Source organism: Shewanella fidelis ATCC BAA-318, assembly GCF_000518605.1.
Taxonomy (GTDB): Bacteria; Pseudomonadota; Gammaproteobacteria; order Enterobacterales; family Shewanellaceae; genus Shewanella; species Shewanella fidelis.
The window spans coordinates 57,672-115,342 of record NZ_KI912461.1 but is presented as its reverse complement, the minus strand read 5'-3'; the positions used below and the strand labels follow the sequence as shown (position 1 = coordinate 115,342).

The following is a 57,671-nucleotide window of genomic DNA, read 5'->3' as shown; positions in this document are numbered from 1 at the left end:
TCCTATTTCAACTGAGTACACATTAGAAGTTTCTTCTCCTGGTGTAGATAGACCTTTGTTTACTGCAGAGCAGTACCAAGCTTACATCGGTGAGACTGTAAAAGTACAACTAACGATGCCTGTTGCAGGTAGTCGTAATTTAAAAGGCACCGTTACCGGACTAGATGGGCAAATGCTTAATCTATCGGTAGATGGAAATGAACTTACCGTTGCACTGGATAATATCCGTAAAGGCAACTTAATCGCTAAGTTTTGATGAATTCAAGGTGAACGAGGCAAGACAATGAATAAAGAGATTCTGCTAGTCGCTGAGGCGGTTTCAAATGAAAAAGGTGTGCCGCGCGAAAAGATTTTCGAAGCGCTGGAAATCGCACTAGCCACAGCAACCAAGAAAAAATACGAAGGTGACATCGAAGTTCGTGTTGCTATTGATCGTAAGACTGGTGCTTATGAAACTTTCCGTCGTTGGATGGTAGTTGAAGATCAAGGCGTACCATTGGAAAACCCTTTCCGTGAGATCACGCTTGAAGCAGCAAAGTTTGAAGATCCTGAAGTTGAGTTAGGCGGATTTATTGAAGATCAGATCGAATCAGTAGCATTCGACCGCATCACTACTCAAACAGCTAAGCAAGTTATTGTACAAAAAGTACGTGAAGCTGAACGCGCGCAAATCGTTGACCAGTTCCGTGATCGTGAAGGCGAGTTGATTGTTGGTGTTGTTAAGAAGAGCAACCGTGAAAGCGTAGTTGTTGATCTTGGCAATAACGCTGATGGCGTACTTTACAAAGAAGATTTGATTTCACGTGAATCTTTCCGCCCAGGCGATCGTGTACGTGCGCTACTTTACTCTGTACGCCCTGAAGCACGTGGCGCACAGCTGTTCTTAACTCGTACTAAACCAGACATGCTAATCGAATTATTCCGTGTTGAAGTTCCTGAAATTCAAGACGAAATGATCGAGATCGTTGGTGCTGCTCGTGATCCAGGTTCACGCGCTAAGATTGCGGTTAAGTCTAACGACCGTCGTATCGATCCTATCGGTGCATGTGTTGGTATGCGTGGTGCTCGTGTTCAAGCTGTTTCTAACGAGCTTGGTGGCGAGCGCGTAGATATCGTACTTTGGGACGATAACCCAGCTCAATATGTTATCAACTGTATGGCACCTGCTGACGTTGCTTCAATCATTGTTGATGAAGATAACCACTCAATGGACATCGCTGTTGAAGCTGATAGCCTAGCGCAAGCGATTGGCCGTAACGGTCAAAACATTCGTTTAGCGACTCAACTTTCTGGTTGGGAACTAAATGTAATGACAGTTGACGACATGAAGGCTAAGCATCAGGCAGAGAGCGCTAAAGTGGTGAATCTATTCATCCAAGCACTTGATGTTGATGAAGAGTTTGCCCAAGTACTTTCTGATGAAGGCTTCACTTCATTAGAAGAAGTAGCTTACGTTCCTGAGTCAGAGCTACTAGAAATCGATGGATTCGACGAGGAAATCGTTGAGTCATTAAGAGAGCGCGCAAAAGCGGCGATCTCTACTCGTGCTCTTGCGACAGAAGAAGCCTTAGATGGTGCTGAACCAAGTGAAGACCTTCTTGCTTTAGAAGGTTTAGATAGACACTTGGCTTTCGTAATGGCAAGTAAAGGCGTAATTACGCTTGAAGATTTGGCCGAACAAGGCATTGATGATCTGATCGAAATTGAAGAATTGACAGAAGAAAAAGCAGGTGAGCTTATTATGGCTGCCCGTAATATCTGTTGGTTTGGCGAAGAAGCATAAGTCGATCAGCAGAGGGGAGTTTTAAATATGGCGGATACTACAGTAGAAAAACTAGCCACAGAAGTTGGGAAAAGTACTGAACGTTTAGTTGAGCAGTTTTCTCAGGCTGGTATTAAGAAGTCAGCAAGCGATACAGTTTCAGAAACTGAAAAGCAACAGTTGTTAGACTTCCTTAAGAAGCAACATGGTGGCGACGCAGCCCCACAAAAAATGACTCTTCAACGCAAATCAGTTTCAACATTGAGTGTTGCTGGAAGCGGTGGTCAGTCAAAAGACGTTAAGGTAGAAGTTCGTAAAAAGCGTACTTTTGTTAAGCGTGACGAGGCTGCTGAAGCAGAATTAGCTGCAGCTAAAGCTGCAGAAGAAGCAAAAGCAAAAGCGGAAGCTCAAGCCAAAGCTGAGGCAGAAGCAAAGGCGAAAGCTGAAGCAGAAGCAAAGGCAAAAGCTGAAGCAGAAGCAAAGGCAAAAGCTAAGGCAGAAGCCGAAGCTAAGGCAAAAGCAAAAGTGCATACAGAAAAAGCAGCTGAAACGGCTGAAGAAAAAGCAGCGAAAGCTGAAGAAGCTAAGTTATTAGCAGCGCAAGAAGCTGCTGCAAAAGCAAAAGCAGATGAAGAAGCAAAAGCGGCAGCTGAAGAAGCACGTCGTTTAGCTGAAGAAAATGAAAAGCGTTGGGCTGAAGAAGAGCAAGCGCGTAAAGAAGCTGAAAAGTCAGTTGACCATCATGTTACGACTTCATCTGAAGCGCGTGCAGCTGAAGACACTGCAGATGCTAACGCTGAAAAGCGCGGTCGCCGTTCTCGTAAACCTGCTGCAAAAGCGGGTAACGAAGCTAATACAGGTAATGTTGGTAAGGGTAAAGGTAAGCGTGCAGGTAAAGATAACCGCCGTGATAACCGTAACTCACGCAATGGCCGTAACAACCGTAGCGTAGCACCTGAGTCAATGGATCACGCTTTCACTAAGCCTGCTGCAGTTGTTAAAGCTGACGTAAGCATTGGTGAAACGGTTTCTGTAGCAGAACTTGCTTCTAAGATGTCTATCAAAGCGACTGAAATCATCAAGCAAATGATGAAGATGGGCTCTATGGTTACTATTAACCAAGTATTAGACCAAGAGACTGCACAGCTAGTTGCTGAAGAGATGGGTCATAAAGTGATCCTGACTCGTGAAAACGAGCTTGAGCATCAAGTACTTTCAGACCGTAACGGCGACGTTAAAGTGGAGCCTCGTGCACCAGTTGTTACTATTATGGGTCACGTTGACCACGGTAAGACATCGTTACTAGATTACATTCGTCGTGCAAAAGTTGCATCAGGCGAAGCGGGTGGTATTACCCAGCACATTGGTGCATATCACGTTGAAACTGAAAACGGTATGATCACCTTCTTAGATACTCCTGGTCACGCAGCGTTTACTGCAATGCGTGCTCGTGGTGCTAAGGCAACCGATATCGTTATTCTAGTTGTTGCGGCAGACGACGGTGTGATGCCACAAACAATCGAAGCTATCCAGCACGCTAAAGCGGGTGGTGTGCCTCTGATTGTTGCTGTTAACAAGATTGATAAGCCAGAAGCTGATCCTGACCGCGTTAAGTCTGAGCTTTCTCAGCATGGCGTAATGTCTGAAGATTGGGGCGGAAGCAACATGTTTGTTCACGTTTCAGCTAAGACAGGCCAAGGCATTGATGAATTACTAGAAGGCATTCTTCTAGAAGCAGAAGTTCTTGAGCTTCAAGCTGTTCGCGAAGGTATGGCTGCTGGTGTTGTAGTTGAATCTAAGCTAGATAAAGGCCGTGGTCCAGTTGCAACAGTACTTGTACAAGAAGGTACCTTAAAGCAGGGTGACATCGTTCTATGTGGTCTTGAGTACGGTAAAGTTCGTGCGATGAAAGATGAGAACGGTAAGTCAATCACTGAAGCGGGTCCATCTATCCCTGTTGAGATTTTAGGTCTATCAGGTGTACCTTCTGCTGGTGACGAAGCAACTGTTGTACGTGATGAGCGTAAAGCACGTGAAGTTGCACTTTACCGTCAAGGTAAGTTCCGTGATGTTAAGCTTGCACGTCAGCAGAAGTCTAAGCTTGAAAACATGTTCGCCAACATGGTTGAAGGTGAAGTTCAAGAGCTTAACTTGGTACTTAAAGCGGACGTTCAAGGTTCACTTGAAGCCATCGCAGACTCTTTAGATAAGCTATCTACAGACGAAGTTAAAGTTAATATTATTGCTCGCGGTGTGGGTGGATTAACTGAAACTGATGCGAGCCTAGCTGCTGCATCTAACGCTATCATGATCGGCTTTAACGTTCGTGCTGACGCACAGGCGCGTAAAGTGATTGAGAGCGAAAGCGTAGATCTACGTTACTACAGCATCATTTATCAATTAATTGATGAAGTACGTGATGCGATGGGCGGTATGCTTGCTCCTGAGTTTAAGCAAGAAATTATTGGTCTTGCAGAAGTTCGTGATGTGTTTAAGTCGCCTAAGATTGGTGCTATTGCAGGTTGTATGGTAACTGAAGGTACCATCAAGCGTAGCGCTCCAATCCGCGTACTACGTGATAACGTTGTTATTTACGAAGGTGAGCTAGAATCACTACGTCGCTTTAAAGATGACGTAAACGAAGTTCGTAATGGCATGGAATGTGGTATCGGTGTGAAGAACTATAATGACGTCAGAGTTGGCGATCAGATTGAAGTCTTCGAAACGGTAGAAATTGCACGTACCTTGTAATTTTCGATGATTTATAAGGGCGGCGTTAGCCGCCCTTAATATTTATGGCAAATATATTATGGCAAAAGAATTTAGTCGTACCCGCCGTATTGCACAGCAGCTTCAACAAGAACTAGCCGTTGTTTTACAGCGTGATATGAAAGACCCGCGTATCGGTTTTGTGACGGTTAACGACGTTGATGTTTCTCGCGATCTTAGTTATGCGAAAGTGTTCGTCACTTTCTTCGAAGAAGACCCAAAACTTGTTGAACAAAAAGTGGCAGCATTAGAATCTGCTGCTGGTTACATTCGTTCACTGGTTGCAGGCCGCATGAAGTTACGTGTAATGCCTGAACTACGTTTTATCTACGATAGTTCACTCGTTGAAGGTATGCGTATGTCTAACCTAGTTAGCCGCGTAATCAGCAATGATGAAGCAAAGCAAAAGCAGCATGGCGTAAACTCTGACGCTGCACAAGACGATACTAAGGAAGAGGGCGATAAGTAATGGCACGTCGTTCTCGCGGTCGTTTTATCGATGGTATTGTACTGTTAGATAAAGACACAGGTATGAGCTCAAACTTTGCATTGCAAAGAGTTAAACGCTTTTTTAATGCAAATAAGGCTGGTCATACCGGTGCTTTAGATCCGCTAGCTACGGGTATGTTACCTATTTGTCTAGGTGAGGCGACCAAGTTTTCTCAACACTTACTTGATGCTGATAAGCGTTATTTAGTGACGGCAAAGCTTGGCCAACGCACTGATACGAGTGATTCGGATGGTGAGATTGTTCAAACGAGAGAAATCAATTTCACTCAAGAACAATTGGAGCAAGCATTGGAGCACTTTCGTGGTGAAACCATGCAAGTCCCTTCTATGTACTCGGCGTTAAAGTATCAAGGTCAGCCTTTATATAAGTACGCTCGTGAAGGTATTGAGGTACCTCGTGAAGCGCGTCCTATCAATGTGTTTGAGCTTAACTTTATCAGCTTAGAAGGTGATGAGTTAACCCTTGATATTCATTGTTCAAAGGGGACTTATATCCGCACTATCACTGATGATTTAGGTGAAATGCTAGGTTGTGGCGCACATGTGATCATGTTACGTCGTACACAAGTTGCAGGCTACCCATACGATAGGATGGTGTCACTTGAGCAACTCGAGGAGCTAGTCGCTAAGGCTGAAGAAGCGTCTTTGCCTTTATCTGAAGTGTTAGACCCATTGTTGTTGCCGATGGATACAGCTGTTAGCGGCTTTAAAGAGGTTAACGTCTCTGATGAACTCGCAACCTATCTAATGAATGGTAACCCGGTACAAGTATCTAATTTACCTGTCGATGAGCTGGTGCGGATCACTATTGGTGAATCACGTCAGTTTGTTGGTATTGGCCAGATGAATGATGATGGCCAACTTGCACCTAAGCGTCTTATTGTTATTCGAGACACTCAAGATAAATAGCGGTTTTATTCCGACATTGATCTTGCTACCTAAAAGGTAAATAGGTAGAATGGCGCGCCTACTTTGGCTGAGTTAGTGATCGGCTGAAGATTTATTAATGTAATTTTGGAGATAGAAATGTCACTAAGTGTTGAAGCTAAGGCTCAAATCCTTGCTGAATTTGGTCGTTGTGAAAACGATACTGGTTCTACTGAAGTTCAAGTTGCTCTGTTAACTGCACAGATCAACCACCTACAAGGTCACTTCAAAGAGCACATCCACGATCACCACTCACGTCGTGGTCTACTACGTATGGTTAACACACGTCGTAAGCTTCTTGCATACCTTAAGCGTACTGAAGTTGTTCGCTACCAAGAGCTAATCAAGAAGTTAGGTCTACGTCGTTAATTTTAACGTCTGATCTATTAAAAGGAGGCCTAGCCTCCTTTTTTTGTATTTAAATTTTAACTATTTATCATTGACGGCAGCGTTGGCTGGCTCAAAGTACTTGTTTTCAAACTCTTGTTTCGCTAGCGGCTGGCTAAAATAGAAGCCTTGGCCTATCTGGCAGTCCTGATCCTGTAACCACTTCAATTGTTCTTGGGTTTCAATTCCTTCTGCGACAATACTTAGATTTAGCTGTTTGCCTAGCATTAAAATCGTCGATGCAATTGCACTATCGTCTGGCAGATCTGAGACAAAGCCGCGATCAATTTTCATTGTGGTGATGGGTAGCCTACGTAAATATGATAATGAGGAGTAGCCTGTACCAAAATCATCAACAGCGATACCAAAGCCCGCTGTTTTTAGTTGCTGCAGTTTTACTATTGCCGATTCAATATCGTCCATTAGCGATGTTTCGGTGATCTCTATTTCTAACAGTTTAGGATCGATTTGATAGCGAAGCGCCGCTTGCTTGATATCTGGTATTAAGCTTTGATCTTGAAATTGCTGACTGGAGACATTAATGGCGATGGGGAGTGCCTGGTTATAGTTGGCTTGCCAGTCGCGGATGGTTTTGCAACTTTGTTCTATCACCCAGCGTCCAATAGGAATGATGATCCCTGTTTCTTCAGCAATCGGAATAAAAGATACAGGGCTAACTAGTTGGCCATCTTTTTGCCAGCGGATCAGCGCTTCACAGCCAACAATTTCACTGGTATGGATATCGAGTTTTGGTTGAAAAAACAAAACAAACTCTTTATTGAGTAATGCTTCATGCAGTGAGGCTTCGGTCCTTAGTCTGACAGCTGCACGCTCAGTCATTTGTGATTTGAAAAATGCCCACTGGTTTGAACCTGCCGCTTTTGCGCTATACATCGCTATGTCAGCATGGCGGATCAAATCTTCCGCTCTTAATCCATCGTCGGGGTAGATAGCGATCCCAACTGAGGCTGCTGGGCGTACAGTATGTTCGTTGAGCTTCATTGGCGCATTGAGCTGCTTAAAGAGCTTATCGACAAACTCAGCTGCCATGGTTGGCGAATGTAGACCGTCAGCAAGTACAACAAACTCATCCCCTCCAAGCCTTGCTACCGTGCCAATAGAGCCTGCGGTTAATTCAAGTGAGCGGGAAACACGAATTAAAAACTGATCTCCCATCTCATGACCTAGCGAGTCATTTACGGTTTTAAATCTATCTAAATCGATAAACAACAAAACAAATTGCCTTTGTTGCTGTTTGGCACGCTGAATAGTGACGGCTATCGTTTCTAATAATAGGGCGCGGTTAGGTAGTCCGGTTAAAGGATCTCTGGTTGCCATTTTTCTTAATTTATTCTGCGTTCGCTCAAACTGAATAAGAATTTGATTGAGTTTGCTTGTCACTAATCCTAGTTCATCATTGCTATGGGCCGCATCAACAGGCAATCTATTTTTAGATGGAAACTCCGGATCAATGTTGTCGATAGCAGCGCTAATTCTGGCTATGGGTTGGGTTAAGAATCGGTGGAAAATGATAGACAGGAGTAAGGTGAGTAAAAATGCCCTAGCAAGGGTTGCCCACAAATTAAAACGCAAAGTAGAAAGTAGGGAATTGGTTAGTCCTAGGGTGTCGTAAGACACTATAAGCGTGCCGATCATCTCCTCATTGCCACTGTTATCAATATAAAAAGGCCGATAAAGCTCTCTCGAGATAAGTTTCAAATCACCGAATAATTGAGTACTTATATTTTGAAATATTTGTGCTTGTATAGGGAATGCGCCGTTATTGACTGAAACAAAGGGGGTGGAATCATCTAATTCCAAAATGGCTGATTGAACATGTTCAACTTTTAATAGTCCTTGAATAGTTTGTGCTGCAAGGATATCGTCTAGTGCCCAAATAGCATTGGTAGCTGGTTGTTCAACAGAATCAAGTAATTCGTGCTGATTAACTTTCAACTCATCTCTAGCTTCGCGAACAAGCAATAAAATCTCAACAATAAAGATAGCAACAGCAAAAAATAACGTTGCTGAGACGACTAAAATAGTCTGTTTCCATGTGAGGGATTTGAAACGCTCCTTCATCGAACCTTGTCCTTTATATCAATAGCTTAAGCTAAGCACCTCGAGTGCTAAAGACTTATAATTTGAATGCAATTAGGTTGATAGAATCACTTTAGAGAAAAGATTCCTGTTTGTCATCAATCATTCTCTTTAACTATTGAATAAACTTGCAGTATACTTACGCGCGTAATTAAGGTAATTAAATATTAAGGAATGGTTCACGTGAATCCAATCGTAAAGAGTTTTGAATATGGTCAACACACGGTCACATTAGAGACTGGTGTTATTGCGCGTCAAGCAGATGCAGCTGTTTTGGCAAGTATGGGTGATACAACAGTACTGGTTACTGTTGTTGGCAAGAAAGCTGAAGAGCCAGGCCGTGACTTTTTCCCGCTAACCGTTAATTACCAGGAAAAAACATACGCTGCAGGTAAAATCCCAGGTGGATTTTTCAAGCGTGAAGGTCGTCCATCTGAAGGCGAAACACTAACTGCACGTCTTATCGACCGTCCAATCCGTCCATTATTCCCGAATGGTTTCAAAAACGAAGTTCAGGTTATCATCACTGTAGTTTCTGTTGATCCAGAGATCAGCCCAGAAGTTATCTCTATGATCGGTACTTCTGCTGCACTATCTATTTCAGGTATTCCGTTCAATGGTCCACTAGGTTCAGCACGTGTTGGTTACGTTAATGGTGAATACATCCTTAACCCAACAGTGACTCAACTAGTTGATAGCCAACTTGAGCTTTCTGTTGCAGGTACTGAAAGTGCAGTACTAATGGTTGAGTCAGAAGCAAATGCACTTCCTGAAGAAGTGATGCTAGGCGCAGTTGTTTATGGTCATGAGCAACAGCAAGTTGTGATTGAAGCAATTAAAGAGCTTAAAGCTGAAGTTAACAAGCCTGAATGGGAGTGGACTGCACCAGTTCAAGACCAAGAACTTGTAGCAAAAGTTAAAGAGCTAGCTGAAGCAGGCCTAACTGAAGCTTACCAAATTGAAGTAAAACAAGACCGTTATGCACAAGTCGGTGTTGTTAAAGCTGCTGCGAAAGAAGCAATTTTAGCTGAAAATGCAGATGCTGATCTACGTGAAATCGACGGTCTACTAGGTAGCCTAGAGAAGAAAGTAGTTCGTAGCCGTATCATCGCTGGTAACCCACGTATCGATGGTCGTGAGCCAGATATGGTTCGTGCACTAAACGTGATGGCAGGTGTTCTTCCACGTACTCACGGTAGCTCGCTATTCACTCGTGGTGAAACTCAGGCACTAGTAACTTGTACTCTTGGTACAGAGCGTGATGCACAGAAGATTGATAGCATTATGGGCGAGCAAACTAGCCGCTTTATGCTTCATTACAACTTCCCTCCATACTCAGTTGGTGAAACTGGCATGGTTGGCTCACCAAAGCGTCGTGAAATTGGTCACGGTAAGCTAGCATGGCGTGGTATTAACGCTGTTATGCCTACAGCTGAAGAGTTCCCATACAGCGTTCGTGTTGTATCTGAAATCACTGAATCAAACGGTTCAAGCTCTATGGCGTCAGTGTGTGGTACTTCTCTAGCTCTTATGGACGCTGGTGTACCAATTAAGACTTCAGTTGCTGGTATTGCTATGGGTCTAGTTAAAGAAGGCGATGATTTCGTTGTTCTTTCTGACATTCTAGGTGATGAAGATCACTTAGGTGACATGGACTTTAAAGTTGCTGGTACTCGCGATGGTATTACTGCACTGCAGATGGATATCAAGATCGAAGGTATCACTAAAGAGATCATGCAGATTGCACTACAGCAAGCATACGGCGCTCGTGTTCATATTCTAAACGTAATGGATCAGGCTATCTCTGGTCACCGTGAAGAGATCTCTGACCACGCTCCACGTATTACTACGCTGAAGATCAACCCTGAAAAAATTCGTGATGTTATCGGTAAAGGTGGTGCAACTATTCGTGCACTTACTGAAGAAACAGGCACAACGATTGAACTTGAAGATGATGGTACTGTTAAGATTGCTTCTGCAAATGGTGAAGCAACTAAAGAAGCTATCCGTCGTATTGAAGAGATCACTGCAGAAGTTGAAGTGGGCTCAGTATACAACGGTAAAGTTGTACGTATCGTTGACTTCGGTGCATTCGTAACGATTCTTCCTGGTAAAGATGGTTTAGTACATATTTCGCAAATCGCTGAAGAGCGCGTAGCGAACGTGTCTGACTACCTAGAAGTGGGTCAAGAAGTTAAAGTTAAGGTAATGGAAGTTGACCGCCAAGGCCGTGTACGTCTTTCTATGAAAGAAGCTGCACCTAAAGCTGAAGCACCAGCTGCTGAGTAATTACTCGCACTTTAAATGAAAAGGAGGCCTTAGGCCTCCTTTTTTGTGCCTATAGTTTGCTAGTGTGCTGAATTAATCTACATTAAGTGGATTATTTTCAATTCCTTGATAGCAGTCGTGATTAGGGGTTGCTATGATTGGAGCTATTGGCGAACTCAAAAGGTTAAATGGATGAATCAAAAGATGCGAGCTGTCGTAGCTGTGGCTATGACGAGTGTAAGTATGCTGCTAACAGGATGTGTATCCACTCAGGCCGAAAGTGACAAACAAGCGTCGATAAAAGTTGCGCCTGTTTCGACCGATTATAAGCTAGAGATCACCTTAGCAAAGTTAAATGAAATTTTAGCGTCAGTTGAGTTAACGCCAGAGCAAAGAGCGCGTTTTCATTACGACCGAGGCGTGATTTATGACCGTGTTGGATTACGGATCCTTGGACGCATTGATTTTCATCAAGCCCTCAAGCTACAGCCCACCTTAGCAGATGCTTATAATTTTCTCGGTATTTATTACACCCAAGAGAGCGAGTTTGAGAGTGCTTATGAAGCATTTGATGCCGTTTTGGAGTTGTCTCCTGATTATGATTATGCGTTTTTAAATCGAGGTATCGCACTTTATTACGGTGAACGCATCGAGCTTGCTGTTAATGATATGAGCGATTTCTATATGCGTGATCCATCAGATGGTTATCGTGCATTATGGTTATACCTAGCTGAAAGCGAAGTCGATGAACTTGCAGCTAAAGCAGAGTTGACAAAGCATAAAGCGAATTTGCCCGCTAATGCATGGGCGACAACCTTAGTTGATTATTATTTAGGTAATACAACTAAGGAACAAGTTTTCTCGCTTGCTAAAGAGGGCTTAAAGCACCCAGAAGAATATGCGGAACGTTTATGTGAAGCCTATTTTTATATGGCTAAAGTTGCCCAGAAGAATGGTGAAAACGCCCAAGCTGCAAATTACTTCAGACTGGCGCTAGCAACCAACATTTACGATTTTGTTGAGCATCGCTATGCAAGGTTAGAGCTTGCAAGAACTAACGAGTTATTGCAGCAGCCAAGCGTAAACTGAGCTTGAGACGACTGAATACCCATTAAAGCCCCATATCGGGGCTTTTTTATTGCCTAATTGGCACAAATAACTTTTACTGCCTAGTTTGGTAGCCAAAATTTAGGTGAGCGGCTATAATTGCGGCCTTTGTAAACTCCCAGAATTACAGGTAAACATGTCAGGCTATAAAGTTGAGGTCGACAAACGTCGCACTTTCGCCATCATCTCTCACCCAGATGCGGGTAAAACCACCATTACTGAAAAAGTACTTTTGTTCGGCAACGCTTTGCAAAAAGCGGGTACGGTAAAAGGCAAAAAGTCAGGTCAGCATGCCAAGTCTGACTGGATGGAGATGGAAAAAGACCGCGGGATCTCAATCACTACGTCTGTAATGCAGTTTCCTTATAACGATGCATTAGTTAACCTTCTCGATACGCCAGGCCACGAAGACTTCTCTGAAGATACTTATCGTACACTGACGGCGGTAGATTCGTGCTTGATGGTGATTGACTCAGCAAAAGGTGTTGAGCAACGTACTATCAAACTTATGGAAGTTACCCGCTTACGTGATACGCCAATCGTTACTTTCATGAACAAACTTGACCGTGATATTCGCGATCCAATCGAGTTAATGGATGAAGTAGAAGAAGTACTTAACATTGCCTGTGCGCCGATAACTTGGCCTATTGGTGCTGGTAAAGAATTTAAGGGTGTTTATCACATTTTACGTGATGAAGTGATTCTGTATCAAAGTGGTATGGGCCACACGATCCAAGATTCACGCATCATTAAAGGCTTAGATAATCCTGAGCTTGATGATGCTATTGGTAGCTATGCTGCTGATATTCGCGACGAGATGGAGCTAGTATTAGGTGCTTCTCACGAGTTTGATCACGCAGCATTCTTAAAAGGTGAGTTGACGCCTGTTTATTTTGGTACTGCATTGGGTAACTTTGGTGTTGACCATATCCTTGATGGTATTGTTGAGTGGGCACCAACACCGCAACCACGTGAAACTGAAGCGCGTGATGTTCAGCCTGAAGAAGAGAAGTTCAGTGGTTTTGTGTTCAAAATCCAAGCTAACATGGATCCTAAACACCGTGACCGCGTTGCATTTATGCGAATTTGTTCTGGTCGATATGAGCAGGGCATGAAGATGCACCATGTGCGCTTAGGTAAAGATGTTAACGTCAGTGATGCGCTAACCTTTATGGCGGGTGACCGTAACCGTGCTGAAGCTGCATATCCTGGCGACATTATTGGTTTGCATAACCACGGCACGATCAGAATTGGTGACACCTTCACTCAAGGTGAAAAAATCCGCTTTACCGGTGTGCCAAACTTTGCGCCTGAAATGTTCCGTCGCATTCGTCTAAAAGATCCATTAAAGCAAAAGCAACTGCTTAAAGGCTTAGTACAGTTATCTGAAGAAGGTGCTGTTCAGGTATTTAGACCACTAGACAGTAATGACTTAATTGTTGGTGCTGTTGGTGTGCTGCAGTTTGAAGTGGTTGTTGGACGCTTAAAGACTGAATATAAGGTTGAAGCAATTTACGAAGCGATTAGTGTTGCAACTGCACGTTGGGTTTATTGTGATGATCATAAGAAACTTGATGAGTTTACTCGTAAGTGCAGCCAAAACTTAGCACTAGATGGTGGTGATAACCTAACTTATATCGCACCAACTATGGTTAACCTAAACCTGTCGATGGAACGTTATCCAGATATTGAGTTTGCTAAGACTCGCGAAAACTAATTTGTAGCCGTAATAGGTCAATATTGACGACGATGACATCTGTAAAAATCCCAAGCTTTTGCTTGGGATTTTTTGTTTTACGCCCAGATTATCAATTTCTATAGGATGTAATAGGTAGAGTCGTTCAACTATGCTCTTCGCTCGTTGTGAGCTGCATGACCTTGTATGTTCCAGACGTACATAAGACATCCCCCTAGAGGGATGCCTCTAAAGCGTAAGGAACGCTTAATGGCATGGAAGTAAGATGCAGTGAATGTCATTAAAAATGATCTTGCCTTAGAGTCGCTATATTCTCGCTGAGTGACTAAATGTTTATATTGATTGGTATAACATCATATACTCAAGCATTCCGATTTCAGAAATACAGACAGTTAATAAAAAATGGTAAATGTCATCCAATTGATTAAATACTGCTGGCAACAATACATAGACTGGTGTGATCGCATGGGGCTTACACCTGATAATCGCCGAAGTTGTATGCCACGGTTAGCTGACCCAGAGTTGATTAAGCAAACTAAACTTGCTGACAAACGAGAGTCTACAGAGCGGTAAGCTAAAATGTCGAGTCTATGTCAAATAGTAGGTAGATAGTATGGATAGCAGGTTACAGTTGATAGATAGTCATGCCCATCTCGACTTCCCTGAGTTTGATACTGATAGGGCTGAGCTTATTGTAGAAATGCAGCAGGCGGGGATAAGCAACTTTATCGTGCCAGGTGTTTCTGCAACCCACTGGCAAAATCAACTTAAGGTTGTCGAGCAATTTAGTTGTTTTTTCGGATTGGGGATCCACCCTTGGTACAGTGATGCGCTAAATATAGTCAATCAGCTAGATTCTTTGCATGCGTTATTAGCGAGTCATAAAAAAAATAAGCAATCTCATTTAGTTGCAGTGGGTGAATGTGGCTTAGATAAATTACATAACAGTTATTTCGATACACAATTGAAAGTTTTTACCGCTCAAATTGAGTTTGCAATTGAATTTGATCTACCTCTCATTATTCACGCAGTAAAAGCTCACGAAGAAGTGTTAAAGCTATTAAAAGTATTGAATCCACAAAAGAAAGGGGTGATCCATGGCTTTTATGGTGGCCCTGAACTTGCCTCTAGATATGTTAATTTAGGGTATAAATTAGGGATTGGCGGCCTGTTACTCAATGATAATGCACCTAAATTGCAACAAACGGTTGCGCAATTGCCGTTAGATGCTTTCGTTTTGGAGACGGATTCACCTGCCATGGCACCGAAAAATAGTCAAAATTATCGTAATACACCGCTAATTTTGCCTAACATTCTTCAAAAAATAGCAAATTTACAAAAAAAATCTGCCGTTCTAATTTCAGAACAGATGTTCTCAAACGTAACGCAACTCTTTGACCTTTAATTTTTTTCTGGTTAAACAGATGTTTGTCGCATCATTTTTGTCAACAAAATCATCGAAATAAATCAGTAAAAACTTGATCAATACGACGCTTTTAGCGGGCTTGTCGGGTATAATCTGCTTCGTACAAAAATGTTGGTTAACAACAAAATTAAAAAGTATTAACAATAGGGTGATGGTTAATGGATATTTTAATGAGTTTAGTAGGGGTGGTCACCTTACTAGCGATAGCTTTCGGGTTATCGAATAACAGAAATGCAATTAACAAGCGTACAGTTTTTGGTGCCTTGGCAATTCAAGCCGCTTTTGGTGGATTTGTATTGTATGTACCAGTTGGTAAAGACATTCTAAAAAGTGTGTCTGACGCAGTATCTAGCGTTATTGGATACGCGCAAAATGGTATTAGTTTCTTATTCGGTGATTTAGCTAACTTCAAGGTTGGCTTTATTTTTGCCGTAAACGTACTGCCTGTTATTGTTTTCTTCTCTTCTTTAATTGCAGTTCTTTACTACTTAGGCATTATGCAGTGGATCATCCGCATTATTGGTGGTGGTTTACAAAAGGCACTTGGCACAAGTCGTACAGAGTCAATGTCTGCAACAGCAAACATCTTCGTTGGTCAAACTGAAGCACCATTAGTTGTTCGTCCATTTATTGCGACTATGACTAACTCTGAGCTATTTGCCATCATGGTAGGTGGTCTTGCATCTATCGCGGGTTCTGTATTAGCGGGTTACGCGCAGATGGGCGTACCAATTGAGTACTTAGTTGCGGCATCGTTCATGGCAGCACCTGGTGGTCTATTAATGGCTAAACTGATGCACCCTGAAACTGAAGAAGCTAAGAACGACATGAGCGACTTACCAGAAGATCCTGATAAGCCTGCTAACGTTCTAGACGCGGCGGCTGCAGGTGCATCGTCTGGTATGCACTTAGCACTAAACGTTGGTGCAATGCTATTAGCCTTCGTAGGTTTAATCGCTATGATCAACGGTATCATCGGTGGTGTAGGTGGTTGGTTCGGTATGGAAAATTTAACACTAGAATTGATTCTAGGTTATATCTTCATGCCACTTGCGTTCCTTATCGGTGTGCCTTGGAATGAAGCTTTGGTTGCTGGTTCTTTCATCGGTCAGAAGATTGTTGTTAACGAATTTGTTGCTTACTTAAACTTTGCTCCTTACCTAAAAGATCTTGCTGATGGCGGTATGGTTGTAGCAGAAACTGGCGTTGCGATGACAGATCGTACTAAAGCGATTATCTCATTTGCGCTATGTGGTTTCGCTAACCTATCTTCAATCGCGATTCTACTTGGTGGCCTTGGTGCTATGGCACCTACTCGTCGCCATGACTTAGCTAAGCTTGGTGTTCGTGCGGTAATCGCCGGCTCTTTAGCCAACCTAATGAGTGCGACATTAGCAGGTTTATTCCTAGCATTGTAATACTTAAAGAGATTGAGCCTTTTTAGGCTCAATCTCAGCTCTATTCAATACCTTTGACAGAGCTAACAGATTTAAGCAAACACACTCCTAGCTCACAGTATTTTGAGATGATCAATCACTATGATTAGGGATCTGTTTGACTAAAAAACAACAAAAAAGAAGGTTAGACAGTATATTCTGTCACAAAATCAGAAAGTTGTTTTAATGTTAAAATTGAGTGTTCGCATTTTTACATTAATCATGTTGAAGTTTGACGTAAATTAAGTAAAATGCGCGCCATAAAAAAGAAACGCTGACTCTTCATAAAGAAGGGCGCAAACCATAAATAAAATGGGGTTGATGATGAAAAACGTTAAAACTTTAGCACTAGCTGCTACTGCTGTTGCTGCAACAATGTCTGCACCTACATTCGCTGCTGACCGTTCTGATCTACGTGCTGGCGATTACGGCTGGATGCAGTTCAACGCAATGTACGCTGTTAACGAACTTCCACGTGATGGTTCTACTGACAATGGTCATGATTACTTAGAAATGGAATTCGGTGGCCGCGCTGGTATCGTTGACCTATACGGTTACGTTGATGTGTTCAACGTTACTAACCGTGACTACGGTGATAAGAACAACGGCGCGAGCAAAATGTTCATGAAGTTTGCTCCTCGTTTCTCTATCGATGCAATGACTGGTTGGGATCTGTCTGCTGGTCCTATCCAAGAAGTTTACATCTCAACTCTATTTAACTGGGGTGGCGGAGCTATCCGTGGTACTGACGTTAATGGCAACGAGACTAACGACGTAAACAATGCTTCAATCGGTATTGGTGCTGACGTAATGGTTCCATGGTTAGGTAAAACTGGCATGAACCTTTATTCTTACTATGACATGAATGCTAAAGAGTGGAACGGCTACCAATTCTCTATGAACTGGTTCAAGCCTGTTGTTAACTTTGACAATGGTTCATTCATCTCTTTCCAAGGTTATGTTGACTACCAGTTTGGTGCGGATGAAGTTAATGCATACGACGAGAACGGTGACTATGTAAACACTACAAACACTTCTCACGGTGGTGCTGCATACTTCGGTCTACACTGGCACTCAGAGAACTACGCACTTGGTTACGGCCTAAAAGCGTACAACGATGTTTACCTTCTTAAAGATGACGGTACATTCGGCCTAGAAACTACCGGTGTTGCACACTACTTCACAGCTACTTACAAGTTCTAAGCATCGCTTAAAACAGTGTAATTAGACGACAGAGCCGCGATATTCGCGGCTCTATCTTAAGCTGCAACTGCAATCATTTAATAATCAATTTAAGCGTTAAATTTTATTAATAATGTAACGTAAATAGGTTAGTTTTTACCTAAGCATCAGCTATATTAACTATGCAACTTTTAATACGCATATAAACGGCAACTTGCTTAGGTAAGCATTGACTGAACACCTGTTATAGGTGAACGAGTAACGCTAGTTACCAAGAATTTATTACGCGCTAAAATGGATTTTTCGCGGAAAGGTAGATTGAAATTGACAGTACTCTCCCTTCCCGGTCTTCATGGATTCAAGTCGTGACACTAGTGTCAGGATAGTTGGACTGTTTTAGTCCATAATGTTGGATACCTGAATAAGTATTTTTGTGTTTGGCGCTATTGGCGTCTTAAACATGTATTTCGGATATGTTCGAAGACCCGGCCCATAAATATAATCAAAAAAACAGCCAGTTCTAGGCATCGCCGTGCGACAAATTTCTGTTTTAAATTAATTGAATCTTTCTCGGAGAGCTATTATGAGCGATTTAAAAAAAGCAGCACAACAAGCCATTAACCTAATGGATCTGACTACGCTTAATGATGATGACACTGATCAAAAGGTGATCGACCTATGTCATAAAGCTAAGACTCCAGCAGGCGACACTGCTGCTATCTGCATTTACCCACGCTTTATCCCGATTGCACGTAAAACACTAAATGAAATTGGTGGCGATGATATTAAAATCGCAACTGTAACTAACTTCCCACACGGTAATGATGACATCGCTATTGCAGTGTTAGAAACCCGTGCTGCAGTGGCTTATGGTGCTGACGAAGTTGACGTTGTATTCCCATACCGCGCACTAATGGAAGGCAACGAAACAGTAGGTTTCGAGTTAGTAAAAGCCTGTAAAGAAGCATGTGGCGAAGATACTCTGCTTAAAGTGATTATTGAATCAGGTGTGTTAGCTGATCCTGCTCTTATCCGTAAAGCATCAGAGCTATCTATTGATGCTGGTGCAGATTTCATCAAGACTTCAACGGGTAAAGTTGCAGTAAATGCAACACTGGAAGCTGCTGAAATCATGATGACTGTGATTAGCGAAAAGAACCCTAAAGTTGGCTTTAAGCCAGCTGGCGGCGTAAAAGATGCAGAAGCTGCGGCTGAATTCTTAGGTGTTGCTGCTCGTTTATTAGGTGATGATTGGGCTACACCAGCAACATTCCGCTTTGGTGCATCAAGCTTATTAAATAACCTACTTCATACCTTAGAGCTAGCGGAAGCACCACAAGGTGCACAAGGTTACTAACCTTAACGCTTTAAGCTAGTTATTAAGTGTGATCTAAATCTAATTAGGTGTATCAAAAGTCCGTTAGTATGTAACAATATTACGGCTTTTGATTCCTTTTAGTGGAATGCTAACTGAAATCACTGATAAGTAGAAACTCAGTTACACTCTTGGAGGTAGTACATGTTTTTAGCTCAAGAAATTATTCGTAAAAAACGTAATGCAGAAGTGCTTTCAACAGAGGAGATCCAGTTCTTTGTTAAAGGCATTACCAACAATACGGTTTCAGAAGGTCAGATCGCAGCTTTAGGCATGGCGGTCTATTTCAACGACATGAACATGGATGAGCGTATTGCACTGACTACCGCAATGCGTGACTCTGGCACTGTGCTTAATTGGCAGTCATTGGATCTTGGTGGTCCAATCATTGATAAGCACTCAACTGGCGGTGTAGGGGATGTCATTAGCTTGATGTTAGGCCCAATGGCCGCAGCATGTGGTGGTTACGTACCTATGATCTCAGGCCGTGGTCTAGGTCATACTGGTGGTACACTGGATAAATTTGACGCCATCCCAGGTTACAACACCGAGCCAGATAGCGAACTTTTCCGTAAAGTGGTTAAAGAAGCCGGTGTGGCGATTATTGGTCAAACTGGCGACTTAGTTCCTGCCGATAAACGCTTTTATTCTATTCGCGATAATACCGCAACGGTTGAATCAATCTCTCTTATTACCGCTTCTATTCTTTCTAAAAAACTTGCAGCTGGACTCGATGCTTTAGCGATGGATGTCAAAGTAGGTACAGGTGCATTTATGCCTACTTATGAAGCATCTGAAGAGTTAGCCCGCAGTATTACAGCCGTAGCTAATGGGGCTGGTACCAAAACCACTGCATTACTCACTGATATGAACCAAGTTCTGGCATCCTGTGCCGGTAACGCTTTAGAAGTAAAAGAAGCGGTAGATTTCATGACCGGCGCTTACCGTAACCCTCGTCTTTATGAAGTCACTATGGGCTTATGTGCTGAGATGTTGGTGCTTGGTGGTCTGGCTGCCAATGAAGCTGACGCTCGCGCCAAACTTAATACCGTACTTGATAACGGTAAAGCCGCAGAAATATTTGGTCGTATGGTTGCAGGTCTAGGCGGTCCAGTAGACTTCGTCGAAAATTACAGTAAGTACCTGCCTGAAGCTCAAATTATTCGTCCAGTTTATGCTGATCAAACTGGCTTTGCATCAGCAATGGATACCCGTGAACTCGGCCTTGCGGTTGTCACTCTAGGTGGTGGACGTCGTAAACCTGGAGACGCACTGGATTACAGCGTAGGTTTATCTCAAGTTTGCGCACTTGGCGATGAAATCAATGGCGACAAACCAATTGCATTTATTCATGCCCAATCTGAAAGCGCCTTTGCTGAAGCGGAAGCAGCAGTGAAAAAAGCGATTCAAATTGGCAATACCAAACCAGAGCAAACTCCGGAAATATATCGTTATATCCGTGAGTCAGATCTGTAACGGAGCACAGTTAATGAAACGTACTATAATCATGATGCTAGACTCATTCGGCGTAGGTGCAGCGCACGACGCTGAAGCGTTTGGCGATACGGGTTCTAACACTTTTGGCCACATTGCTAAAGCATGTGCTGAAGGTAAAGCGAATGATGGCCGTGAAGGTCTGCTGAAGTTGCCAAACCTTGCGCGTTTGGGGCTTGGTCATGCTGCTAAAGAGAGCACTGGCGAGTTTCCAGCAGGCTTTGCTGATGATGTCGAAATCATCGGTGCTTATGGTTATGCTGATGAGTTAAGTTCAGGTAAAGATACACCGAGTGGACATTGGGAAATGGCGGGGGTGCCAGTGCTTTATGAGTGGGGTTATTTCAGTGATCTGACTAACTCATTCCCACAGGAACTTACCGATAAGATCTTGGCTCGTGCAGGATTAACAGAGTTTTTGGGTAACTGCCATTCATCAGGTACGGTTATTTTAGAAGAGCTTGGCGAGGAGCATATGCGCACCGGTAAGCCAATTTTCTATACCTCAGCAGATTCAGTGTTCCAGATTGCTTGTCATGAAGAGACTTTTGGTCTTGAGAAGCTATATGAGCTTTGCATCATTGCTCGTGAAGAGCTTGCTGATTATAACATTGGTCGCGTTATCGCTCGTCCGTTTGTTGGTACTTGTGCAACTGATTTTGAGCGTACGGGTAACCGTCGTGATTATGCGGTCGAGCCGCCAGCACCTACGGTACTTGATAAACTTAAAGCTGCCGGCGGTGAAGTAGTAAGTGTTGGTAAGATCGCTGACATTTATGCAAACTGCGGTATCACTAAAAAAGTGAAAGCGACTGGGCTAGAAGCATTATTTGATGCGACTTTAGAACAGGTAAAACAAGCTGGTGATAACACGATTGTGTTCACTAACTTTGTTGATTTTGACTCCCATTACGGCCACCGTCGTGACGTAGCGGGCTATGCACGTAGTCTAGAGTATTTTGACTCGCGTCTACCTGAGATTTTAGCGCTACTTGATGATGATGATTTACTGCTGTTAACCGCAGATCATGGTTGTGACCCAACATGGCCAGGCACTGATCATACTCGTGAGCGTGTCCCAGTACTTGCTTACGGCGCAGGTTTAGCTGCGGGTTCGTTAGGTTTACGCAATAGCTTTGCTGATATGGGCCAGTCTATTGCTAGCTACTTTAAGCTTGAGCCAATGGAATATGGCGAATCGTTTATTCGTTCATAAGTTAAGAATTTGAATTTGGCGGCTCAGTTAGAGCCGCTAGTATACAAGACTTAAGTTGTTTACAACTGTCTATAAATATAAATAGGGGTTATTCTGATGGCTACACCACACATTAATGCCGTAGACGGCGCATTTGCTGATACAGTTCTATTTCCAGGCGATCCACTACGCGCTAAGTACATTGCTGAAACGTTTCTAGAAAACGTTGAGCAAGTGACTGACGTTCGTAACATGCTAGGTTTCACTGGTACTTACAAAGGTGTTCGTATCTCTGTTATGGGTTCAGGCATGGGTATCCCATCTTGCTCAATCTACGCAACTGAATTGATCAAAGATTACGGCGTTAAAAACCTAATCCGCGTGGGTACTTGTGGCGCGATCAGCACTGACGTTAAAGTACGTGACGTTATCATCGGTATGGGCGCTTGTACTGATTCTCAAACTAACCGCTTACGTTTCAAAGGCCAAGACTTCGCAGCTATCTGTGATTACGGTCTATTAAGCGCAGTAGTGAAAGCTGCTGAAGCTAAAGGTACTAAGTACCGCGTAGGTAACGTATTCTCTGCAGATCTATTCTACACGCCAGATCCAACCATGTTTGACGTAATGGAAAAAATGGACGTATTAGGTGTTGAAATGGAAGCTGCTGGTCTATATGGCGTAGCTAAAGAGTTTGGTGCTAAAGCATTGTGTGTTGTGACTGTATCAGATCACATCCGTACTGGTGAAAAGACCACTTCTGATGAGCGTCAAACTACGTTCAACGAAATGATCGAAATGACACTAGAAGCTGCAATTACTCTGTAATCGCTACCGCTTTAGCCGCTTATGGCGGCAATATAAAAACGGACGCTTAGGCGTCCGTTTTTTTTATCTATTTTTTTAATCTTCAGCGTTACTATCTGCCGGTTTCACTTTGGTCTTAGCCTTCGTGGCTTTGTTAACGGGGGATTTTTTCGCCGCAGGTTTTTTAACGCTGGCTTTTTTGGCAGAGGTCGGCTTCACTTTTTCGCTGGCTGTTGACTCTGCACTGGCTTCAAGGCTTGCGGTCGGGTTAGGACTGCCCTCTGGGATATCGCTCTCGCTCGTCTTTGTGGCCCGTTTAGCCTTTTTCACAGCTGCTGGTGTAGCGGTTTTGGCTGAAGTCGACTTAGATTCCGTGGTTTTTGCAGCGGGCGCTTTAGTGGTAGTCGCTTTAGTTGCTTCGGTTTTTGCTGCTTTAGCTCTTGGCGCACGCTTGGTTTTAGGTTTAGCTGCTGATGCTTCAGGCTGCGGTTTTGTGTCAGTAGCACTAGCCTTAGCATGCGCTGGCTTAACCTTATAAATTGTATCTTGCTGCGCGTTAATTGCCGCTTCTGTCTCCACACTCGCTGCTACTTTTTCTGGTGTCACATTCGACGTTACTGCAGCTTTGGCGGTTATTTGGGCTTTATCTTCTGCAGCCAACTCAGTTTTATCAGAACTTACTTTTACTTGCTCGAGGTTTTTATCAGCATTTGCTACCTCAACAGGTTTAGCTTGATCCATCTGCTTTGCTGATGCTTGAGTCTTACCTTGTACAGCTAGTTTTTTCGCTTCTTTGGCGGCAGCTTTTTCTTTCTTCTTGGCAAGCAAGCGCCTCAACTTGACTCTGGCTTTACGTCGATCAAAGTCCGCACGCTTAAAAGACAGTGCTCGTGATAACAACATGCCGATCAAGCCTGCGATCAGCAACATCATCTGTTGCTGTTCCATGTTGATTTGGTGCGCTTCTTTTATTTCGTTAAAGAAGTATTTAGGCTCAAGTCGTACTTCAACATAACCTAAGTTTTTACCATCTTGAGACACGGCTTCAACATACGGGGGATATTGCTCTAGAATGGTATTGAGTTCTTCAGAACCAGGTTCTAAATCCTCATCTGTGACGCTTTGTGCAAAAGACAGCCGCACACCATCCTCGCTAAAGATACTGGCAGACATTACTTTTGGATCAAGTACTAATGCTTGAGCAAGCCATTGCAATTGCTCGTCATTTTCAAGCTGAAGCGCAGGGGCTGCACCATAAGCGGTCTGTTGCACGAGTAATCTTGCCATCTTTTCAGTTTGGGACTTTAGAAGCTGCTGTCCTTGTAGTAGGCTAGTTTCCCACAACTGGTCGAGACCGATGAATAATGCGATAGCAATCATGATCTGTATCAATCGGCTTATTCGATGGCTTTTTCTTAGGCCTTTTAAATAGAACACTGAAACCCTTAAAATATGTTGTGTACTGACTTAATCATAATTGATTCTGTCTGTACTCGGTAGCTGGAGAGTCATAACTAATGGAAAGTTCGAGTCAATCTGCTGTTTTTACTTGGTTAACCACCGAAAGTAGCATGTCTTTTATTGCAGGGAAACAAAGATTTTCTCGTCATAGTGAAACCGCGTATCCAGTCGATTTTTCACGTTATCGCGTGATATGTTTAGCAAAAGTTGATGGTGACCTAAGTCAACAAAATCAAGATATTCAAGCGTTATGTAACTGGCTTCTTGGACTCGGTGTGGATTTAAGTTTGACGCTTATTGAGCGTCAGTGCCAATTACTCTGTATCGAGCTATGTACAGCATCAGCCTTATCGACAGTGCAATTAGCACAATTAGATAGTTTGGCGACTATTGAGATGTTTGAAATATTAGCCGATGCGCCTGTTATCAATATCCCCGGTTTGTTAGTGATGGATATGGACTCAACTGCAATTGAGATTGAATGCATTGATGAACTTGCCGCTATGGCTGGGGTAGGCGCTGCGGTTGCCGAAGTGACAGAACTTGCTATGCAAGGTGAGCTTGATTTTGAGCAAAGCCTACGAGCACGAGTGGCTAAACTTGAAGGTGCTGATGCGCAAATTATTGATACTTTATGCGCTAAACTGCCACTTATGCCTGGCCTGAGTGAAATGATCGCAGAGCTTAAAAGTTATGGTTGGCGTACAGTCGTGGCTTCGGGAGGATTTACACCGTTTGTGGATCATCTTAAGCAGTTATTGTCACTTGATAGTGCTTTCGCGAATAAACTGGATATTGCTGAAGGTAAGCTGCTGGGAACTGTGTCGGGTCAAGTCGTTGATGCACAGTTTAAGGCCGACACTGTGGTTAATTGTGCACAACAATGGCAAATCGCGGCAGGGCAAAAAGTGGCTATTGGTGATGGTGCTAACGATATACCTATGATTGAAACCGCCGACTTTGGTATTGCTTATCATGCCAAGCCAAAATTAGCGCAAGCAGCTGATACCCAAATCGATAAACTAAATCTAAAAGTACTGCCTTATTTGTTTCAACTTAAATTACCCAAATAGTTATTAGATTGAGTTTTATTTCGCTAAGGCTATAGCAACCAAGCTGTTTAACTAAAAGCTCAGCATTGACTATGTTGAGCTTTTTGCCAAATTCGCTCTTAGTAGCTCAACTTCTTATACCAATTGCTATTGGGGCGAAAATGTTATAGATAATAAAAATTAGCATTTGTTCTAAAAGTTAACTATTGATCTGATTCATTTAGAAATTCAAATAGCCCAGCGTTTTAATCGGGCCTCGCCCTTACTTTATTAGAGTCTTTGCTCTTGTTTTTGCATTTAGAGTTCAGTAGCGTAATTAAAAAAAACAGAGAACTGAGCCTTGAACATTAAGCAAAAATCTTTCTATGTTCCCTACAAGCATGGTCATTTGCACTTAAGGCAAATCGTACCCGTGCAAGCGGATATGAATAAGCCTCCGATATTAATGCTACACGGCGCTATGTCTAACGGTCGGGTGTTTTATAGTGAGTCAGGCAAAGGCCTTGCTTGCTATTTGGCTGACGCGAACAACGTAGTGTATGTGCTTGATACACAAGGACGAGGGTTAAGTGAGCCTAAATTGGCGCGCGGATTTACAGCAGGCCAAGGCGAGGTGATCCGCGAGCAGTTACCCTTGATCCAGCAATATATTTTGTCGATGCATCCTAAGGCTAACAAAGTGCATTGGTGTGCTCATTCGTGGGGAGGCGTGTTGATGGCCAGTGCTATAGCCCGTTTTGAGCATTTGCAACAAAGCGTAGCCTCTTTAGTCACATTTGGGACTAAGCGTAGAATTGAGGTTAAGTCACTGCAAAAGTGGCTTACGGTTAATTTGTTCTGGAATAATCTTGCACCGTTAATCGCTTGGAAAAGTGGTTATTTGCCCGCAGATAAATTGAAGGTTGGCATGGATAACGAATCTCGCGCCTCCTTGAGGCAGACTATCGAGTGGGTGCGTGGGCAATGGGTTGATAGTGATGATGGCTTTGATTATGGTTCAGCAGCGAAGTTGGCTAGTTGGCCAAGATCTTGGTTTATTGCCGCTAAGGGGGACAAGGTGCTTGGTAACCCTGCTGATGTCGAGCGGATGATTAAAGAGTGCCACATGCAGCAGGTTGATTTTACCCTATTATCCAAAAAGCAGGGCTTTAAACACGATTATGATCACGGCGGAATGTTAACTCACAAAGATGCCGTTGAAGATCATTTTCCACGGGTAAAAAATTGGTATCGTAGTTTTGGGCACTAGTCTTTATTGTGCGCTAACAGTGGTGCCAATTTTACCAATTCGGCAAGGTTGCTGACGCCGAGTTTTGCCATCAGTTTTGACCTATGTACTTCTATCGTGCGGATCGCAACGCAGAGCTCATTTGCCATCTGTTTATTGGTGTTTCCAGCAATCACTAACTGAAAGATCTGCGCTTCACGTTCAGATAAGTTATTTATCAAGGCTTGGTTGCTAAGTTTCCAATGTTGGCGTGCACTATGCGCTAAGCCTTTGGCGATAGACTGCGCTAGTAGTTTGCCCTGCACCGGTTTTTGGAAGAAATCAAATGCCCCGTTTTTAAAGGCGTCGACTGCCATGGGAACATCACCATGGCCGGTTAGAAATATGACAGATAATGGGCTTTTGGCTTCAGAGAGTAATTGTTGTACTTGAGGCCCTGAGAGTCCCGGCATACGGGCATCTAAGATGACACAACCTGCTAGGCTTAAATCAACTGACGCAAGAAAGTTGTCGCCACTGTTATAACAGTTAAGTTGGTAGCCAAAGCCGTCCATTAAAAAGCTAATAGAGTCGATGATAGCCTCATCGTCATCAACTAAATACACTGGACCATTAATTTGCTGCTCCACAAAATCCTCTTTATTTTCGGCAATGCTTAAATGATAGATATCCCAGTTTGCTGTATTTAGCGAACTATTTTTCATAAAGCATGAATTGGGTCACGTAGGGAACTTAGCCGCCTAGCGTAAGCTATTGCTAATCAATCTGTATTCAATTTATAACAGGTGTCGGTGCAGGCGTTATATTTGATAACGCCTATATTTCACCGTGATTTAGTTGGCTTTTAATTGAGTGTTAAGTGAATGAAGTTGCCAAAAATTTTGCTTTGTATTTTTGTTTTATTATTTTCAACTAGCGCTTGGGCTAAACCTAAACAGTTTTATGTTGGTGTGCTGGCAAATTGGGGTCATCAACAAGCTGTTGAGCGTTGGACACCGATGATGCAATACCTTAATAAGCAAGTGCCCGGCGCCGAGTTTCATGTCTATCCTGGTAATTTTGAAGCACTAAACCTGGCGATGGAACTAGGGCAAATTCAGTTTATTATCACCAATCCAGGCCAATATTTATATTTATCTAATCAATATCCACTCTCATGGCTTGCAACCATGCGTTCAAAACGCCATAACGGCACCACCTCTGCCATTGGCTCGGCTATTATCGTTAGCGCTAATAGTGATTACCGCACCTTATATGACTTAAAAGGTAAGATAGTCGCAGCGAGTGATCCACACGCGCTAGGGGGATATCAAGCAACCGTGGGCCTCATGCATAGCTTGGGAATGGAGCCTACAACATTTTTTGGGCAAACTAAATTTTTAGGTTTTCCGCTAGATCCACTGCTTTACCAAGTGCGTGATGGCAATGTTGATGCTGCTATCACGCCATTATGTACGTTAGAGGACATGGTTGCTCGTGGGCTTATTCGGCGCACAGATTATCGTGTGTTAAATCCGAGCCGGCCAGAAGGGATAGAGTGTCAGTGCAGTACCAATCTGTATCCAAACTGGTCATTTGCTGCCACAGAAAGTGTTGATACCAATTTAACCAAAGCGATTACCCAAGCGTTATTAGAGTTAACTGCCGACAATCCTGCGGCAATTGCAGCACAACTTAAGGGCTGGACGTCGCCTATTAGTCAACTGGCGGTGATTAAGCTGTTTAAAGAGTTACACGTGGCTTCTCCCGAGCATAGCCGTTGGGATTCGGTTAAGCAGTGGCTTGAAGACAATCGTCACTGGGGGATTTTATCAGTACTTATTTTTATTATCGCAACTCTTTATCATTTATGGATTGAGTATCGATTTCACCAAAAAAGTAATTCACTTATTGAATCTGAGCGGCAGTTAAAGCAGCAAGCAATTGCCTTAGAAAGGCTACAAAGCGCCTCCATTGTCGGTGAAATCGGTGCAGGGCTTGCCCATGAGATTAATCAGCCGATAGCAGCGATTACCAGTTATAGCGAAGGCGGCATAATGCGCTTGCAAGGGCAAGAGCAAGCCGATGTACAAGCTTGTATTGAGCTACTGGAGAAAATTCATAAGCAGTCGACTCGTGCAGGCGAAGTTGTGCATCGAATAAGAGGACTACTAAAGCGCCGTGAGGCGGTGATGGTTGATGTTAATATTCTTACCTTAGTTGAAGAAAGTACCTCGTTACTGCGTTTAGAGTTGGCCAGGCGAGATATCCAAATTAGTACCCAAATTAACGGTGAGCCGTTTTTTATTACCGCCGATAGAGTAGGGTTACTGCAAGTTCTGATTAATCTAATTAAGAACAGTGTTGATGCCATTGCTGATTCAGATAATGCTCGCAGTGGCAAAATCAATATCGAACTCGATTTTAAAGAGCATCAGGTCAACATTTTTATTATTGATAATGGCCCCGGCCTTAGTATTGAACCTGATACCCTAATGGCCACTTTCTATACCACTAAAGTGGACGGGTTAGGCTTAGGTTTAGCAATTTGTAATGAAGTGATTAAAGAGCATGAGGGGCGATTCACGCTAGCTAATCGCGCTGACGATATAACGGGTTGTGTGGCAACATTGAGCCTTAGAAAGCGCGGTAGCGAGCAAGCAGTTGTTTAACGAAATCAGGCTGATGAGATAAGCCACCATATACAAATGTGCGCTATAGACTGTTGTCAGTCTAGCGCACATTTTGGCTTTTATTGGAGGCAAACCTACAAAAAAATCATCTTTTTTACGTAATGTGGTTTACCACAATTTACAGTATTTACTTGTTATGTTGGCGTAAAAATGAACTGTGAATTGCTTCACAAACCCACCTTCCACTCTGTCGGTATGTGGTTTACCACAATATTCAATCTCATCCTCCTCAATAACAATGATGAAAACCTTAGCAAATAGGTTGATTGCCAATCGCGATTAATCCAGTGCCCTACTTGCCGTTTTGCTAAGGATCATTGTCATTGGGAGATTTAACATGAAACTAGATCGGCGAACCTTCATTAAAGGGGCCGGAGCGGGTACAGCGACTTGCGCATTAGCAACGCTGCCAGGCTCTTTGGCTGCCCTTGGCCATTCTGAGCTGCAAGGCAGTGCAGAGTCTGTCGCAAGTATTTGTGAAATGTGCTCAACCCGCTGTCCTATCTCAGCACGCGTTGTTAACGGTAAAAACGTATCGATTCTAGGTAATGCGAATGCTAAATCATTTGGCGGTGCAGTATGCGCTCGTGGTGGTGCAGGCCATAGCCAGTTATATGACAAGCAACGTATTGTTAAGCCATTAAAGCGTGTTGGTGAACGCGGTGAAGGTAACTGGCAAGAGATTGAGTGGGATGAAGCGTACCGTACGATTGCAGAGAATCTGAATCGAATTAAAGCTGAGCACGGTGCACAAAGTGTGGCCTTTTCATCTAAGTCTGGTTCTTTGTCTGGTCATCTATTTCACTTAGCGAAAGCTTTTGGTAGCCCAAATACCTTTACCCATGCATCAACTTGTCCGGGAAGTTATGTCATCGCAGCTAAGGCGATGTTTGGTGGCAAAATAAAGCGTGATTTAAGCAATTCTAAGTACATCATCAACTTCGGTCATAACCTATACGAAGGCATTAACATGTCTGAGACCCGAGGCATGATGAATGCGCAGATGGAAAAAGGCGCCAAGCTAGTAGTGTTTGAACCACGTTTCTCAATTGTGGCAGATAAAGCCGATGAGTGGTACGCGATCAAACCGGGTACAGACGTAGCAGTTGCTTTAGCGATTTGCCATGTATTGATTAAAGACGATTTATACGACAAAGAGTTTGTTGCGCAATACGTCACAGGTTTTGACGAGTTCGCCAAAGAAGTAAACGCTTACACGCCAGAATGGGCAGAATCTGTCAGTGATGTGCCTGCTGAAGATATTCGCCGTATTACTCATGAATACGCCGCTGCAGCACCCCATGCGCTGGTGGATTTTGGTCACCGTTCATCGTTCACCACTGAAGAGTTTGAAATGCGCCGCGCACTTTATGCTGCCAACGTGTTGGTGGGCAATATTGAGCGTAAAGGTGGTTTGTACTTTGGTAAAAAGGCAGCTAGCTATAATAAATTTGCTGGAGACAAAGTTGCGCCGACCTTAGCTAAGCCGGGTGTAGATGGCATGCCTAAAATTGATGCTAAGCGTATCGATATGGTTGATGAGCAATACGCCATGACTTGGTCTTCTGGCGGTATTTATCAAACGATTCTCGACGCTACCCTTGATGCGGTGCCGTATCAGTTACGTGCTTGGGTTATGAGCCGTACAAATCCAATGCAAACCATGACAGACAGAGCTCGCATTGTGGAAACATTGCAAAAGCTTGATTTTGTGGTGGCTTGCGATATCTACATCAGTGAGTCTGCAGCTTATGCAGATATCTTCTTACCTGAATCAACTTACCTTGAGCGTGATGAAGAGATTGCCGATAAATCAGGTAAGAACCCTGCTTACTATGTACGTCAACGCGTAGTTGAAACCATTGGTGACACTAAACCAAGCTGGCAGATCTGGAAAGAACTTGCAGATGAGTTAGGCCAAGGTCAGTTTTTCCCATGGGAAAACATGGAAACCCTGCAACTTTTCCAAGTGCAACGTGACGTTAACTTACTGCGCCGTATCAAAGATGAAGGTTTTGTCAGTTTTGGTAAGCCGCTAATGTTACGCGAGCGCAGTATGGTTAGTGCCTTTGCAGCAAGCTATCCAAACGCTAAGCCCGTTGATGAAGATGGCACTTATGCTAGTCACTTAAGCTTCAAAACACCAAGTGGCAAGATTGAATTGAGTTCGGATAAAGTTGAAAAAATGGCACCGGGCCGCGGCGTGATCCGTTACCGCGAAGTGACCATGAAAAAAGCCGATGAGCTATTTTTCATTCAGGGTAAGGTGGCCGTACACACCAACTCAGCCACGCAAAACGTGCCTATGCTGGCAAATTTGATGTCAGATAACGCCCTGTGGATCCACCCGATTACAGCTGGGCTGTTAAACATCTCCAGTGGCGACAAGATCCGTATTTATAACGATACGGGTAGTGAAGAAGGCCATGCATTAGTGACCCCAGGTATTCGTCCTGACACGGTATTTGCTTATATGGGCTGTGGCTCAAAGAACAAAGAACTTGCTCGCGCCACTGGTAAAGGTGTGCATTGCGGTAACTTACTTCCACATGTGACTTCACCGGTGACAGGCATGAACCTGCACACTACCGGCGTTAAAGTTGCCAAGATTTAATCGGAGTTAATTATGACTAAGCGTTATGTTCTAGTGCACGACGAAAACAAGTGCATTGGCTGCCAAGCGTGTAACGTGGCTTGCCGCAGTGAAAACAATGTGCCTGAGTCGGTAACTCGTATTCAGGTGAGAATCGAGGGACCATATGGCAACTTCCCACACTTACATTTTAAATATAACCGCGTTTCCTGTGAGCAATGTGAAAATGCGCCGTGCGTCAAAGTATGTCCAACAGGTGCTGCTTATGTGAACGCTGATGGCATTGTTTCTATCAATGAGAAAAAGTGCGTAGGTTGTTTGTACTGTGTTGCTGCTTGCCCATACAAGGTCCGCTTTATTAACCCAGAGACTCGGGTGCCGGACAAGTGTGACTTCTGTAAAGAGACACGCTTAGCACGTGGCGAAGAGCCAGCTTGTGTTAGCGTTTGCCCAACCCAAGCTCTGACCTTTGGTGACGCCAACGACCTGAACTCTGAAGTGCGTAAAGTGTTAGATACTAAACCTCACTACCAACAAAAGGTAAACCTAGGTACAGAACCGAGAGTTTACCGTATTCCTAGCCGTAAAGGAGGGATCAAAGCATGAACAATATCTGGGGCTCAATGGAGCAATACGATCCGGTAGTATGGAACTGGATCATCGCAGTCTACTTGTTTATGGCGGGGTTATCAGCGGGTTCAATGCTGGTGGCTATTGGTCTGAAATGGTACAAGCAGAGTCGTGGCCAACCTACTGAAGGGCTACCTGTGATTAAAGCCGCAGCCATTATTGGCCCGGTAGCCATCAGCTTAGGTATGGCACTGTTGGTATTGGACTTAACCAAACCATTTGAGTTCTACCATATTTTGCTTAACTATAACCTGACCTCTGTTATGGCTTGGGGGGTAATTGCACTGCTTATCTATATCCCACTGGTGTTCGTATTCGCTGCACTCGTGTTTGAAAAGCAAGTACTGCAATATGCCCCTTGGTTAGCAGGCATCCTTAAAGTATGTCGCCAAGTCGAAAATAGCCTCAATAAGCTGATTTTCGCCCTCGGTCTAGGTGTTGGCGTTTACACAGGTTTCTTGCTTTCAGCTTTGATTAGCTACCCAATTTTGAACACCGCGGTATTACCAGCCCTGTTCTTGGCGTCGGCACTATCTGTTGGTTCAGCGGGTAACATCTTGGTTGCGACTCTGTTCTTTAGCAAAAAAGAGTCTGATTGTATCGAACAAGTGCACCGCATTGAGTATCCAGTAGCTTTTAACGAAGCACTATGTTTGGTGTTGTTGTTTGTTGGTCTTAACTTCTCAGGCCCTGCAGCTCAGGCGGCAACCGCAGCCATTACCACAGGCACTTGGGCAAGTGTATTTTGGATTGGTGTAGTTGGTTTAGGTTTGGTGGTACCAGTACTTGCAAGTACGTTAGCCCCGAAAGCCTGGCGTCACACTAAGGGCTTTTTGATAACGGTATCGTGTAGCACCATCATAGGTGTGTTAGCACTACGCCACTTCGTGGTATATGCCGGCCAAAGTTATATCAGCTAACCTAATCACTGTTAAGTCATCTTAATCATCAAGCGGCTCATCGAGCCGCTTTTTTGTTGTCACAGATAAGCGGTTTTGCGCAAACTCATTCAAGGCCAATAGTGGCAATAATGTTTAATACCAATCAGTACAAGAATTTGATCAACTCAGAGCGGTTTTTGGCAAACTAATTCAAGGCGAATAGCTGCAATAATGGTTATTCCCTTATAAAGCTAATCAACGCAGAATTAGGCAGCCAAAAACGCTCCAGAATGGCGAGTTTTAGCGATTCTGATGCCGTGTTAACGAGCTCGAACGTAGAACAACTATGCTCTTCACTCGTTGCGATCTGCATGGTCTTGTATGTTCCAGACATACATAAGACATTCCCTCCATCCATGGAGGTCAGATGCAGCGAATGTCATTAAAGCAGGAGCACTTAATGACCTTGCCTCAAAACCGCTAAACTCTCGCTGAGTGTCTAAATGTTTATACTGATTGGTATAAAAACTATTCATTGTCGAGTTTGGCCGTTAAAAACGCCCCTGAGTGGCGGCTTTAGTTGTCCTGATAATAAATAAAGAGGGCTTAGCTCCACTATGCTCTGGTCTCGTTACGAGCTATATAGGTTTTATGTTGCAGGCATATACAAGGGATATGAACCATTCAAGGAGGTCTGATGCGATGAATACGATTAAAGAACGACTATATGGGTATAGGAGTTATACTAATTGGTATTAAGGATGGTTGTAGGTGATGGTAGATGTGAAAAGCCCTGTTATTACAGGGCTTTATGTTTTTTTTAGTATTATTCAACCGGCTCTTTCATGATGTTTTGCGGCTTTACTAACACACTTTCTTGAATCATTTCGGCCACTATCGACTTTTTAGCGCGTCTTTTCTTAATAATAAAGCTACTTAGTAAACTCACAATGGCTATCGCTAAGGTGACGACTGGGGCAATAATCAATGCCATAGTGACAAACTTGGCGATATTTTCAGGTAGATAAGATAAGGCATAACCAAAGCCTAAAAGTAAACCGCTCCAACTGGCTGCACTTAACCACGCAAAGTAGTGGAAATGAGCGACGTTTTTAACATGTAAGCCCATCATTAATGGCAGTAATGGGCGTACAACAGGTATAAAGCGTGCGATAAATAATGCGAGTAAGCCATGCTGATTAAGCAGCTTATCTACGGTTACCATTCGCTTTTCGGGGACGGCATCTATCCAACGTTGGATTTTGGGTAAACGATGTAACCATCTACCTTGAATAAATGCTACCCAGCTACCTGTAGCGCCAGCAACAAGTAAGGCAAGAAATGCTAAGGGTAGGCTGATTATTCCTGCTGCAGCTAAACTTCCTGATAAAATCACCACGCTATCACAGGGCATAGGTGCTGCGGGTAAAAGGGCGCTTTCTAGCCAAATTAAGGTGAAAATACAAAGATAAATCATGGCGGCACTGCCAGGGCTTTGTAATAAAGCAAAATCTTGGTGCCAAAGAGCGGTAATAACTGAGACAAATGAATCTAGCATTGTCGGTGTTCCTAAATGGGCCTATATCTCAAGCCGTGTGCCTTACGCTCTATGGGATTGAGATGGCTACTTAACTGTCTTGCATGTTTTAGCATTTTATCGATAAAAAAGGCAGTGAGCTAGCCAATTTTATGCGTTATTTGCTGGTGTCAGCACTATACATCAGGATCTCAAAAGGCTAATTAACTATCGCCTTTCATTAATAAAAATACATCTTCAGTTCATCCGCTGTTAACCTGTGTTCATTTGATATTCAATTTGGCTGATATAAACGGTAAATGGCGGTTTTTTGTGCCGCTTTTTACAGCAAATAAAAACACCCATTAAAGCGAATTAATAAGCCGCTTAAATTGGTTGAATTGGCGTAAAATAAGTAGATGTCGATTTTCGAGTTACGCAGTTTTATCTGTGGCTCCTCACTTAAAGTAAGCAGTGTATGTCTTCAGTAAATAGAGGTTTAAAAGCGGTTGCTTTGCTTGAAGCTACCAAAGGGTTGATAACGGTCTTAGTTATTTTTGAACTGCATAAACTGGCTGGTGACAATATTCAGCAAGTTGTTGAGGCGTTAATTGCGCATTTACATCTCAATCCTGCAAATCATTTGGTTCAGGAGGTTGTAAGTAAAGCGGGTGAGGTTACAGCGGGGAATATCCAGTTAGTGATGTTCGGTGCTAGTCTCTATGCGCTGATCCGTTTTGTGGAAGCTTATGGTCTATGGCACAGCTTAGTTTGGACTGAATGGTTTGCACTACTTAGTGGCGCGATATATCTGCCTTTTGAGTTGTATGAACTATTCCATAAGCCGAATTTGCTGACAGCTGCTGTGTTGCTAATCAATTTGGTTGTCGTCGGTTTTATGTTGCGGGTAATAAAACATAAAACTGATTAATAAGTTATGGCGGAATTAAAATATCGAATGATTGGTGATTAAGTCATTAAGTATTAATGACTTAATCTGCTGTTACCCTAGTACTCACTCAACTGCAGTCGATGCATTATTCAGTAGTTGATGCTGCTCTGGGAACCTTAATAACACTTCAGCTGTGATATCTAGAAACTCACCAACACCAATGATATTCCAAAGTTGCTCTTCTAGCTTTTTGGTTTTGTGGGAGGCATGTTTAGTTAAGTAATCGCGTTCTCGCTGAATATAGTTTAAATCCGGTTTGCCGGTAGCTCCGCGATATACGCGCAAAGCAATAAACTCGCCCAACTCTTGGCTTTGATTAATAAAGTTCAGTTGTTGCTTGCGTTCAGGCAGTTCTGTCGCTGTGATACAGCGCAGCTTCATTTTGCCTTGTGATCCTCGAGATAGCTGGATAAAAACCTCAAAACACTGCAATGGATCTTGAGGTTTCATCGCACGAATTGGCGCAATGAAATCGCGTTTCAATTTATCTTCAAGCAATAAAGGGCTTAAATCATAGGCCAACGTATCATGGCGCTTAGATGCAAATAAGTTAGCAATATGATTCTGCTCCGTACCTATACCTAAGGTCGAGATAAAAGCGGACTTGGCAGTACGCTCTAGAAAATAAGGAACCGATGCAAGTTTACGTACTGCTATGTTTTTCATGCCATCAGCCAGTTCATTAAATTCATTATGGCCTTCAGTTAGTTGCTGTAACCTTTCTCTGTTCTGCTTAATTAACCGATTTAAAAACTCAACCCCCATATGAGGTGTATGCCCGACTTGGGCAACCAAATGCAGTGTTACTCCATTTTTACGTGTATGCAATAGGCGATAGGGCAACATCTCTAGTGATGTTTTACCCGCCAGTGTTTGTAACTTAGGAAAGCTTATTGCTATCGGCTCATCTTGATTAAATTCAACAGGTTCAGTTAACGTTAGTTTCATGCCACGGCTAGATATATCATCTGTTGCGGCGATGGCATTTAACTTACCTTGGTTAAGCAATACCGCAGTTTTAAAGGCAAAACGTGACTCATTACGCCGTTCATTAAATTGCAGTGAAATGAGCGTGATAGCGTGTTGAAGAACCTTAGTTTGGCCGAAGGCTTTTAGTTCATTAGCATTGGCTATATGTTCACTGTTTTTAAGTACTTGTTCCCAAATTTGATAGTGTTCATCCGCTGCCGCTCCAGTGGTGTCCATGAGTTGTAATACATGGCTAAATTTTGCTAGCTGAGCTTCAGTTTTAGGTGAGTAGCGGCTCTCGTCTCCCGGAAGAACACAAGCTTTATAAGATTGTTTATGGTCAATCTCGTGTTTGGTTACACGAAATATTCTAAAACTTGGTTTGGCTGCGGCAAAGCTTAAAAATAGCGCTAATAAGTTTTTAGCTTTCAGCTCCGCTAAGCTGGCAGTATAAAAATATTTGCCGCCTTGGGCGGTAAACACAAAGCTAAATAGTTGGCAATGGTCGCTATTGTCGTCAGACTCTAAGATTAATTTTATCCGCGCCGGCGTTAAAAACTCAGTTAGCTGGCTGATATCATCTTCATCTTTGAAATATTGGCAGATCCCTTGGTTATCACGGCTGAGTAGTTTGTGACTCAATTGATGTTGTTGCTCACCATCAGTATTGGTTACTTGCTCTAAAAACAGCGGCATATGAGGTAAATGAGGTAAGTAATAGCGCTCAAAACCTAGTCCCTTAGTGCTGACAAGTACATCGTTAACATTCACTTTGTAGCGGTACTTATAGCCTTTAATCAAGTTACTCAGCATCTCAGATAGCGCTTCAGAACCGGATATTCGTTTTAATCTTAACCAACTAAACTCTTGATTTTGTTCAATATCAACAATTTGGTAATCAACGCCTTGTTGCAGATCTTTATGGTAATATTCGTCACTGAGCTCAATCAGTTTCATCCGGACTGGCTGACTGGTTCTTAAGTGGTGCTTTACAGGCAGGCGCACTCGTGCGCCGCCAACGGAAAGATCAGCTGTAATACCTGTTAGTGTATGCTGGCCTTGAGTGACACTGATGCGCATGCTGTAATTCATGCGCTCTTCTGAGCGGGCAAAATAACTGCCTAGAACAACGCCCTTAGCGACAAAAGGTGAGCTTTCGCTAACATTAATACTGTTTAGCTGGTTAGATTTACGCTGTTTGAGAATGCGTTGTTTATGGCTATTGATTACTTGTTCATAAACCCCAAGGGTATATTCATCACGATATAGCGCAAGCGCTTCAGTAAAACACTCTTTTGCTGGCTGATCTAGATAATGGCGTTGTCCAGCGTATTGAAACTCTTCACATTCAAGTTCTGTTTTATTACGCAGATCTATGTTGCGTGTGCATATTGAAGCAATACGCGTCAGTTCCATTTTTAGTAGAAAGCGAGTTGAATTAGTTTCATCTGCGGTTAGTTGATCGAATAACTCTTGGAAGTTAGGTTCCATCAATAAAGGTTTTAACTGTTCAACTAAAGCTTTGTGCAGATCTAACGTCATTAAATACTTCTTTTTGGGTGCGAATAAGGCCAATGGCTGATAGGCTCAATGGCAATAACATAAAGGGGATGGTTTGTGCCCCGTGTATTATATAAGTATCGGCATATTTAGTCGTTACTTTACTGATTTATGCAATTTAGAAGCGGTTATGGCAAAAAATAAAACAGCGTTTGTATGTAATGAGTGTGGGCAAGACTTTCCGCGTTGGCAGGGGCAGTGCAGTGCCTGTAAAGAGTGGAACACCATTAGTGAACTTCAGATCTCAACAGCTAAGCCTGCGCGAGCTGCTGTTGCTGGTTATGCTGGCTCAGTTGGTGGTGGCTCTAAGAAACTTAACGAAATTGAAGAGTTTGAAGCAGAGAAAATGCTCACTGGGATTGGTGAGCTTGATCGCGTGTTATGCGGTGGCTTAACAACAGGATCGGTTAATATTATCTCTGGCGATCCTGGAGCGGGTAAAACAACGATTTTATCTGATTTGGTTTCGCGAATGTCGCAGTTGATGCCGTCACTTTACTGTACCGCTGAAGAATCTTTATCGCAGTTTAAAAACCGGGTTAATCGGCTTAAGCTTAATTGCAATGAAGACAACCTTTATTTAATGGCTGAAACCAGTGTTGAAGCCATAATTGCAGAGCTTGAAGATAAGAAAATTAAGTTTGCGGTGATTGACTCGATTCAAGCTGTGGTTACCGATTTAGCTAATGGTAGTCCGGGCTCTCCATCGCAAGTTAAGGGCAGTGCGCAAGCCTTAACTCAATACTGTAAGCAAAATAACGTGACCATGTTTCTCGTGGCTCATGTGAATAAAAACAATGAAACTGCGGGTCCACAAACCTTAATTCACATTGTCGACTGTTTAACCCATATTGAGTGTAACGATGGCCAAGTTCGTACACTGCGGGCAAACAAAAACCGCTTTGGTGATGTTGATACTGTCGGTATTTTTAAGATGACAGAACGGGGAATGATAAGTGTAGATAACCCGAGTGAAATTTTTCTTTCTGGTTCTACAACTGAATCTCCCGGTGCGGCCATTACCTGTATCCGTAAAGGTAATCGTAATTTGCTGCTTGAGATCCAGTGTTTGACGACAGAAACAGAGGCTGAATTTCCGCAACGTGTCTGTGTCGGCTTGAATATGAACCGGATTAAAATGTTGACTGGGATTTTACGCAAGCATACCAAAACCAAGATTTTCCATGACACCTATTTTAACTTGGTCGGTGGATTAAAAATCGATGAGTCTGAAACTTGTATCGATTTAGCGTTAGTTACCGCATTGCTCAGCAGCTTGAATGATTTTGTGGTGCCTAGAACCACTTGCATTATGGGGGAGTTGAGCCTCAATGGCGATGTGCGTCCAATTGATAGTGGTGTGCCTCGAGTTCGCGAGGCTATTCAGCATGGTTTTACTGAGATTTTTATCCCTTTTCGTAACTACCATAAATCAATGGAAGGCGCTGGAGCGAAAATCATTCCGGTGAAAACGATCCACGAGTTGCTTGAGTTGATTAATTAGGGGCTGTTAAACGAAAAAACACCGTAGTGAGCTGCGGTGTTTTTTGATGGTTAATCTGCGCTTGAAATACTAAATAGTCGTTCTAATTCTCTATCCAACAGTGAGGCATCACCAAGGTTGAGCTCAAGTAGTCGGCGCAGATGGCTAATACTTTCGACATCAATGTGTAAACAAGCTAAGCCGAGCAGCTGATTTTTTTTGTGCACAATACGCACTCGCATCTGCACACAAATATCAGAGTCGTGGATCATAAACTCAAGTGTGAGTTGATCTGGTGCTACGGGGAAATCACAAGGCTGCTTAACAAGCGCACCTTGGAGACTGATGTCTAAAAGCTGAGTCTGCCAGCGATTATTGCCACTAATCAGTTTTGCATCAGAGGTTAAGTTTAACCTTGAAAACTGTCGTCTCTCATCCATATCAATGCTACCTGTGACAGTACTTTATACTGCAGCAAGTTCCTTTGGTTTGTTTTTATATTGTCAATTGCGGCAATGATAAGCTAACTACTTGTGCTTATACAAATTTATGGTTAATAAAAAGTCATTATATTTACATCAACAAGCTGGTTTGGTGCTGTGATTGAGTGTTTTTACGGGTATTAAGCTGTAACTTAAAATGACAATAGTAATCACTTGGTAGGCGATGCCTGACCACGATAAAAGATATACTGACAAGGTCAAATTCAATAGATTACTCATTAGCATTGCGATACGTAACTCTGAGCCTTTGGCATAGAATAGTGCAAAACTCATTAATACGGCGCTGGCAACTGCGCACCACTCTGTCCAATGGTTTGCCCACAGTAATCCCTGTAAAAAAGCGAGGCTAGCAAATACTAAAGGTAAGTAAATTGAGCTGCGCTTAGCACGAGTTACCCGTTTACGACATATTGCAAAGCGCAGCATATTGAGTAATTGGTTAAATAGTCCCAGATTACTGCCTAATAAACCGAGGTGAATTGCAGTTAATCCTGACGCAATTAGGTTGCCGCTTAGAAGCTGTTGATCGCTTTTCTGTGCATTGGCCCACCATCCGATGGCCATCGACACAAAGCCTAATGCTTGTACCCAGAATAAACTTTGATGTGATAACTCGAACACTAAACCGCAAAACCTACTAGCTGACAAAAAAGGAGCGTTATTGTCTACTTTTTGCTCGGCCATACTGTGATCGATACCAAGTTGCGGGCTATTTATTAATCGCGGCTTGTTGCGCTTGTGACCTATATCACCAAACACTGGCCTTATCGGCATAAGGCTGGGAAAGGTAAATCGCTTTTGCAGGGGGGAATAGGCTAAATTGCTCATTGAAGATACTGCAGGTTTTATGGTTTTTTCTGATAAACTTGGCTTCAATCAAACCGTTTTTATCAAGGACCGCCAGCGTGTCATTTTCTTCACTTGCGTTAAGTGACAAACTTCTAAGTGTATTAGCCGAAAAAGGCTATCAGCAGCCAACGGCAATTCAAGCAGAGGCGATCCCTGCAATATTGGCTGGTAATGATCTTATGGCGAGTGCACAGACGGGTACCGGAAAAACCGCCGCTTTTACTTTGCCATTACTGCAGTTGTTACTTGAAAAGGCTGACCGAGAATCAAATAGACGACGAGCTTCAGTACTCGTGCTTACGCCAACCCGTGAGTTAGCGGTACAAGTTAATACCAATATTAGCCAGTATGCGGTGAATACCGACATAAATAGCTTAGTGATTTATGGCGGAGTGAGTATTGATGCGCAGGCCAGTAAACTTGCCGCGGGCGTTGATGTCATTGTGGCAACTCCTGGACGGTTACTGGATCATGTTCGACGTGGCTCACTCGATCTTACAACCATAGAGCATCTTGTGTTTGATGAAGCTGACCGTATGCTTGATATGGGGTTTATGGACGAGATAAGCGCTATTTTGAAACAGTTGCCAGCTAAGCGGCAAACCCTGTTATTTTCAGCAACCTTTAGCTCGGCGATCTATGATTTAAGCAAAAAATTACTGCAAAAGCCTATAAGAATTGAAGTTGATAAGGCTAACAGTGCTGCCCACAATGTTGAGCAAATTGTCTATGCGGTTGATAGCGAACGCAAGACAGCCTTGATTAGCCATCTGATAACTAAGCATGACTGGCATCAGGTATTGATTTTTAGCCGTAAAAAACAAACGGCTGATCAAATATGCCAACAGATGATAGCTGCTGGTATAGAGACTAAAGCGTTTCATGGCGACTTAGGTCAAGGTGCGCGTGAGCAGGTGCTGAATGATTTTAAACAAGGCAAGATTAAAGCATTAGTGGCAACAGATGTGGCTGCACGTGGTTTAGATATTGTTGAGCTTAAAGTGGTCGTTAATTATGAAATCCCATTTGTTGCTGAAGATTATGTGCATCGAATTGGCCGTACAGGCCGCGCCGGCAACACAGGTAAAGCAATTACTCTTTACAGCGAAGACGACGCCTTACTACTTGAAGAAGTTGAAATCGTACTAGATAAGCGCTTACCACAACAGTGGCTACCCGGCTTTGAGCCTGACTTAACTAAGATGGAACAGCCAAGCCGTAAAAATAGTAAAGCGGCGCAAAGACAAAGAGCTAAAAAACGAGCATTAGGTGGCAAAAAGCGCCGTTAAATTGTTAATGGTTACTGATTTAGCTGTGTCACACTTTGCAATTATCACTAAGATGCCCAGTAAATGGCTTTGCTGGGCATTTTTTTGTTGATACGAATCAAAAAAGATCTTAGTTGGCTATTTCCCAGCTGCTGATTGCTGTACACTCCGCGCCAACAAAGGCTGTGTTGGTAAGAGTAAATTTTACCAGGCATATTGCTCGCAGGTCACTGCCGCTTTTTTAAGTGTAAGTGGATCTCTCACCCAATCTATTGAATTGGGGCTCTACCTGCCATAGCCGAGTAACCAACTTACCTAAGTTGGTTTTACCCAATTTAAGAGATCAAAAGGTATAACAATTATGAAGTCTGATCAGACTCTAACAAGCGCTACAACTCCATCAGATTCAGCTCTGGATCGTTATTTCAATATTACCGCTCGCGGCAGTACGTTAAGGTGTGAAGTCATTGCAGGCTTGACGACGTTTCTTGCTATGGTCTATTCAGTGATCGTAGTGCCGAATATGTTAGGTGCTGCTGGTTTTGATACCGGAGCCGTATTCGTTGCGACCTGTTTAATTGCCGCTTTTGGCTCATTACTCATGGGCTTATGGGCAAACATGCCAATGGCAATTGGTTGTGCAATTTCTCTCACTGCGTTTACTGCATTTAGCATGGTGCTAGGTCAGGGGATCTCCATTCCGGTGACTTTAGGTGCTATCTTCCTAATGGGTATCGTGTTTACCTTAGTCAGTGTTACCGGTATTCGTCAGTGGGTGTTGGCTAATCTACCTAAAGGTATTGCTCACGGTACAGGTATTGGTATCGGCTTATTTTTATTATTGATTGCTACCAACAGCGTGAAGCTAATTGTGGCCAATGATACAGGCCTGCCAGTTGCACTCGGTGATATTCATAGTTTGCCAGTGATAGCGACCATTGTTGGTTTAGCTGCGACTATCGGCCTAGAGCGTCGCGGTGTGCCGGGTGGCATTTTATTAGTGATTATTGCGTTATCTGTATTTGGTTTAATATTTGATCCAAGTGTGACCTATCAGGGTTTCTTTGCATTACCAGATCTGATGTCTGATAAATCATTAATTGGTCAAATGGATATTATGGGGGCGCTAAATCCTGTTGTATTACCGATTGTACTCGCGCTAGTTATGACGGCAATTTTTGATGCCACAGGCACGATTCGTGCGGTAGCTGGTCAAGCCGAGTTGTTAGATGAGAAAGACAATATTGTTGGTGGTGGTAAAGCACTAACCTCTGACTCTGTTAGTAGCATTTTTGCGGGTGCAGTCGGCGGCGCACCAGCAGCAGTGTATATTGAATCTGCAGCGGGTACCGCAGCTGGTGGTAAAACAGGATTAACAGCAACAATCGTTGGTTTGCTGTTCCTACTGATGATGTTCCTTGCACCGTTAAGCTATCTGGTTCCTGCTTATGCAACAGCACCAGCCTTAATGTATGTTGGCCTATTGATGTTAAGTAATGTCACTAAGCTCGATTTTAATGACAAAGTCGATGCTATGGCTGGCTTAACTTGTGCGGTATTTATTATTCTGAGCTGTAATATCGTAACAGGTATTATGCTTGGCTTTGTAACGCTAGTGATTGGTCGTATTTGTAGCGGTGAATGGCGTTTAATCAAGCCGGGTGTGTTAGCGATTACTGTCGGGCTTGTGGTGTTTTACATGGGCGGTTGGGCGATTTAATTCTCAACTGACTACTCGAAATGCAACAAAATGCCAGCCTTAATGACTGGCATTTTTGTTTTCAGCTATAAACCCTTAAGTTCAGTTTTCGACATGCAACTCTGGTAAATGACAGTCTAAATAACGACTGCGTTTTTTCGGTTTGAGTTTGTGAGTATCAACTAACACTAAACCATCGATACAATCACCAAATTCGGGATCAATACCAAAATCGAGGAACTGTACGCCGCCCTGTGTACAGAGTTCGCCGTACTGTTTAAATAGTGCGGGTACGGCACTGTTCATGCTCGCCATGGTTTGTTTGAGTAGCTTAAAACCATGGTTATAATCTAGCCCGTCATATAGCTTAGTTAATTCTGCCTCACGACTTGGTGACAAACTATACGGGTTAAATGAGCTTGCTAGTAACTTTGGACAGGCGAACTGCGTTTTATAAAAATGGATGAGCTTTTCCTTCGCAGCTTCAGGGACGTTATCGCTTAATGATACCGGGCCAAACAGGTAACGATATTCAGGGTTACGGACTAAAAAGGCACCGATACCAAACCACAGGTAGTCTAAACTGCGTTTGCCCCAATACTTAGGTTGCACAAAGCTGCGCCCAAGCTCTAGCCCTTGCTCGAAATACGCTGCAAACTCCGGGTTATACTCGAACAAGCTTTGGCTATATAGTGCATTTTTTCCGTACTTCTGGTGGACTTGCTTGGCACCAGCAAAACGGTAAGAGCCGACAATATCGAGTGCTTCAGGGTCCCACAACACTAAGTGCAAATAATAGGCATCATATTGGTCGAGATCTCGACGTTTACCTGTGCCTTCACCCACAGCACGAAAGGCTATTTCGCGTAATCGACCTATCTCTCGCATAATCGGACTGCTTTCATTGTGGCGGTAAAGATAGATCTTTTTACTGTCTTGGGTTTCACCCAGTAACTCACACTGTTGTAGTGCGCCCTGTAGTTCACCACGAGATTCTGGATGAGCAATTGCATTTTGAGTTTTAAACAGCGGACTGCGGTTTTTACCTATGCGGTAAAGGTGATTCTTGAGCAGTTTTACCTTAGTTTTAAGCTGAAAGTCATTGCTGATTAGTGCTTCTTTGGGGATCAGTTCGCCTATGCGTATTGGCATGGTTTTTTGTGCTTGTTTAAACATCTCTTTGACAAGCAATAAGCTGGCAAGTGGTTTGTAGAGCATCGATGCGCCATAAAATGTCGCTGAGTTTTTAGCATCAGCGTACATAGGTAATAACGGTGCTTGGCAAGCTTTAGCTATTTTGACAAATCCTGAGTGCCAATGCAGATCGACAACGCCTTGCGGACGTAGCCTAGAGACTTCTCCTGAAGGGAAGATGAGAACTGCGCCCTCATTTTTTAAATGTTTGTGGATATTGTCTAAATGTTGTTTGGGAGTGCCGCCGGTCATATTGCGCACCGGCAGTAATATTGAATGTAGCGGCTCTAAGGCCATGAGTAGCTCATTGGCAACGACCTTGATGTCAGGTCTAACTTCACTGATGAGTTTGATCATGGCTAAAGCGTCTAGCGAGCCAATGGGGTGATTGGCATAGATAACCACTCGCCCTTCACTGGGGATATTCTCTACTTCGCTATTAGGGACTGAATAGTTAAAGTTGAAGCTCGCTAATACTTGCTCAACAAAATCGACGCCTTTTAAATAACTAAACTTACTGGCAATCTCATTACACTCTTTTTCATTAAGCAAGTAACGTAACATGGCTTTAGTCGGTGTTGATAGCCAAGGGGTTTGATTAATTTTAGGCAGGTTGTTTGCTACTACTTTGTCGACGGTAAATATCATAGTGATACCTAAATAATAAGTGTTCAGTATAGCGATTGCATTAGTTGACTAAGCAACATGCCGCTGAGCTGTCTGCTGGTTATTGTCAAATGAGAAAGATTTTATGAGTTGGGTAGTGGCGTTAATTTCATCCCACTTTAAAAGCTGAAACTCACCTTGCATGGATTCGGCAATCAAAGTGCAGTTTTCTACCCAGTCACCATCGTTGGCATAAAGGATGCCGTGTTTGTGTTCAAGCGCAGGTTGATGAATATGGCCACAAATAACCCCATCGACCTCTTTAATATTCGCATAACGGCTTACTGCAGCTTGGTAATCACTAATTGCTTGCTGTGCCTTGTTGATTTTTAGTTTTATATAGCTAGCTAACGACCAGTAGGGGTAACCCATTAAGCCACGCACTTGATGTAAGCAACGGTTTAGCCATAGCAAAAGATCATAAAGGTGATCGCCAAGTTTGGCGTAGGCTCGTCCTACGCAAACCTCGCCGTCAAATTGGTCACCATGCAACATCAGTATTTTGCGACCGCTAACACCGATATGGATATATTCGTTAGCGATAGACAGATCCCATAAATGAAAACCGCTATAGGGTTTGAGTGTTTCGTCATGATTACCGGGAAGGTAGACAATTTTGACTCCATTGCGTGCCATTTTAAGCAGTTGTTGTAGCACCTTGTTATGGGATTCTGGCCAATACACTCGGCGTTTTAAGGCCCATACATCAAGGATATCTCCCACTAAGTATAGAGAATCGGTATCGACCTGTTTTAACAGTTGTAGTAGATACTCAGCTTTACAGTCTTTACTGCCTAAGTGCACATCTGACAACCAAATGGCATGGTAACTTGGTTTTTTCTTTAATGTTGCTATCGGCGGTATAGCTTGGGAAGAGGTTGCACGTTTAGTATTTGTAGGCTTGATACTCATGGATGGGCCATTGCAATCCTGATTTGCAACTAGAGTAAAAGTAGAAATTGACCCATTGATGAACAATTTATGGCGCGTTGATGACAGCGCGTGTAGTGATAAACGGGCAGGAATAAAAAAGGAGCGCAAGGCGCTCCTTTGATAATGTTACCTGTGTTTACACTTAGAAGATAAAGTGTGCAACCCCTGCGATAACTGGCAGAGTAACTAAGGTTCTTAGAATGAATACAACGAACAGTTCTAAGAAGTTAACTGGGATTTTACTACCAATCAGTAGCGCACCGACTTCACTCATGTAGATAAGCTGTGTTACAGATAAGGTTGCAATAATAAAGCGAGTCATATCAGATTCGATAGAGCTGGCTAAAATTGCAGGAATGAACATATCTGCAAAACCGACCATAATGGTTTTAGATGCAGCTGCAGCTTCAGGTACTTGTAATAGCTCAAGTAACGGAATAAACGGCATACCTAAATATTCAAAGATTGGGGTAAACTCAGCGATCATTAGCGCGATAGTACCGATACCCATAACGACTGGGATCACGCCAAAAATCATGTCGATAACGTTTTTCACGCCATCAACTAAAGTGTGTTTAATCCCGCCTGCATTTGAGGCTTTATTTAAGGCTTGATGCATACCCCAAGAGAATACGTTAAAGCCTGCAGGCACAACTTCATCGTCTGCATGACGTGGCGTTTCATCGACGTAGACATCTTTTTTCCACGATAGTGGTGGTAGCTTAGGTACGACAATTGCGGCGACAAAACCAGCTAAACACACGGTTAAGTAAAACGGCACAAATAGGTGCTCTAGCTTAACTTGAGAAATGACCACTAATGAGAAAGTAATTGAAACGGCAGAGAAAGTTGTACCAATAACCGCCGCTTCTCTTTGGGTATAAAAGCGTGCTTCATATTGTTTGCTGGTCATTAAAATGCCCACGCTACCGTCACCTAACCAAGACGCCATACAGTCAATAGCACTGCGGCCTGGAAGGTTAAAAATAGGGCGCATGACTTTAGTTAGCATTGCACCAAGCAGTTCTAGTAAGCCAAAGTTAAGCAGTAATGGCAGTAGCATTCCGGCAAATAAGAAAACCGAGAACAGTACGGGTAATAAATCGTTTAGTACGAGTGCGCCTGTACCACCAGAGCGAATGGCTTCAGGACCGAAACCAAAGTAGGTGAGTACGATAAAGATAGCACCAAGCACGCGAACCACAGCCCAGATAGGGCTGACGTTAAATAGTGAATTTAAAAAGTGCTGTTCAACAATAAACTTAGGCTTAATTGCCTTGGTTAGTAAGGTTGCGGTTGCGGTGAACACAACAATTGCAGTCACTATGCCAACAAGTACATCACTTAGTAGGCTTTGTAAGCCTTTAGAAATAATCGCGATAGGGATTGTCAGCGAGTCATTATAGTTAACTGGCAGCATAAACAACATAAGACCAATCAGAGATGGGACGATGAAGGTCAGTATTGTCTTGATACTGTGGGTTTGTTTTTCTTGCACTTTATTTACACCCTAAATAACAAAATTTGCTTAATGACTATAAACCAATGTTTATGCATAAACAGATAAATAATTGAATAACCATTCAATAGTTAGTCAATGATAGCCTCATCATCCAATTTTCTAAGTTAATGATGACTATTATTATGTAGTGTAATTCACTACCACTGAATAGTTATTAGTTCTTTATGATTACTTATATTGTATCGGAAGTTTGTAAAAAAGCACAAAACTTTTTTAGCGTTAATTCTTTTGAAAACATATGTTTGCAAATGTTAACTGCTGGTTGATTTGTTGTGGTTTGTCTTGGCCGTTATTGATAGAAACTAACGGCCGATGAGTGGTTTACAGAAGAATTAACTAAATGTTTTTCTCAGGGATTTTGCTTTTTCAGCATTAAACTTTAACTCTTTGACTGAGTCCTCAACTAAGGTTACAGCGCATAGGTTTTCACTTGAGGCTTGGCTAATTTGGCTAATATTTTGATTTATCTCACCAACCACGAGTGTTTGTTGTTCGGCAGCTACCGCATTTTGTAGGGCTAATTGCTGGATTTCCTTCATTGACTGATAGATAGCATCGACTTTTTGTGCGGAGATTTCTGCATCCTCGCTGCATAATAATGCCTGAGACTTGCTATGATCCATTTGTTGCGACCATTGGTTGAGCATGGTGAACATTTTATCAACGCTTTTGGATATTGAAGTGGTAGATTGTTGAGTACGGCTTGAAAGGGCTCTGACTTCATCCGCGACTACGGCAAAACCACGCCCTTGCTCTCCAGCTCTTGCAGCTTCAATTGCTGCATTAAGGGCAAGCAAGTTGGTTTGTTCGGCAATCGCATCAATTTCGGTCATCGCACTGGCCACTTCTTCTGCTTCTTTATTTAATAAATGAGCATTGGCTGCTGCATCGGCTACTGAGTTGGATAAGCTACTGATACTGATTGCATTTTTCTGCATTTTTTCACGACTGTCGTGACAGATCTGATAAGTGTCTTTGATACTATCTGATGTTGATTGCGTGTTTTTCGCCACTTCATTAATGGTCGCCCCCATCTCTTCAGTGGCACTGGCAATTTGCTCGATTTGTTGGTTTTCTATATCTAAGCCTACGTGAGTTTGCTCGGCAGCGGCAATAAGTTGACTGGCAATATCTTCAATATGTTCGGCGTTATCTTGTGAGCGTCCAAGCACGCCCTGAAGTTTGGCGTCTTTCATCATCAGTTGGAAATCTAATAAAGATGACGTATCTCGTCCGCAGTAAACAAAGCGGCTAATAGAGTCATATTCTTGCTTCATCTTCATTAATCTTGCCGGTACTCTAAAGGCTTCATCGTAAAATATGGCCAAATTCACGGCCATTAATACTATGCCCGCAATTATTACTCCCCATCCCCAGATTATGCCCGCAGCAACTAAGCCTGTGGTTGCAGAGAGTACTGACAGTATGCGTTTATTAGTTAAGCTAAGAGGGTCATCAACACGCTTGCCTTGGTTTAAACGCTGGTAAATAGCGCTCGCACGGCTGATGAGTTCAGGACTTGCTTTAACCCGTACAGACTGATAACCAATAAGTTGACCTTTATCAAAAAGTGGTGAGACAAAGGCATCAACCCAATAATAACGGCCATCTTTACAACGATTTTTGACCACTCCTCGCCATGATTGGCCCGAGGCTAGCTTACTCCACATCTCTTTAAATGCGGCTTTAGGCATATCTGGGTGACGAACCATATTGTGGTTATGGCCGATAAGTTCTTGTTCGCTAAAACCAGATATTTCGATAAAGCGTTGGTTGACGTAGGTGATCACCCCGCGTTTATCTGTGGTTGAGATCAGTTGGTCTTGGGTGTTTAGAACGACTTCCTGATCTATTATTTTTGCTCTTTTTATTGTCATTATTATTGATCCCTGTGACAGCATAAGCATTGCAATAATTTATCAATGCATTAACACACGGCATAGAGTATCCCATTAATACATTCGTTTGAAATGTTAGAGTTGATTTTTTCTCAGGAAATTCAATTACAAAACTTGTGGGAACTTTTTATCTTTATCTTTGGGGTTATTCACTAATTATTCTATGTTTTCTAGACTAGTGTTTAATTTTTATAACATTCATCTTGAAAGCAAGTTCTATAGGTTATAAAAATAGCACTAGTGTCATACTTGTGAGCGAGTGGTTGAGCTACTGATATTCAGGCTATTGGCTATTATTTCAACAACACGATCAAATGGAACTTATGCTGGTTGATAAACAAATAAAAGTGTCGAAGTTAGCGTTTAGATTTGGTGCCTTAGGGATTTTTGGTCAGCTACTTGGGCTTGCCTTGTCTATTGCGATGTTTGAACAGTTTGATGGTGCCGGGTTTAATTTTTTAAATCATACATTGAGCGAGCTGGGTAGCTACGGTCGCTTTCAATATGCTGTAGTCATGAATGGCGGATTGTTTTTTGGTGGTTTGTGTGTGGTACTGAGTTGTTTGCTGAGCATGCAGCTAACAGGTTCTCCTTGGCGTTTGTGCTTTTTTATTTGTTTTGGCTTGAGTTTTTTATCTTTGTCAGCCATGGGGTTATTTCCAGTTAATGTTTACCATTTACACATTATTGCTATTAAATATTTCTTTGTCTGCGGTTGCTTAAGCGCATTGTTTTATGGGGTCTATCTATTGCGAGTCCCTGCTAGTCAGCCTTCTTTTTTAACCAAAGTCATTACAGCCATGGCATTTGTTGTTATGGGCGCGTTTATTGTACTACCTTGGTTTGAGTTTGATCTGACAGAGGGGAATAGAGCATTTTATACTGAAATGTTAGTTGATCCGCTGCGGCCTGAAATATGGTGGCCTGCGATTTCTCAATGGGTTGGCTTGGCGACCTTTTTGCTATGGAGCGCATTAGTGATTAACAGCTTTAGCACTGAAAATCACTAATACTTGTTAGTAAAGTTTTCTATTCATTAGCTGTGATAGCTAGTTACTCGCTATTACTGAGGCGCAATTTGATTAAAGCCTGCAGCTTGATGCCAATATCCATTGCAAGTTAAGCTTTTATCTGATGTCGCTTGGCTCAAAATAGTCTCTGCAACTTCAATACTGCTGAGACTGTGAGGCGATACTCTAAAGTAATCTACACCGAGCGTTCTCATTTGCTCAACTTCAGCGGATAAGTCGATTAAGCTTGCTGATTGGGTTTGGATACCATTAAGCCTTAACAGTGGTTGCTCATCCATTGTTTGTGCAAGTAAACCTTTAGGGTGAGCTAAACAAGCAATTTGGCAGTCATCTTTTTGCAGCCCTTGTTGACGAGCGGTAAAACAGCGTGCCGAATGCGCTAACGGCAAATAGCCATGACCAAACACTTCAACCTCAAAAGGCGGAGGCGTTTCAGTTGCAATCACATGAGCAAGCCACTCCTTTGATAACTCAATAGGCATTACAAATCTTTGCATGCCCCATTGATGTAACTTTTTAAGGGTCGCAAAGTTATAGTTGTTCATACTGGGGCCGCAAACAAATGGCAGTTTCAACTCACGAGCAGCTTGTACCGCGCCCATGTCGTTAGCCTCTATAATGAACTCGCCATTGTCGACTTGCTTTTTTAGCTCGGTATATTCAGACGGTGACTCTAATAACGCTAAAGTTGACAGTACGACTTGTTTGCCAGCCGCTTTTAACATTTGCGCGATGGCAAAATAATCGGCAAATTTCAGTTGTCGACGACGACTGCAAACGGTTTCACCTAAGTAAACTAAAGGAATATTACTTTGAGCCACTTGCTGATAAAACTCGTTTACTTTTTGTTTTTCCCAGCAATATTGTAAAGGGCCTAGTGATGTTTTCATGGTTTGTCCTTATTGCCAGTTACGCTCGTAAGCACCAAGAGTGGTTGTTTGTCCCTCTGCAACTTTTGCTAACGCTTGCTGCCACGCTGGCTGAGTTTGATATTTTTCTGGTGCGGCCAGATAACTATCAATCGCTGCACGCCAAACTCTAGTTACCTGTTCGACATAGGCAGGGCTGCGTTGACGACCTTCAATTTTTAGTGAGACGACATTAGCTTTAGCGAGCTCAGGCAGCAGGCTTAAGGTATTTAAGCTAGTAGGCGACTCGAGAATGTGTTGCGGAGTATCATTATCTTCAGTGGTATAACGACCCTTACAAACAACCGGATAACCCATTTGCTCATCGAGACCAGACTTATCAATTAATACGTCATTAAGTAAGGTTAAACGGCTGCTGTTACTCTCTTGCCAACGCACATGTTTGGCAGGCGAGCAAGAGCCTCCTGTATTTGGTGACTGGCCGGTTACGTATGATGACAAATGGCAACGTCCTTCAGCCATGATACATAAGCTACCAAAGGCAAATACCTCTAAATCGACCGGAGTGACTTTAGCAAGATCGCGCACTTGCTTCATCGATAATACTCGCGGCAACACCGCGCGCTCGATATTAAACTCCTGCTTGTAGAGCGTTAGCGCCCCTAAATTGGTTGCACTTGCTTGCACCGATAGATGTAACGGCAGATGTGGATAACGACTGTGTGCATAATCGAGTAACGATAGATCGGCAACGATTAGGGCATCCACACCCGTATCGGCAGCAAGATCTATTGCTTGGTGCCAACGCTTTTCTTCCCCAGGCTTTGGAAATGTGTTGATGGTGAGAAATATTTTCTTGCCACACTTCTTAGTAAATTCGGCGGCTTGCTGGAGTTTCTTCGGGGTAAAATTTAATCCTGCAAACGACCGTGCGTTGGTATCGTCCTTAAGACCGAGGTAGACCGCATCAGCACCTGCATTGAGGGCGGTTTTTAATGATGCGAGATTGCCCGCGGGGCACAGTAATTCCATATGGATGCTCCAAAAATATTGAAACAGGAGTTTAAAAGGGAATGAAGATCATATTTTTGATGTAAAACAGGTTTGTGATCATAAAAGCTAGGTAAAATTCCTTTCTTTGCCACATTTTGGATACATTTTCACATGCAAGGTTTTTCTGTTAACAAATTAGCTCAACAAATACTCGAAATTGGGCCGAAAGCCATTGCTCGTCCTTTAGCCATTGTGCCTTTTGAGTTAAAAGCACAATTGTTAAAGCGTATTCTTTCTTTGCTATTGGCTGAGCAAGCAGCAGATGATGAGCTTGAGTTTTTTGACGGACGTTGGGTGGCAATTAATATTGAAGATTTAGGCTTAACATTTGAAGTGACCTATGACCGTGTATGGCAAATCAGGCCATTAGAAGCCTCTGAAGTCACCTTTACCGCTCAGTCAAAAGATTTGTTATTGATAGCAGCAGCAAAAGAAGATCCAGATAGTCTGTTTTTCCAGCGTAAGCTGTGCATTGAGGGAGACACTGAACTCGGTCTTGAAGTGAAAAATCTACTGTTGAGTGTTGAATTTGATGCCATGCCGGCAGGGCTTAAAATTGCGGTAGAAAAGTCTGCCTTAGCATTACAAACCTTACAAGCTAAGGCAGAACCTAAATTTGCATAAGGGCAAATATTTGATGCACCGTGTTATTCCACGGTGCATCCTTGTTTAAGCTTCTTGACTAAAGTCGACATCCACCTCAAAGCTCAAACGTTCATTGGTTAGCGGATGATTTAACACTAATTGCTGGGCATGCAAATGTAAGCGATTGGATTTTTGTCCATATAAATCATCACCAATAATTGGTAACGCCAGACCATCTTGATGTGCACAATGGACTCTAAGTTGATGAGTACGTCCTGTATGTGGGTAAAGATATAACAGCGTGGTACTTTCGCTGCGCTGTTTTACCTGCCAATAGGTATGGGCGTGTTTGCCGTGCTCAAAACACACAAGTTGCCTTGGTCTGTCATCAATATCACCACGCAGCGGTAGCTTGATCTCACCGCTTTGTTGTTTTACCACTCCAGCCACTTGCGCCACATAGCGTTTTTCAACAGTGCGTGCGATAAATTGCTTAGCTAGGGACTTGTTAGCTTCGCTTGTTAGCGCAATAACCATTAATCCAGAAGTCGACATATCGAGTCGATGGACAATTAATGGACCTGTCGCCTGTGGAAACATCGCCTTCATACGAGCATAAACTGAGTCTGTGACATTTTTACCGGGAACAGATAAGAATTCTGCAGGCTTATTGACAATCGCCATCACCTCATCTTGATAGATGATTTCCAATGACTTACCGGCAGCAGGGTTAGTTAGCAGCGGGTTGGCGTCCATCTCTATGCCTTTGAGCATATGGCTTAGAATTGGCTGACATTTACCTTGGCAAGAGCCGTAAAAGTTTTTATGTTGCCTGATCTCTGATTTGGGCGAAGCGCCCCACCAAAACTCAGCCATCGCAAGGGGCGTTAATCCTTGACTAAAAGCAAACTGTAGCAATTTAGGTGCGGCGCATTCACCCGCGCCCGCTGGTGGCTGCTGGGTTGGGCTATCTTTAAAGATTTCATTTAGATCTTTAAGTTCGCCAGCTTGGTTTAAAAATTGGTACTGGGCAAATAATTGCTGTTGTAGACTGTTAGATTGCTGAGCTCGCTCAGCTTTAATTGCAGCTATTTCAGCAAGTAAACTATCAAGCTGGTCCTTAACTACGTCGCATTGTTGTTGCCATTCAAGCTTAAGACTATTTAAGCGGAATTTTTCAGCAACGCTTTCTTTGCCAAGCATTATATTGAGCTCATCTATCTCGTTAGTACTGAGTTGCTGTGCGTGTGCTCGGCGCTGCTTGCGGATTTTGCGGTTTTCGATGATTTCTGCTCGCATTGCATCTAGCGCTGTATCTTGCTGCTGACGTAATGTTGCAAGCTTGGCTGTTAAGCGTTCAATATCCGGATTGGACTGCGCTGTTTGTAGCTTTGCGCTTAACTGATTAAGCGTTTGCATGCCAACATGGAAAAAGCTCTCTTGTGCCAACATATCGAACACTGGCGGTACAAATCCGTTAAGTAAGTTTTGCTCGGCGAGCTTGCCCGAAAATGCTGATAAGTAGCCCAGTTCGCCGTTTTGGTTGCGTACTAACAAGACACCAAACATTTTACCAATTACAGGCCCTGAGTCTTCGGCTAAACCAAAGTTGTGCTGCCAATCGGTTTGTGTACTTAGGTACTGCTGTAGTTCTTTTGCCGCAATTAAGCATAAAGGATGAGGCTCGTAGTAAAAAGGAAAGGTAAAGCGCTCAGGCAGCTGGTATTGATCGATAGCTGATTTGAAAGAGGTAAAACAGTGTTGAGCTGAATACATGGGCATTGGGTATCTTTGTTAGCTGTGTTGATAAGCGCTATTTTGGAGCGAACTTAGTGAGTATGCGGGCAATGAGATTTTACTCTCTCAAGCAAGGGAAGTCACCAGTAGGCTGCGGATGGCAAGGAGCTTGTTTTTACCATATAGCATAAGCAAAGCTTTGTATAACTGCATGCTTGTTTATACTAAGATAAGCTATGTATAGTAATGTTATGATTTATAAAGTTATTTAACTTTATTTAGCAAGAAGATTAACCGTTAAGGACTTATCATGGAACGACTAGGCTTACAGTTATTACTACTTGTGGCAGTGATTAATCCTGTTCAAGCAGAGCCTGATACATTTAATTCGCAGCTTGTACAGGCAGCAATGGCTAGAACCGAACATCAGATTCGTTATGATGGCAGTTATTTTCAACTCGATTATCCTAATGGTGATGTGCCAGCTAACATTGGTGTTTGTACCGATGTCATTATTCGAAGTTACCGTCAATTAGGAATCGATTTACAGGTGTTAGTGCATGAAGATATGCAGGGTAATTTTGCTCAATATCCTTCCAAAAGAATATGGGGACTGACGCGACCAGATAAGAATATCGATCATCGTAGAGTACCCAATTTACAAGCATTCTTTGCTCGTAATGGACAAGTATTAACTGTGAGTCATGATGTTAGTGACTATCAAGCTGGTGATATTGTCACTTGGATGCTTCCAGGAAATTTGCCGCATATTGGCATTTTAGTCGCGCAACAAGCGGATGATACACAGCGGCCATTAGTTGTACACAACATAGGAGCTGGACCGCAGCTTGAAGATGTGTTGTTTGAGTATTCATAATACCAATCAGTACAAGAATTTGATCAACTCAGAGCGGTTTTTGGCAAACTAATTCAAGGCGAATAGCTGCAATAATGGTGATTCCCTTATAAAGCTAATCAACGCAGAAGTAGGCAGCCAAAAACGCTCCAGAATGGCGAGTTTTAGCGATTCTGATGCAGTGTTAACGAGCTTGATCGTAGAACAACTATGCCCTTCACTCGTTGCCTTGCCTCAAAACCGCTAAACTCTCGCTGAGTGACTAAATGTTTATACTGATTGGTATAACAGGTCATTATCGTTATCAGCCCAGTTTAGGCGTTAAATAAAAATGGAGCCATTTAGGCTCCATTATATAGTTAGGCTTAGACCTGCTTACTCAACAGGTTTACCTGTGAGAATACGGTACTTAATCATTAACTCATCGTCAGATTCTTGGTGATCAGGGTCAACAGCAATACAATCGATAGGGCAGACCGAGATACAGGTTGGTTTTGCATAATGGCCAACACACTCAGTGCACAAAATAGGATCGATCTCATAGATCTCTTCACCCATAGTAATGGCCTGATTAGGGCACTCGGGCTCACACATGTCGCAGTTGATACAGCTGTCGTCGATTAATAATGCCATTGTGTTTATCTTAATCTCGGGAATAAAGGTCTATCGATGAAAGGCTCGATAAACGAGCCTATCTAAACTCAGTATAGTCAGTCGATACTATGCTGGAGTATCAGTTGCCTGATGCGGGTTACGAGTATCTTGTCCTTGCGGCAAGTTACGCAGTAATACTGCTTTATCTAGCTCAACACCAGCAGGCACATCTAAGAACACAAAGTGTCCAGAACCTAGACCAGCTTCGATACTTTCACCTTTACGGTTAATGATAGTCTCGAGTTTGATGGTTAAGTTACCTTGCGGTGTCATCACCTCAACACTGTCACCCAGTAGGAACTTGTTTTTCACTTCAACTTCAGCAAGGCCGGCGTCATTGCGTTTACCTGTGAACTCACCAACAAACTGCTGAGTATCGCTAACTGAATAGCCATAATCATAATTCTGGTATTCGTCATGTACGTGACGACGTAAGAAACCTTCGGTGTAACCGCGGTGAGCTAAACCTTCAAGGTTGTGCATTAGCGTGCGATCAAAATCTTTACCTGCAACAGCATCTTCAATCGCTTGACGATAAAGTTGCGCTGTGCGGGCAACGTAATAGAAAGACTTAGTACGGCCTTCAATTTTCAGTGAATCAACACCCATCTTAGTCAAGCGTTCTACGTGCTGGATAGCACGAAGATCTTTTGAGTTCATGATATATGTGCCATGCTCATCTTCAAACGCTGGCATATACTCACCAGGGCGGCCAGCTTCTTGCAACAGTACGATTTGATCTGATGGCTGACCTGCGCCTAATGTTGGTGTTTCAATCTGCACTTCTGGGTTAACTGCAACCACATCGCCAGACTCTGTTTGCTGGGCTTCATGTACGTCATATTTCCAACGGCAAGCGTTGGTGCAGGTACCTTGGTTAGGATCGCGCTTATTAATGTAGCCAGACAATAAACAA

General features: G+C 43.0%; 45 protein-coding genes (2 of these 45 cut by a window edge). 29 read left to right on the top strand and 16 right to left on the bottom strand.

Going from position 1 to position 57,671, the window contains the following annotated elements; genetic code table 11:
- The 6 genes from rimP to rpsO form a co-directional block, all read left to right on the top strand.
- Positions 1-256, top strand: partial view of a ribosome maturation factor RimP gene (rimP, locus tag L884_RS0119920; protein WP_028769141.1) — the 3' portion only. Its footprint begins 200 nt before the window's first position; 256 of the gene's 456 nt are visible here — the last part of the coding sequence; its start codon lies off the left edge, out of view; its stop codon occupies positions 254-256.
- Positions 257-283: 27 nt separating this feature from the next.
- Positions 284-1,783 (top strand): transcription termination factor NusA, encoded by a 1,500-nt coding sequence (gene nusA, locus L884_RS0119915; RefSeq protein WP_028769140.1) that lies wholly within the window; start codon positions 284-286, stop codon positions 1,781-1,783.
- Positions 1,784-1,810: 27 nt separating this feature from the next.
- A complete protein-coding gene (gene infB / locus L884_RS0119910; protein ID WP_028769139.1) occupies positions 1,811-4,513 on the top strand; it encodes a translation initiation factor IF-2 in 2,703 nt (900 codons plus the stop codon).
- A gap of 58 nt (positions 4,514-4,571) precedes the next feature.
- Complete coding sequence (gene rbfA, locus L884_RS0119905) at positions 4,572-5,000, top strand: 30S ribosome-binding factor RbfA (RefSeq protein ID WP_028769138.1); 429 nt, start codon at positions 4,572-4,574, stop codon at positions 4,998-5,000.
- Complete coding sequence (gene truB / locus L884_RS0119900) at positions 5,000-5,950, top strand: tRNA pseudouridine(55) synthase TruB (RefSeq protein ID WP_028769137.1); 951 nt, start codon at positions 5,000-5,002, stop codon at positions 5,948-5,950. Before rbfA ends, truB begins: the two co-directional genes overlap by 1 nt.
- Positions 5,951-6,067: 117 nt before the next feature.
- The gene (gene rpsO, locus L884_RS0119895) at positions 6,068-6,337 is read left to right on the top strand and encodes a 30S ribosomal protein S15 (protein ID WP_028769136.1); all 270 of its coding nucleotides are present in this window, start codon (positions 6,068-6,070) and stop codon (positions 6,335-6,337) included.
- 60 nt (positions 6,338-6,397) lie between these two features.
- Here rpsO and L884_RS0119890 read toward each other — a convergent pair whose 3' ends face one another.
- Positions 6,398-8,437, bottom strand: a complete 2,040-nt coding sequence (locus tag L884_RS0119890) for a putative bifunctional diguanylate cyclase/phosphodiesterase (protein ID WP_028769135.1) — start codon at positions 8,435-8,437, stop codon at positions 6,398-6,400.
- Between the two features lie 201 nt (positions 8,438-8,638).
- Between L884_RS0119890 and pnp the strand changes: the two genes are divergently transcribed.
- The 10 genes from pnp to deoD all read left to right on the top strand — a co-directional run bounded on the left by pnp (position 8,639) and on the right by deoD (position 22,462).
- On the top strand, positions 8,639-10,744 hold the full coding sequence (gene pnp / locus L884_RS0119885) for a polyribonucleotide nucleotidyltransferase (protein ID WP_028769134.1): 2,106 nt from the start codon (positions 8,639-8,641) through the stop codon (positions 10,742-10,744).
- A gap of 171 nt (positions 10,745-10,915) precedes the next feature.
- A complete protein-coding gene (nlpI, locus tag L884_RS0119880; RefSeq protein ID WP_028769133.1) occupies positions 10,916-11,812 on the top strand; it encodes a lipoprotein NlpI in 897 nt (298 codons plus the stop codon).
- Positions 11,813-11,966: 154 nt separating this feature from the next.
- Positions 11,967-13,547 (top strand): peptide chain release factor 3, encoded by a 1,581-nt coding sequence (gene prfC, locus L884_RS0119875; RefSeq protein WP_028769132.1) that lies wholly within the window; start codon positions 11,967-11,969, stop codon positions 13,545-13,547.
- 592 nt (positions 13,548-14,139) lie between these two features.
- Complete coding sequence (locus tag L884_RS0119870; RefSeq protein ID WP_037411315.1) at positions 14,140-14,931, top strand: TatD family hydrolase; 792 nt, start codon at positions 14,140-14,142, stop codon at positions 14,929-14,931.
- 179 nt (positions 14,932-15,110) lie between these two features.
- Positions 15,111-16,370: a NupC/NupG family nucleoside CNT transporter gene (locus L884_RS0119865; protein ID WP_028769130.1), complete on the top strand. Its 1,260-nt coding sequence runs from the start codon at positions 15,111-15,113 to the stop codon at positions 16,368-16,370.
- Positions 16,371-16,712: 342 nt separating this feature from the next.
- On the top strand, positions 16,713-17,591 hold the full coding sequence (locus L884_RS0119860; protein WP_028769129.1) for a nucleoside-specific channel-forming Tsx family protein: 879 nt from the start codon (positions 16,713-16,715) through the stop codon (positions 17,589-17,591).
- A gap of 562 nt (positions 17,592-18,153) precedes the next feature.
- Positions 18,154-18,927, top strand: coding sequence for a deoxyribose-phosphate aldolase (gene deoC / locus L884_RS0119855; protein ID WP_028769128.1), 774 nt, complete (start codon positions 18,154-18,156; stop codon positions 18,925-18,927).
- Between the two features lie 162 nt (positions 18,928-19,089).
- The gene (gene deoA, locus L884_RS0119850; RefSeq protein WP_028769127.1) at positions 19,090-20,421 is read left to right on the top strand and encodes a thymidine phosphorylase; all 1,332 of its coding nucleotides are present in this window, start codon (positions 19,090-19,092) and stop codon (positions 20,419-20,421) included.
- A 13-nt stretch (positions 20,422-20,434) separates the two neighbouring features.
- Entirely contained in the window at positions 20,435-21,655 is a 1,221-nt protein-coding gene (locus L884_RS0119845; protein WP_028769126.1) for a phosphopentomutase, read from the top strand.
- 96 nt (positions 21,656-21,751) lie between these two features.
- Positions 21,752-22,462, top strand: coding sequence for a purine-nucleoside phosphorylase (gene deoD, locus L884_RS0119840; RefSeq protein WP_028769125.1), 711 nt, complete (start codon positions 21,752-21,754; stop codon positions 22,460-22,462).
- A gap of 75 nt (positions 22,463-22,537) precedes the next feature.
- On the opposite strand, the gene L884_RS22455 is transcribed toward deoD, so the two are convergent.
- Positions 22,538-23,821, bottom strand: coding sequence for a YtjB family periplasmic protein (locus L884_RS22455; RefSeq protein ID WP_084221479.1), 1,284 nt, complete (start codon positions 23,819-23,821; stop codon positions 22,538-22,540).
- A 137-nt stretch (positions 23,822-23,958) separates the two neighbouring features.
- Here L884_RS22455 and serB point away from each other — a divergent pair, with 137 nt between their 5' ends.
- A complete protein-coding gene (gene serB / locus L884_RS0119830; RefSeq protein ID WP_028769124.1) occupies positions 23,959-24,975 on the top strand; it encodes a phosphoserine phosphatase SerB in 1,017 nt (338 codons plus the stop codon).
- A gap of 319 nt (positions 24,976-25,294) precedes the next feature.
- Positions 25,295-26,203 carry an alpha/beta fold hydrolase gene (locus L884_RS0119825; RefSeq protein WP_028769123.1) on the top strand — a complete coding sequence of 303 codons (909 nt, stop codon included), beginning with the start codon at positions 25,295-25,297 and terminating at the stop codon, positions 26,201-26,203.
- Here the strand turns inward: L884_RS0119825 and L884_RS0119820 are convergent.
- On the bottom strand, positions 26,200-26,811 hold the full coding sequence (locus L884_RS0119820) for a response regulator transcription factor (RefSeq protein ID WP_028769122.1): 612 nt from the start codon (positions 26,809-26,811) through the stop codon (positions 26,200-26,202). The two genes, L884_RS0119825 and L884_RS0119820, sit on opposite strands and share 4 nt — an antisense overlap.
- Positions 26,812-27,045: 234 nt before the next feature.
- Between L884_RS0119820 and L884_RS0119815 the strand changes: the two genes are divergently transcribed.
- From L884_RS0119815 to nrfD, 4 genes are all read left to right on the top strand, one after another.
- Positions 27,046-28,833 (top strand): sensor histidine kinase, encoded by a 1,788-nt coding sequence (locus tag L884_RS0119815; RefSeq protein WP_245603173.1) that lies wholly within the window; start codon positions 27,046-27,048, stop codon positions 28,831-28,833.
- A gap of 358 nt (positions 28,834-29,191) precedes the next feature.
- Positions 29,192-31,468 (top strand): thiosulfate reductase PhsA, encoded by a 2,277-nt coding sequence (phsA, locus tag L884_RS0119810; protein WP_028769120.1) that lies wholly within the window; start codon positions 29,192-29,194, stop codon positions 31,466-31,468.
- 12 nt (positions 31,469-31,480) lie between these two features.
- Complete coding sequence (locus L884_RS0119805) at positions 31,481-32,053, top strand: 4Fe-4S dicluster domain-containing protein (RefSeq protein ID WP_028769119.1); 573 nt, start codon at positions 31,481-31,483, stop codon at positions 32,051-32,053.
- On the top strand, positions 32,050-32,997 hold the full coding sequence (gene nrfD, locus L884_RS0119800) for an NrfD/PsrC family molybdoenzyme membrane anchor subunit (RefSeq protein WP_028769118.1): 948 nt from the start codon (positions 32,050-32,052) through the stop codon (positions 32,995-32,997). The genes L884_RS0119805 and nrfD overlap by 4 nt, the downstream gene beginning before the upstream one ends.
- A 787-nt stretch (positions 32,998-33,784) precedes the next feature.
- Here the strand turns inward: nrfD and L884_RS0119795 are convergent.
- The gene (locus tag L884_RS0119795) at positions 33,785-34,516 is read right to left on the bottom strand and encodes a DedA family protein (protein ID WP_028769117.1); all 732 of its coding nucleotides are present in this window, start codon (positions 34,514-34,516) and stop codon (positions 33,785-33,787) included.
- 436 nt (positions 34,517-34,952) lie between these two features.
- On the opposite strand from L884_RS0119795, the gene L884_RS0119790 reads away from it, so the two are divergent.
- Positions 34,953-35,405 carry a DUF2127 domain-containing protein gene (locus L884_RS0119790; protein ID WP_028769116.1) on the top strand — a complete coding sequence of 151 codons (453 nt, stop codon included), beginning with the start codon at positions 34,953-34,955 and terminating at the stop codon, positions 35,403-35,405.
- A gap of 84 nt (positions 35,406-35,489) precedes the next feature.
- On the opposite strand, the gene L884_RS0119785 is transcribed toward L884_RS0119790, so the two are convergent.
- On the bottom strand, positions 35,490-37,937 hold the full coding sequence (locus L884_RS0119785; RefSeq protein WP_028769115.1) for a PilZ domain-containing protein: 2,448 nt from the start codon (positions 37,935-37,937) through the stop codon (positions 35,490-35,492).
- A gap of 148 nt (positions 37,938-38,085) precedes the next feature.
- On the opposite strand from L884_RS0119785, the gene radA reads away from it, so the two are divergent.
- On the top strand, positions 38,086-39,459 hold the full coding sequence (gene radA / locus L884_RS0119780; RefSeq protein WP_028769114.1) for a DNA repair protein RadA: 1,374 nt from the start codon (positions 38,086-38,088) through the stop codon (positions 39,457-39,459).
- Between the two features lie 50 nt (positions 39,460-39,509).
- On the opposite strand, the gene L884_RS0119775 is transcribed toward radA, so the two are convergent.
- Both L884_RS0119775 and L884_RS0119770 read right to left on the bottom strand, forming a co-directional pair.
- Positions 39,510-39,878 (bottom strand): PilZ domain-containing protein, encoded by a 369-nt coding sequence (locus L884_RS0119775; RefSeq protein ID WP_028769113.1) that lies wholly within the window; start codon positions 39,876-39,878, stop codon positions 39,510-39,512.
- A 138-nt stretch (positions 39,879-40,016) separates the two neighbouring features.
- Positions 40,017-40,769: a YgjV family protein gene (locus tag L884_RS0119770; protein WP_245603171.1), complete on the bottom strand. Its 753-nt coding sequence runs from the start codon at positions 40,767-40,769 to the stop codon at positions 40,017-40,019.
- 77 nt (positions 40,770-40,846) lie between these two features.
- Here L884_RS0119770 and L884_RS0119765 point away from each other — a divergent pair, with 77 nt between their 5' ends.
- Both L884_RS0119765 and L884_RS0119760 read left to right on the top strand, forming a co-directional pair.
- Entirely contained in the window at positions 40,847-42,079 is a 1,233-nt protein-coding gene (locus L884_RS0119765) for a DEAD/DEAH box helicase (protein ID WP_028769111.1), read from the top strand.
- Between the two features lie 340 nt (positions 42,080-42,419).
- Positions 42,420-43,778, top strand: coding sequence for an NCS2 family permease (locus tag L884_RS0119760; protein WP_028769110.1), 1,359 nt, complete (start codon positions 42,420-42,422; stop codon positions 43,776-43,778).
- 81 nt (positions 43,779-43,859) lie between these two features.
- Here the strand turns inward: L884_RS0119760 and olsF are convergent, their stop codons facing one another.
- The 4 genes from olsF to L884_RS0119740 form a co-directional block, all read right to left on the bottom strand.
- Positions 43,860-45,599, bottom strand: coding sequence for a bifunctional ornithine lipid synthase OlsF (gene olsF / locus L884_RS0119755; RefSeq protein WP_028769109.1), 1,740 nt, complete (start codon positions 45,597-45,599; stop codon positions 43,860-43,862).
- Between the two features lie 48 nt (positions 45,600-45,647).
- Positions 45,648-46,529: a UDP-2,3-diacylglucosamine diphosphatase gene (locus L884_RS0119750; protein WP_028769108.1), complete on the bottom strand. Its 882-nt coding sequence runs from the start codon at positions 46,527-46,529 to the stop codon at positions 45,648-45,650.
- 163 nt (positions 46,530-46,692) lie between these two features.
- Positions 46,693-47,979 carry a YjiH family protein gene (locus L884_RS0119745; RefSeq protein ID WP_245603176.1) on the bottom strand — a complete coding sequence of 429 codons (1,287 nt, stop codon included), beginning with the start codon at positions 47,977-47,979 and terminating at the stop codon, positions 46,693-46,695.
- 425 nt (positions 47,980-48,404) lie between these two features.
- The gene (locus L884_RS0119740) at positions 48,405-49,949 is read right to left on the bottom strand and encodes a methyl-accepting chemotaxis protein (RefSeq protein ID WP_084221477.1); all 1,545 of its coding nucleotides are present in this window, start codon (positions 49,947-49,949) and stop codon (positions 48,405-48,407) included.
- A 335-nt stretch (positions 49,950-50,284) separates the two neighbouring features.
- Between L884_RS0119740 and L884_RS0119735 the strand changes: the two genes are divergently transcribed.
- The gene (locus L884_RS0119735; protein ID WP_245603170.1) at positions 50,285-50,980 is read left to right on the top strand and encodes a DUF998 domain-containing protein; all 696 of its coding nucleotides are present in this window, start codon (positions 50,285-50,287) and stop codon (positions 50,978-50,980) included.
- 53 nt (positions 50,981-51,033) lie between these two features.
- On the opposite strand, the gene L884_RS0119730 is transcribed toward L884_RS0119735, so the two are convergent.
- On the bottom strand, positions 51,034-51,891 hold the full coding sequence (locus L884_RS0119730) for a U32 family peptidase (RefSeq protein WP_028769104.1): 858 nt from the start codon (positions 51,889-51,891) through the stop codon (positions 51,034-51,036).
- A 9-nt stretch (positions 51,892-51,900) separates the two neighbouring features.
- The gene (ubiU, locus tag L884_RS0119725; RefSeq protein ID WP_028769103.1) at positions 51,901-52,902 is read right to left on the bottom strand and encodes a ubiquinone anaerobic biosynthesis protein UbiU; all 1,002 of its coding nucleotides are present in this window, start codon (positions 52,900-52,902) and stop codon (positions 51,901-51,903) included.
- Between the two features lie 132 nt (positions 52,903-53,034).
- Between ubiU and ubiT the strand changes: the two genes are divergently transcribed.
- Positions 53,035-53,547, top strand: a complete 513-nt coding sequence (gene ubiT / locus L884_RS0119720) for a ubiquinone anaerobic biosynthesis accessory factor UbiT (protein ID WP_028769102.1) — start codon at positions 53,035-53,037, stop codon at positions 53,545-53,547.
- A 45-nt stretch (positions 53,548-53,592) separates the two neighbouring features.
- On the opposite strand, the gene L884_RS0119715 is transcribed toward ubiT, so the two are convergent.
- Positions 53,593-55,284 carry an RluA family pseudouridine synthase gene (locus tag L884_RS0119715; RefSeq protein WP_028769101.1) on the bottom strand — a complete coding sequence of 564 codons (1,692 nt, stop codon included), beginning with the start codon at positions 55,282-55,284 and terminating at the stop codon, positions 53,593-53,595.
- 271 nt (positions 55,285-55,555) lie between these two features.
- On the opposite strand from L884_RS0119715, the gene L884_RS0119710 reads away from it, so the two are divergent.
- A complete protein-coding gene (locus tag L884_RS0119710) occupies positions 55,556-56,122 on the top strand; it encodes a DUF1287 domain-containing protein (protein ID WP_028769100.1) in 567 nt (188 codons plus the stop codon).
- 354 nt (positions 56,123-56,476) lie between these two features.
- Here L884_RS0119710 and L884_RS0119705 read toward each other — a convergent pair whose 3' ends face one another.
- Complete coding sequence (locus tag L884_RS0119705; RefSeq protein WP_028769099.1) at positions 56,477-56,734, bottom strand: YfhL family 4Fe-4S dicluster ferredoxin; 258 nt, start codon at positions 56,732-56,734, stop codon at positions 56,477-56,479.
- Between the two features lie 87 nt (positions 56,735-56,821).
- Positions 56,822-57,671 carry the 3' portion of a prephenate-dependent tRNA uridine(34) hydroxylase TrhP gene (gene trhP, locus L884_RS0119700; RefSeq protein ID WP_028769098.1) on the bottom strand. The gene runs 527 nt beyond the window's last position, so 850 of the gene's 1,377 nt are visible here — the last part of the coding sequence; its start codon lies beyond the right edge, outside the window; it ends in the stop codon at positions 56,822-56,824.

Excerpts from the sequence above, each read along its gene's own strand:
- L884_RS0119845 (WP_028769126.1), top strand. The coding sequence starts at position 20,435 with ATGAAACGTACTATAATCATGATGCTAGACTCATTCGGCGTAGGTGCA.
- L884_RS0119860 (WP_028769129.1), top strand. The coding sequence starts at position 16,713 with ATGAAAAACGTTAAAACTTTAGCACTAGCTGCTACTGCTGTTGCTGCA.
- L884_RS0119890 (WP_028769135.1), bottom strand. The coding sequence starts at position 8,437 with ATGAAGGAGCGTTTCAAATCCCTCACATGGAAACAGACTATTTTAGTC.
- L884_RS0119760 (WP_028769110.1), top strand. The coding sequence starts at position 42,420 with ATGAAGTCTGATCAGACTCTAACAAGCGCTACAACTCCATCAGATTCA.
- rbfA (WP_028769138.1), top strand. The coding sequence starts at position 4,572 with ATGGCAAAAGAATTTAGTCGTACCCGCCGTATTGCACAGCAGCTTCAA.
- L884_RS0119735 (WP_245603170.1), top strand. The coding sequence starts at position 50,285 with ATGGAACTTATGCTGGTTGATAAACAAATAAAAGTGTCGAAGTTAGCG.
- olsF (WP_028769109.1), bottom strand. The coding sequence starts at position 45,599 with ATGATATTTACCGTCGACAAAGTAGTAGCAAACAACCTGCCTAAAATT.
- nusA (WP_028769140.1), top strand. The coding sequence starts at position 284 with ATGAATAAAGAGATTCTGCTAGTCGCTGAGGCGGTTTCAAATGAAAAA.
- prfC (WP_028769132.1), top strand. The coding sequence starts at position 11,967 with ATGTCAGGCTATAAAGTTGAGGTCGACAAACGTCGCACTTTCGCCATC.
- L884_RS0119805 (WP_028769119.1), top strand. The coding sequence starts at position 31,481 with ATGACTAAGCGTTATGTTCTAGTGCACGACGAAAACAAGTGCATTGGC.
- serB (WP_028769124.1), top strand. The coding sequence starts at position 23,959 with ATGGAAAGTTCGAGTCAATCTGCTGTTTTTACTTGGTTAACCACCGAA.
- L884_RS0119870 (WP_037411315.1), top strand. The coding sequence starts at position 14,140 with ATGGATAGCAGGTTACAGTTGATAGATAGTCATGCCCATCTCGACTTC.
- infB (WP_028769139.1), top strand. The coding sequence starts at position 1,811 with ATGGCGGATACTACAGTAGAAAAACTAGCCACAGAAGTTGGGAAAAGT.
- L884_RS0119785 (WP_028769115.1), bottom strand. The coding sequence starts at position 37,937 with ATGACGTTAGATCTGCACAAAGCTTTAGTTGAACAGTTAAAACCTTTA.
- truB (WP_028769137.1), top strand. The coding sequence starts at position 5,000 with ATGGCACGTCGTTCTCGCGGTCGTTTTATCGATGGTATTGTACTGTTA.
- L884_RS0119730 (WP_028769104.1), bottom strand. The coding sequence starts at position 51,891 with ATGAAAACATCACTAGGCCCTTTACAATATTGCTGGGAAAAACAAAAA.
- radA (WP_028769114.1), top strand. The coding sequence starts at position 38,086 with ATGGCAAAAAATAAAACAGCGTTTGTATGTAATGAGTGTGGGCAAGAC.
- ubiU (WP_028769103.1), bottom strand. The coding sequence starts at position 52,902 with ATGGAATTACTGTGCCCCGCGGGCAATCTCGCATCATTAAAAACCGCC.
- L884_RS0119790 (WP_028769116.1), top strand. The coding sequence starts at position 34,953 with ATGTCTTCAGTAAATAGAGGTTTAAAAGCGGTTGCTTTGCTTGAAGCT.
- deoC (WP_028769128.1), top strand. The coding sequence starts at position 18,154 with ATGAGCGATTTAAAAAAAGCAGCACAACAAGCCATTAACCTAATGGAT.
- L884_RS0119715 (WP_028769101.1), bottom strand. The coding sequence starts at position 55,284 with ATGTATTCAGCTCAACACTGTTTTACCTCTTTCAAATCAGCTATCGAT.
- L884_RS0119815 (WP_245603173.1), top strand. The coding sequence starts at position 27,046 with ATGAAGTTGCCAAAAATTTTGCTTTGTATTTTTGTTTTATTATTTTCA.
- L884_RS0119710 (WP_028769100.1), top strand. The coding sequence starts at position 55,556 with ATGGAACGACTAGGCTTACAGTTATTACTACTTGTGGCAGTGATTAAT.
- L884_RS0119775 (WP_028769113.1), bottom strand. The coding sequence starts at position 39,878 with ATGGATGAGAGACGACAGTTTTCAAGGTTAAACTTAACCTCTGATGCA.
- L884_RS0119745 (WP_245603176.1), bottom strand. The coding sequence starts at position 47,979 with ATGTTGTTTATGCTGCCAGTTAACTATAATGACTCGCTGACAATCCCT.
- L884_RS0119865 (WP_028769130.1), top strand. The coding sequence starts at position 15,111 with ATGGATATTTTAATGAGTTTAGTAGGGGTGGTCACCTTACTAGCGATA.
- L884_RS0119770 (WP_245603171.1), bottom strand. The coding sequence starts at position 40,769 with ATGAGCAATTTAGCCTATTCCCCCCTGCAAAAGCGATTTACCTTTCCC.
- L884_RS0119705 (WP_028769099.1), bottom strand. The coding sequence starts at position 56,734 with ATGGCATTATTAATCGACGACAGCTGTATCAACTGCGACATGTGTGAG.
- nlpI (WP_028769133.1), top strand. The coding sequence starts at position 10,916 with ATGAATCAAAAGATGCGAGCTGTCGTAGCTGTGGCTATGACGAGTGTA.
- phsA (WP_028769120.1), top strand. The coding sequence starts at position 29,192 with ATGAAACTAGATCGGCGAACCTTCATTAAAGGGGCCGGAGCGGGTACA.
- L884_RS0119795 (WP_028769117.1), bottom strand. The coding sequence starts at position 34,516 with ATGCTAGATTCATTTGTCTCAGTTATTACCGCTCTTTGGCACCAAGAT.
- L884_RS22455 (WP_084221479.1), bottom strand. The coding sequence starts at position 23,821 with ATGATTGCTATCGCATTATTCATCGGTCTCGACCAGTTGTGGGAAACT.
- nrfD (WP_028769118.1), top strand. The coding sequence starts at position 32,050 with ATGAACAATATCTGGGGCTCAATGGAGCAATACGATCCGGTAGTATGG.
- deoD (WP_028769125.1), top strand. The coding sequence starts at position 21,752 with ATGGCTACACCACACATTAATGCCGTAGACGGCGCATTTGCTGATACA.
- deoA (WP_028769127.1), top strand. The coding sequence starts at position 19,090 with ATGTTTTTAGCTCAAGAAATTATTCGTAAAAAACGTAATGCAGAAGTG.
- ubiT (WP_028769102.1), top strand. The coding sequence starts at position 53,035 with ATGCAAGGTTTTTCTGTTAACAAATTAGCTCAACAAATACTCGAAATT.
- L884_RS0119740 (WP_084221477.1), bottom strand. The coding sequence starts at position 49,949 with ATGACAATAAAAAGAGCAAAAATAATAGATCAGGAAGTCGTTCTAAAC.
- rpsO (WP_028769136.1), top strand. The coding sequence starts at position 6,068 with ATGTCACTAAGTGTTGAAGCTAAGGCTCAAATCCTTGCTGAATTTGGT.
- L884_RS0119750 (WP_028769108.1), bottom strand. The coding sequence starts at position 46,529 with ATGAGTATCAAGCCTACAAATACTAAACGTGCAACCTCTTCCCAAGCT.